The sequence below is a fragment of the Roseivivax sp. genome (assembly GCF_054552075.1).
On sequence record NZ_JBTOLZ010000002.1, the window covers coordinates 1 to 55,776 of the forward strand.

50 protein-coding genes (1 of these 50 only partly in view) are annotated in these 55,776 nt (G+C 69.1%); 12 read left to right on the top strand and 38 right to left on the bottom strand.

Going from position 1 to position 55,776, the window contains the following annotated elements; translation table 11 throughout:
* Positions 1-185, top strand: a 185-nt coding sequence (locus ACX938_RS01555) for a hypothetical protein (protein ID WP_459429707.1), incomplete at its 5' end; no start/stop codon positions are given.
* 278 nt (positions 186-463) lie between these two features.
* Here the strand turns inward: ACX938_RS01555 and ACX938_RS01560 are convergent.
* From ACX938_RS01560 to ACX938_RS01620, 13 genes are all read right to left on the bottom strand, one after another.
* Complete coding sequence (locus ACX938_RS01560) at positions 464-1,987, bottom strand: class I adenylate-forming enzyme family protein (protein WP_459429708.1); 1,524 nt, start codon at positions 1,985-1,987, stop codon at positions 464-466.
* Between the two features lie 25 nt (positions 1,988-2,012).
* Positions 2,013-3,038 carry an NAD(P)H-dependent flavin oxidoreductase gene (locus ACX938_RS01565; protein WP_459429709.1) on the bottom strand — a complete coding sequence of 342 codons (1,026 nt, stop codon included), beginning with the start codon at positions 3,036-3,038 and terminating at the stop codon, positions 2,013-2,015.
* A 460-nt stretch (positions 3,039-3,498) separates the two neighbouring features.
* On the bottom strand, positions 3,499-4,287 hold the full coding sequence (locus ACX938_RS01570; protein ID WP_459429710.1) for an oxepin-CoA hydrolase, alternative type: 789 nt from the start codon (positions 4,285-4,287) through the stop codon (positions 3,499-3,501).
* On the bottom strand, positions 4,284-4,709 hold the full coding sequence (locus ACX938_RS01575; protein ID WP_459429711.1) for a PaaI family thioesterase: 426 nt from the start codon (positions 4,707-4,709) through the stop codon (positions 4,284-4,286). Before ACX938_RS01575 ends, ACX938_RS01570 begins: the two co-directional genes overlap by 4 nt.
* The gene (locus ACX938_RS01580) at positions 4,706-5,836 is read right to left on the bottom strand and encodes an acyl-CoA dehydrogenase family protein (protein ID WP_459429712.1); all 1,131 of its coding nucleotides are present in this window, start codon (positions 5,834-5,836) and stop codon (positions 4,706-4,708) included. The genes ACX938_RS01575 and ACX938_RS01580 overlap by 4 nt, the downstream gene beginning before the upstream one ends.
* A 1-nt stretch (position 5,837) precedes the next feature.
* Positions 5,838-7,034, bottom strand: coding sequence for an acyl-CoA dehydrogenase family protein (locus ACX938_RS01585; protein WP_232752055.1), 1,197 nt, complete (start codon positions 7,032-7,034; stop codon positions 5,838-5,840).
* A 16-nt stretch (positions 7,035-7,050) separates the two neighbouring features.
* Complete coding sequence (locus tag ACX938_RS01590; protein WP_232752056.1) at positions 7,051-8,226, bottom strand: acetyl-CoA C-acyltransferase; 1,176 nt, start codon at positions 8,224-8,226, stop codon at positions 7,051-7,053.
* Between the two features lie 13 nt (positions 8,227-8,239).
* Positions 8,240-10,336, bottom strand: coding sequence for a 3-hydroxyacyl-CoA dehydrogenase NAD-binding domain-containing protein (locus ACX938_RS01595; RefSeq protein ID WP_459429713.1), 2,097 nt, complete (start codon positions 10,334-10,336; stop codon positions 8,240-8,242).
* A gap of 26 nt (positions 10,337-10,362) precedes the next feature.
* Positions 10,363-11,205 carry an IclR family transcriptional regulator gene (locus ACX938_RS01600; RefSeq protein ID WP_459429714.1) on the bottom strand — a complete coding sequence of 281 codons (843 nt, stop codon included), beginning with the start codon at positions 11,203-11,205 and terminating at the stop codon, positions 10,363-10,365.
* Between the two features lie 8 nt (positions 11,206-11,213).
* Positions 11,214-12,551: a TRAP transporter large permease gene (locus tag ACX938_RS01605; RefSeq protein WP_232752059.1), complete on the bottom strand. Its 1,338-nt coding sequence runs from the start codon at positions 12,549-12,551 to the stop codon at positions 11,214-11,216.
* Positions 12,552-12,555: 4 nt separating this feature from the next.
* Positions 12,556-13,065 (bottom strand): TRAP transporter small permease, encoded by a 510-nt coding sequence (locus ACX938_RS01610; protein WP_232752060.1) that lies wholly within the window; start codon positions 13,063-13,065, stop codon positions 12,556-12,558.
* A gap of 92 nt (positions 13,066-13,157) precedes the next feature.
* Positions 13,158-14,207: a C4-dicarboxylate TRAP transporter substrate-binding protein gene (locus ACX938_RS01615; RefSeq protein ID WP_232752061.1), complete on the bottom strand. Its 1,050-nt coding sequence runs from the start codon at positions 14,205-14,207 to the stop codon at positions 13,158-13,160.
* An 823-nt stretch (positions 14,208-15,030) separates the two neighbouring features.
* Complete coding sequence (locus ACX938_RS01620) at positions 15,031-15,888, bottom strand: helix-turn-helix domain-containing protein (protein ID WP_459429893.1); 858 nt, start codon at positions 15,886-15,888, stop codon at positions 15,031-15,033.
* A gap of 66 nt (positions 15,889-15,954) precedes the next feature.
* Between ACX938_RS01620 and pobA the strand changes: the two genes are divergently transcribed.
* Positions 15,955-17,136: a 4-hydroxybenzoate 3-monooxygenase gene (pobA, locus tag ACX938_RS01625; RefSeq protein WP_459429715.1), complete on the top strand. Its 1,182-nt coding sequence runs from the start codon at positions 15,955-15,957 to the stop codon at positions 17,134-17,136.
* A gap of 252 nt (positions 17,137-17,388) precedes the next feature.
* Here pobA and ACX938_RS01630 read toward each other — a convergent pair whose 3' ends face one another.
* Complete coding sequence (locus ACX938_RS01630) at positions 17,389-18,720, bottom strand: hypothetical protein (protein WP_459429716.1); 1,332 nt, start codon at positions 18,718-18,720, stop codon at positions 17,389-17,391.
* 408 nt (positions 18,721-19,128) lie between these two features.
* On the opposite strand from ACX938_RS01630, the gene ACX938_RS01635 reads away from it, so the two are divergent.
* On the top strand, positions 19,129-20,157 hold the full coding sequence (locus ACX938_RS01635) for a hypothetical protein (RefSeq protein ID WP_459429717.1): 1,029 nt from the start codon (positions 19,129-19,131) through the stop codon (positions 20,155-20,157).
* Positions 20,158-20,161: 4 nt separating this feature from the next.
* Positions 20,162-21,385, top strand: coding sequence for a GNAT family N-acetyltransferase (locus tag ACX938_RS01640; RefSeq protein WP_459429718.1), 1,224 nt, complete (start codon positions 20,162-20,164; stop codon positions 21,383-21,385).
* A gap of 283 nt (positions 21,386-21,668) precedes the next feature.
* Here ACX938_RS01640 and ACX938_RS01645 read toward each other — a convergent pair whose 3' ends face one another.
* The 7 genes from ACX938_RS01645 to glpD all read right to left on the bottom strand — a co-directional run bounded on the left by ACX938_RS01645 (position 21,669) and on the right by glpD (position 29,352).
* On the bottom strand, positions 21,669-23,396 hold the full coding sequence (locus tag ACX938_RS01645) for an ABC transporter substrate-binding protein (RefSeq protein ID WP_459429719.1): 1,728 nt from the start codon (positions 23,394-23,396) through the stop codon (positions 21,669-21,671).
* 42 nt (positions 23,397-23,438) lie between these two features.
* Positions 23,439-23,711: a DUF2160 domain-containing protein gene (locus tag ACX938_RS01650; RefSeq protein WP_232752067.1), complete on the bottom strand. Its 273-nt coding sequence runs from the start codon at positions 23,709-23,711 to the stop codon at positions 23,439-23,441.
* A 72-nt stretch (positions 23,712-23,783) separates the two neighbouring features.
* Positions 23,784-24,680 (bottom strand): carbohydrate ABC transporter permease, encoded by an 897-nt coding sequence (locus tag ACX938_RS01655; protein ID WP_232752068.1) that lies wholly within the window; start codon positions 24,678-24,680, stop codon positions 23,784-23,786.
* Entirely contained in the window at positions 24,680-25,552 is an 873-nt protein-coding gene (locus tag ACX938_RS01660) for a carbohydrate ABC transporter permease (protein ID WP_232752069.1), read from the bottom strand. Before ACX938_RS01660 ends, ACX938_RS01655 begins: the two co-directional genes overlap by 1 nt.
* 2 nt (positions 25,553-25,554) lie before the next feature.
* The gene (locus tag ACX938_RS01665; RefSeq protein ID WP_459429720.1) at positions 25,555-26,643 is read right to left on the bottom strand and encodes an ABC transporter ATP-binding protein; all 1,089 of its coding nucleotides are present in this window, start codon (positions 26,641-26,643) and stop codon (positions 25,555-25,557) included.
* Between the two features lies 1 nt (position 26,644).
* Positions 26,645-27,730, bottom strand: coding sequence for an ABC transporter ATP-binding protein (locus ACX938_RS01670; RefSeq protein ID WP_232752071.1), 1,086 nt, complete (start codon positions 27,728-27,730; stop codon positions 26,645-26,647).
* 32 nt (positions 27,731-27,762) lie between these two features.
* Complete coding sequence (glpD, locus tag ACX938_RS01675) at positions 27,763-29,352, bottom strand: glycerol-3-phosphate dehydrogenase (RefSeq protein ID WP_459429721.1); 1,590 nt, start codon at positions 29,350-29,352, stop codon at positions 27,763-27,765.
* Positions 29,353-29,588: 236 nt separating this feature from the next.
* On the opposite strand from glpD, the gene ACX938_RS01680 reads away from it, so the two are divergent.
* A complete protein-coding gene (locus ACX938_RS01680; RefSeq protein ID WP_232752073.1) occupies positions 29,589-30,356 on the top strand; it encodes a DeoR/GlpR family DNA-binding transcription regulator in 768 nt (255 codons plus the stop codon).
* 467 nt (positions 30,357-30,823) lie between these two features.
* Here the strand turns inward: ACX938_RS01680 and ACX938_RS01685 are convergent, their stop codons facing one another.
* The 15 genes from ACX938_RS01685 to ACX938_RS01755 all read right to left on the bottom strand — a co-directional run bounded on the left by ACX938_RS01685 (position 30,824) and on the right by ACX938_RS01755 (position 45,760).
* The gene (locus ACX938_RS01685) at positions 30,824-31,534 is read right to left on the bottom strand and encodes an RraA family protein (protein ID WP_459429722.1); all 711 of its coding nucleotides are present in this window, start codon (positions 31,532-31,534) and stop codon (positions 30,824-30,826) included.
* Entirely contained in the window at positions 31,531-32,229 is a 699-nt protein-coding gene (locus ACX938_RS01690; RefSeq protein WP_459429723.1) for an alpha/beta fold hydrolase, read from the bottom strand. Before ACX938_RS01690 ends, ACX938_RS01685 begins: the two co-directional genes overlap by 4 nt.
* Positions 32,226-33,344: a cobalamin-independent methionine synthase II family protein gene (locus ACX938_RS01695; protein WP_459429724.1), complete on the bottom strand. Its 1,119-nt coding sequence runs from the start codon at positions 33,342-33,344 to the stop codon at positions 32,226-32,228. The genes ACX938_RS01690 and ACX938_RS01695 overlap by 4 nt, the downstream gene beginning before the upstream one ends.
* Before the next feature lie 40 nt (positions 33,345-33,384).
* On the bottom strand, positions 33,385-34,035 hold the full coding sequence (locus ACX938_RS01700; protein ID WP_459429725.1) for an HAD-IA family hydrolase: 651 nt from the start codon (positions 34,033-34,035) through the stop codon (positions 33,385-33,387).
* 54 nt (positions 34,036-34,089) lie between these two features.
* Positions 34,090-35,055 carry a cupin domain-containing protein gene (locus ACX938_RS01705; protein ID WP_459429726.1) on the bottom strand — a complete coding sequence of 322 codons (966 nt, stop codon included), beginning with the start codon at positions 35,053-35,055 and terminating at the stop codon, positions 34,090-34,092.
* A gap of 10 nt (positions 35,056-35,065) precedes the next feature.
* The gene (locus tag ACX938_RS01710; protein ID WP_459429894.1) at positions 35,066-36,064 is read right to left on the bottom strand and encodes a nuclear transport factor 2 family protein; all 999 of its coding nucleotides are present in this window, start codon (positions 36,062-36,064) and stop codon (positions 35,066-35,068) included.
* A gap of 5 nt (positions 36,065-36,069) precedes the next feature.
* Positions 36,070-37,122 carry a LacI family DNA-binding transcriptional regulator gene (locus tag ACX938_RS01715; RefSeq protein WP_459429727.1) on the bottom strand — a complete coding sequence of 351 codons (1,053 nt, stop codon included), beginning with the start codon at positions 37,120-37,122 and terminating at the stop codon, positions 36,070-36,072.
* The gene (locus tag ACX938_RS01720) at positions 37,119-37,877 is read right to left on the bottom strand and encodes an SDR family NAD(P)-dependent oxidoreductase (protein WP_459429728.1); all 759 of its coding nucleotides are present in this window, start codon (positions 37,875-37,877) and stop codon (positions 37,119-37,121) included. The genes ACX938_RS01715 and ACX938_RS01720 overlap by 4 nt, the downstream gene beginning before the upstream one ends.
* A complete protein-coding gene (locus tag ACX938_RS01725; protein WP_459429729.1) occupies positions 37,874-38,974 on the bottom strand; it encodes an ester cyclase in 1,101 nt (366 codons plus the stop codon). Before ACX938_RS01725 ends, ACX938_RS01720 begins: the two co-directional genes overlap by 4 nt.
* Positions 38,971-40,299 carry a histidinol dehydrogenase gene (hisD, locus tag ACX938_RS01730; RefSeq protein WP_459429730.1) on the bottom strand — a complete coding sequence of 443 codons (1,329 nt, stop codon included), beginning with the start codon at positions 40,297-40,299 and terminating at the stop codon, positions 38,971-38,973. The genes ACX938_RS01725 and hisD overlap by 4 nt, the downstream gene beginning before the upstream one ends.
* The gene (locus tag ACX938_RS01735) at positions 40,296-40,850 is read right to left on the bottom strand and encodes an ester cyclase (RefSeq protein ID WP_459429731.1); all 555 of its coding nucleotides are present in this window, start codon (positions 40,848-40,850) and stop codon (positions 40,296-40,298) included. The genes hisD and ACX938_RS01735 overlap by 4 nt, the downstream gene beginning before the upstream one ends.
* A gap of 135 nt (positions 40,851-40,985) precedes the next feature.
* Entirely contained in the window at positions 40,986-42,140 is a 1,155-nt protein-coding gene (locus ACX938_RS01740; RefSeq protein ID WP_459429732.1) for a carbohydrate ABC transporter permease, read from the bottom strand.
* A complete protein-coding gene (locus ACX938_RS01745) occupies positions 42,140-43,162 on the bottom strand; it encodes a carbohydrate ABC transporter permease (protein WP_459429733.1) in 1,023 nt (340 codons plus the stop codon). Before ACX938_RS01745 ends, ACX938_RS01740 begins: the two co-directional genes overlap by 1 nt.
* A gap of 127 nt (positions 43,163-43,289) precedes the next feature.
* On the bottom strand, positions 43,290-44,513 hold the full coding sequence (locus ACX938_RS01750; protein WP_459429734.1) for an ABC transporter substrate-binding protein: 1,224 nt from the start codon (positions 44,511-44,513) through the stop codon (positions 43,290-43,292).
* A 191-nt stretch (positions 44,514-44,704) separates the two neighbouring features.
* Positions 44,705-45,760, bottom strand: coding sequence for an ABC transporter ATP-binding protein (locus ACX938_RS01755; RefSeq protein WP_459429735.1), 1,056 nt, complete (start codon positions 45,758-45,760; stop codon positions 44,705-44,707).
* A gap of 135 nt (positions 45,761-45,895) precedes the next feature.
* On the opposite strand from ACX938_RS01755, the gene ACX938_RS01760 reads away from it, so the two are divergent.
* Positions 45,896-46,906, top strand: coding sequence for an ester cyclase (locus tag ACX938_RS01760; RefSeq protein WP_459429736.1), 1,011 nt, complete (start codon positions 45,896-45,898; stop codon positions 46,904-46,906).
* A gap of 203 nt (positions 46,907-47,109) precedes the next feature.
* On the opposite strand, the gene ACX938_RS01765 is transcribed toward ACX938_RS01760, so the two are convergent.
* Positions 47,110-48,918, bottom strand: coding sequence for a sensor histidine kinase (locus tag ACX938_RS01765; RefSeq protein WP_459429737.1), 1,809 nt, complete (start codon positions 48,916-48,918; stop codon positions 47,110-47,112).
* A 364-nt stretch (positions 48,919-49,282) separates the two neighbouring features.
* Between ACX938_RS01765 and ACX938_RS01770 the strand changes: the two genes are divergently transcribed.
* On the top strand, positions 49,283-49,960 hold the full coding sequence (locus tag ACX938_RS01770; RefSeq protein ID WP_459429738.1) for a GntR family transcriptional regulator: 678 nt from the start codon (positions 49,283-49,285) through the stop codon (positions 49,958-49,960).
* A gap of 146 nt (positions 49,961-50,106) precedes the next feature.
* Here the strand turns inward: ACX938_RS01770 and ACX938_RS01775 are convergent, their stop codons facing one another.
* A complete protein-coding gene (locus ACX938_RS01775) occupies positions 50,107-50,772 on the bottom strand; it encodes a cysteine hydrolase family protein (protein ID WP_459429739.1) in 666 nt (221 codons plus the stop codon).
* A gap of 106 nt (positions 50,773-50,878) precedes the next feature.
* Between ACX938_RS01775 and ACX938_RS01780 the strand changes: the two genes are divergently transcribed.
* The 5 genes from ACX938_RS01780 to ACX938_RS01800 all read left to right on the top strand — a co-directional run.
* Positions 50,879-52,180, top strand: coding sequence for a type I glutamate--ammonia ligase (locus ACX938_RS01780; RefSeq protein WP_459429740.1), 1,302 nt, complete (start codon positions 50,879-50,881; stop codon positions 52,178-52,180).
* 80 nt (positions 52,181-52,260) lie between these two features.
* Entirely contained in the window at positions 52,261-53,442 is a 1,182-nt protein-coding gene (locus ACX938_RS01785) for an ABC transporter substrate-binding protein (RefSeq protein WP_459429741.1), read from the top strand.
* Positions 53,443-53,449: 7 nt separating this feature from the next.
* Positions 53,450-54,496, top strand: coding sequence for an ABC transporter ATP-binding protein (locus ACX938_RS01790; RefSeq protein ID WP_459429742.1), 1,047 nt, complete (start codon positions 53,450-53,452; stop codon positions 54,494-54,496).
* Entirely contained in the window at positions 54,493-55,338 is an 846-nt protein-coding gene (locus ACX938_RS01795) for an ABC transporter permease (RefSeq protein ID WP_459429743.1), read from the top strand. Before ACX938_RS01790 ends, ACX938_RS01795 begins: the two co-directional genes overlap by 4 nt.
* A gap of 2 nt (positions 55,339-55,340) precedes the next feature.
* Positions 55,341-55,776: the 5' portion of an ABC transporter permease gene (locus ACX938_RS01800; RefSeq protein ID WP_459429744.1), read on the top strand. The gene runs 344 nt beyond the window's last position; only the first 436 of its 780 coding nucleotides appear in the window; its start codon is at positions 55,341-55,343; its stop codon lies off the right edge, out of view.

Genomic DNA, 55,776 nt, shown 5'->3' on the forward strand with positions numbered 1-55,776 from the left:
CGGCGGTCTTCACGCCCGCTTCCTGCTCCCGCAGGATCGCGATGATCTGCTCTTCGCTGAACTTCGATCTCTTCATCTTCCGGTCCTCTTATTGGGCCGGACTCTATCATCAGATGGAGGGAAAATCGGGGGTCACAGCACCTGTGACCCTCAATTCAGTAGCTACACAGGACGTATTGCAGTGACTCGGTTGGCGTGGGCGCAAAGAGCTTGGGAATGGCTTGGCGCTCCCGCCAGGGTCCGCGCCAAAAAATTTCTGGGAGCCGGTCAACGAGGACAGGGAAAACTGCGCGGCATTTTCCATCGGCTCGCAGAAAGTCTTCGCTGTCTGTTCAATGGCGACGGGGCTCGGCTGACCGAAGCGCTATCCTTGCGCGGAAGCGCAAAGGCCTCTGGTGTAGACTGCGCGTCGACCAGGAAGCGACGGGCAGCGCTTCACGCGCTGCCTCCAACCCCGATGCCTTTACCCAACCTCTTCCGCCTCAATTCGCTCGGCAAAAACCTCCAGCAGCCTGTGCTTCAGGATCTTCCCGGTCGCCGCGGCGGGCAGGGCCTCGACGATGAAGATCCGCGAAGGGCGCTTGTAGCCGGTCAGATGGGCGCGGGTGAACTCGGCGAGCTCTGTGCTGGTCACGGCATCCGGGCGGGTGATCTGGCAGAAGGCCAGGACCTCCTCGTCGCCGCGGATGGCGCGGCCGACGACCGCGCTTTGCACCACGGCGGGATGGTCGTTCAGGGCCGCCTCGACCTCGGGCGGGTAGACATTGAACCCACCGCGGATGATCAGCTCCTTCGACCGCCCGACGATGTGCAGCCGGCCCTCGGCGTCGATCCGCCCGAGATCACCGGTGCGCATGAACCCGTCCGGGGTGATCGCCTGCGCTGTCGCCTCGGGGTTCCGGTAGTAGCCCTTCATGATGTGCGGCCCGCGGGTCAGCACCTCGCCGACGCCGGCTTCGGCGCCAACCGTCTCGTCGAGCGCGACCTCGACACCCGGCAACGGCGGGCCCACGGAAATATCCGGGTCACCCAGGGCGTTGCGCGTGCCGCTGACTCCGGCGGTGGTCTCGGTCATGCCGTAGCCGTTCTGCAAGGGCAGGCCGTAAAAGGCCTCGGCCTTGCGCTTCCAGGCGGGATCGAGCGGCGCCGCGCCGGAGGAGACGTAGCGCAGCCGCGTGCTGCCCAGCGTCTCGTGCCCGTGTTCGGCGGCATAGGCCATCAAGAGCGCGTGCATCTGCGGCACGGCGGGCACGACGGTCGCCCCCCGGGTCAGCGCGTCGTAAAGCGCCTCGGCCGAGAAGCGCGCGGCAAGCTCCACAGTGCAACCGGCGCGGGCCGAGGCCATGAGCATGGAGGCCATGCCGAAGACATGCGTCATCGGCAGCGCGCCATAGACGTGATCGCCCGGCGCCAGGTCGCGCAGATCGCGGCTGGCGGTGGCGGCGAAGACCAGGTTGCCATGGCTCAGCATCACGCCCTTGGGCGCGCCAGTGGTGCCGGTGGTATAAAGCATGATGGCAACCTGGTCGGCGCCGGCATCCTCGGGCTCGGGGGCGCCGCCGGGGCCGGCCGCGCGCTTCAGTTCGCCCCAGGTGACGGCACAGGCTTCGGCACTCGCCGCCTCGGCATGGGCGCGGGCCTCCTTCGAGACGCCGGTGGTGTAGAAGACCGCGCGCGGTTCGGCATGGGCGGTGACGCGGGCGATCTCGTGCCCCGAGAGTCGCGCGTTGACCGGCACGGCCCAGGCCGACAGGCGGCTCGCGGCCATGACCAGGGCGGCGACGGCAAAGCAGTTCTCGGCGACGATCAGAACCCGGTCGCCGGCGGTCACGCCGGCCTCGGCCATGAGACCGGCGGCCTCTTCGCTGGCGCGGGCGTAATCGGCCCAGCTGTAGCGCGTTCCGTCGGCGTCGATGATCGCGGCCTCCTCGGGCCGCGCTTCGACATGGGGGGTGAGCATCTGGTGGATGCGCGTGATGCGGCTCATGGTGGTCTCTCCTCCCTCCGGTGGGTCAGGCCGCGCCCGAAAGTGCGCCCGCGCGGAGCGCCTCGGGGCGCAGACGGCGCAGTGCCGTCAGGGCCTGAGTTTCCAGTTCCGCGACGATCTCGGCCAGGGGCGCGGCGCGATGGGTCAGCCCCAGCGCCTGGCCCGCCGACAGCATGCCTTTCGAAGTATCGCCGCTTTCATAGGCCGCGCGCCCGATCTTGCCCGAGACATGCGGCATCAGGGCCTCGATGCCGATATCCGGGGTCTCGCGTTCGAGCCGGGCCACGGTTTCGGTGGTCTCGTTCTTCAGGGTGCGAATGGTGTTGCGCACGCTCTGCATGGTCAGCGCCGTGTCGCGTTCATTGGCCGCCGCGAGCGCCGCCTTGTAGCCGTCATGGGCCGGAACCTCGTCGGCCACCAGGAAGCGGGTGCCGATCACCACCCCGGAGGCGCCGGCGGCCAGGGCCGCGACGATCTGCGTGCCGCTGCCGATGCCGCCCCCGATCAGGAAGGGGATCTCCAGCCGTTCCTCGGCCAGGGCGAGGTTCACCATGGAGCCCACGAGATCCATGCCCGGGTGGCCGCCGCATTCGGCGCCGACGATTGAGACCATGTCCACGCCCACCGACTGGGCTTTCACCGCGTAACGCACGGAGGGCACCTTGTGGATCACCGTGACGCCGGCGTCCTTGAGGATCGGCAGGAATGGTTCGGGGTTGCGGCCCGAGGTTTCGACGACGCGGACGCCCTCGTCGACGATCAGGCGGAAGACCTCTTCGGTGCGCTCGCCGGGCACCAGCTTCGGCAGCATGGAGACATTGACGCCGAAGGCATGGGGGCCCGCCGCTTCCCGGCAGCGGCGGATCTCGGTGCGCAGGTCCGCGGGGTCGGGAAAGGAGGCGGCGGTCAGGAAGGGCAGCACCCCGGCGCGGGCGGCGGCGGCGGTATAGCCGGCCTCGGCGAGCCACATGAGGCCGCCGGCCACCACGGGCAGGCGCAGACCGAATGCCCGGGTGAGCGGGGTCTCGAGAGCGGGATCGGCTGGGGTCATGTGGGGGCTCCTGGGGCAGCGGTGGGGATTGGAGAGTTGAGGCGATGAGAGATTGGGTCGGGGGCGGAGCTTCGGTCGGGTTGGGGCTGGCCCGAAAGGCGGTGCAACCGGCTTATGTCCCAGCTCTTCGTTGGGTGCGTGACCTTGCGGCGCGACTCCGACGCTTTGGCGGTCCTCGCGGCCTCGAAGCGCGGCTCCGACGTTTCGGCGCGCCTCGCGGCCCTCAAGCGCAGCTGCGACGCCTCGGCAATCTTCGCGGCCCCGAAGCACGGCTTCAAAGCTGCGGAGACCCTCGCGGCCCCGGATCGCAGCTCCGAAGCTTCGGCGACCCTCGCAGCCCCGAAGCGCGGCTCCGAAACTGCCGCGATCCTCGCGGCCTCGAAGCACACCTCACCGCCCAAAGCCCCCATCGCGCCAGCCACACAGGCCCGCGCGCCGCTCCGTCCTGCCGCAACGCAGCTCACCTCTGCCCTCGGCCCGCGAAGTCCGGGCGGCGCTTTTCGAGGAAGGCGCCGATGCCCTCGCCCGCCTCGTCTCCGGCGATGCTGCGGGCCATGGCGTCGCGTTCGGCGTCGAGCTGGCCGGCAAAAGGCGTTGTGGCGGCGGTGTGGACCAGCTCCTTGATCGTGCCTTGCGCACCGCGGGGGCCGCGGGCCAGGCGGTCGGCGATGCCCATGGCGCCGTCGAGGGTCGCGCCCGGGGCCGAAAGCGCGTTCACCGCGCCGAGTTCGGCCAGCCGTTCGGCCGAGAGCGCGTCGCCCAGGATCAGCATCTCGGAGACCAGTGCCCGGGGCAGCGCCGCGGCGAGCGAGGCGGTGAGCCCGCCGTCGGGCGTCAGGCCCGCGCGCACATATGCGCCCGAGACCCGCGCGCCTTCGGAGGCGACGAGGAAATCGCAGGCGAAGGCCAGCGAGGCCCCTGCCCCGGCGGCCCCGCCTTCGATCGCGGCGATCCAGGGCACGGCGCTGCCGCGGATGGCGCGCACCAGGTCGTGCAGCGCCTCGATCCGCTCGCGGCGGCCCGCCTCGGGCAGCTCGCGCCGGGTGGCGAGCAGGGTCAGATCCCCGCCCGAGCAGAAGAACCCGCCCGCGCCCCAAAGCGTGACCGAGGTGATGCGCGGCTCGAGCGCCAGGCGCGCGGCATCCTCGATGGCGCGATAGAGGTCCTCGGAGAGCGCGTTCCGCCGGGTCGGGTTGTCGTTGACCACGACGATCCGGTCGCCGCGGTCCTCGATATGGGCCAGGCTCATGCGTCGCCTCCCTGGGCCAGCTTCTCGGGCGGCACCCGCTTGAAGACGCCGGTCGCCGTGGCGATCAGCCGCCCGTCGGCGGCGGTCAGATCGGCGGCGATGAACAGGAGCGACTTGCCCCCGCCGGTCACCCGCGCGGTGGCGGTCAGCGCGTCGCCCTGTTCGGCGGCGGCCAGGAAGTTGGTCGTCAGCGAGATCGTCAGGAAGGGCGCGCGGCCCTGGGGATCGACGGTCAGGCTGGCCGTCGCCCCCATGGCATTGTCGAGCAGCACCGCCGCAATGCCGCCGTGCAGCACACCGTGCCGGTTGGCATGGGCCTCACCGACCTCGAGGTGGCAGCGCGCGCAGCCGTCACCCTGCCCGACGTCGAGCACGTAGCCCAGACTGCGCTGCGCGCCGGTTTCGCCCTCGATCACGCTCATGCCGCGCTGAGCCGGATGAAGCGCTCGAGGTGGAAGTCGCTGTCGCCGAAGCGGTGGTCGACCATGGTCAGGCGCTTGGCGAAATGCCCCAGCGCGTATTCCTCGGTCATGCCGATGCCGCCGTGCAGTTGGATCGACTCCTCGACCACCAGCCGGCCGGCGCGGCCGATCAGGTTCTTCGTCGCGCTGACGTGGCGCTCGCGGGTGACCCGGTCGGCCTCGAGATGGCCGGCGAGGTTGATCACCGCGGAACGCGCCTGTTCGATCTCGATCAACACGTCGGCCATGCGGTGCTGCAGTGCCTGGAACTTGCCGATCGGCTTGCCGAACTGCTTGCGGCCCTGGAGGTAGTCGACGGTCAGCCCGCGGATCGTCTCCATCAGGCCGAGCGCCTCGGCCGAGAGCGCGCAGGTGGCCCGGGCATGCACGGTCTCGAGCGCCTCATGCGCCGCGCCCTCGGGGCCGATCAGCGCCGAGGCGGCAAGCGTCACATCCTCGAGCACCAGCTCGCCCGCGCGGCCGCCGCCGTTCAGCGGATAGTCGCGGAGCGACAGCCCCTCGGTGCCCGCGGGCACCAGGAAGACCGAGATGCCTTCCGCGTCGGCGGCCTCGCCCGCGGTCCGCGCGGTGACCACGAAGGCCTCGGCGGCGCTGGCGAAACCGACCACGGTCTTGCGGCCCGAGAGGCGCCAGCCCTCGCCCGAAGCCTCGGCCGTGGCGGCCACGTGGCTCAGGTCGTAGCGCGCGCCCGGCTCGGCATGGGCGAAGCCCAGGACGCTGCCGCCGATCGCGTTCTCGATGCGCTCGGCCTGGCCCTCGGGGTCGAGCTCGGCCAGGAGCCCCGCGGCCAGCACGCCGCTTTCGATCAGCGGGGTGACCGCGCCGGCGCGGCCGATCTCCTCGAAGACGGTGGTCAGGTCGAAGCCGGCGCCGCCGAAGCCGCCCGCATCCTCGGGCAGCAGCGCGCCCATGACGCCCATCTCGGCGATGCCCTCCCAGAGGGTCGCGTCGAAGCCGGTCTCGCCCTCGGTGGCCTTGGCGGCGGCCTCGAAAGAGGCCGTGTCGGCCAGGTAGCGGCGCAGGCTGTCGGACAGCATCCGCCGTTCGTCGGTCAGCTCGAAGTTCATCTTACAGCTCCAGGATGGCTTTCGAGATGATCTGGCGCTGCACCTCGTTGGAGCCGCCATAGATCGAAAGCTTGCGGTTGTTGAAATAGCTCTGCGTCGCGGGCATCGCGTAGTCCGGGCCCACCGGCTCGACGTTGCTGCCCTCTTCCAGGGCCTCCGAGACGAAGGGCATGGCATAGGGGCCGACCGCCTGCCGGGTGAGCGCGTTGATCTCCTGGCGGATGACCGTGCCCTTGATCTTCAGCATCGAGCTTTCCGCCCCGGGCGCCTGGCCCGCGGCCGCCGCCGCGACCGTGCGCAGGTTGGTCGTGGCCATGGCCATGAGGTCGATCTCGACCTGGGCGATCTTGGCGGCGAAGAGCGCGTTCTGCGACAGCGGCAGCCCGCCCGACATCTCGCGGCCGGCGATGCGCTTCAGCTCCTCGAGCGCGGCGGTGGCGAAGCCCACGCCCGCGATATTGGTGCGCTCGTGGGTCAGGAGATACTTGGCGTAGGTCCAGCCCTTGTTCTCTTCGCCGACGAGGTTCTCGGCCGGCACGCGGACGTTGTCGAACCAGACCTCGTTGACCTCGGCCTCGCCGTCGATCAGCACGATGGGCCGGACCTCGACGCCCGGGGTCTCCATGTCGATCAGCAGGAAGGAGATGCCCTCCTGCGGCTTGCCCTCCTTGGAGGTGCGCACCAGGCAGAAGATCTTGTCGGCATGCTGGCCAAGCGTGGTCCAGGTCTTCTGGCCGTTGACGATGTAGTGGTCGCCGTCCCGCTCCGCGGTGGTCTTGATCGAGGCCAGGTCGGAACCCGCGCCGGGCTCGGAATAGCCCTGGCACCACCAGTCGGTGCCGTCGAGGATGCGCGGCAGGTAATGCGCCTTCTGCGCCTCCGAGCCGAACTTCATCAGGACCGGGCCCAGCATGTTGATGCCGAAGGGCACGATGCGGGGGGCGCGGGCGGCGGTGGTCTCCATCTCGAAGATGTGCCGCTCGACCGCGTCCCAGCCGGTGCCGCCGTGCTCCTTGGGCCAGGTCACGCCCAGCCAGCCCTTGTCGTTGAGGATGGCGTGCCATTCCTCGTAGTCGGCCTTGGTCAGCCGCTTGCCGCCCGCGACCTTGTCGCTGAGCCGCTTCGGCAGCTTCTCGGCCAGAAAGCTTCTCACCTCGTCGCGGAAGGCCTTCTGCTCGTCGGTATAGGCGAGATCCATGGTTCTCTCCTTTTGCTCAGAAAATCTCGAAGAGGCCCGCGGCGCCCTGGCCGCCGCCGACGCACATGGTCACCACGCCGAGCTTGGCGCCCCGGCGCTGACCCTCGAACATCAGGTGGCCGGTCATCCGCGCGCCGGTCATGCCGAAGGGGTGGCCCACGGCGATGGAACCGCCGTCGACGTTCATGATCTCGTTGTCGATGCCCAGCCGGTCGCGGCAATACAGCGCCTGGCTCGCGAAGGCCTCGTTCAGCTCCCAAAGGTCGATGTCGCCGACCTTCAGCCCCTCGCGCTCGAGCAGGCGCGGCACGGCGAAGACCGGGCCGATGCCCATCTCGTCGGGTTCGCAGCCGGCCACGGCGAAGCCGCGGAAGCGGCCGAGCGGCTCGAGCCCGGCCTTCTCGGCCTCCTTGGCGTCCATCATCACCAGCGCCGCGGCGCCGTCGGAGAGCTGCGAGGCATTGCCGGCGGTGATGAACTTGTCCTCGCCCTTGACCGGCTTCAGGCCCTGCAGCGCCTCGAGCGTGGTCGAGGGGCGGTTGCACTCGTCCTGCGAGATGGTGACCTCCTGGTGGGTGACTTCGCCGGTCTCCTTGTCCTTGACCGCCTTGGTCACGGTCATCGGCACGATCTCGCGGTCGAAGCGGCCCGCCTCCTGGCCTGCTGCGGTGCGCATCTGCGACTGGTAGCCCAGCTCGTCCTGCGCGGCGCGGCTGACGTCGTAGCGCTGGGCCACGATGTCGGCGGTGTCGATCATCGGCAGATAGAGGTCGGGCTTGTGCGACAGAACCCAGTCGTTCGGCGCCTCGTCCGGCGGCGGCTGCACGCCCGAGATCGACTCGATGCCGCCGACCAGGACCGCCTTGGCGCCTTCATGCGCGATCATGTGGCCGCCCATGGCGATGGCCTGCAGGCCCGAGGCGCAGAAGCGGTTCACCGTGGTGCCCGCGATGGAGACCGGCAGCCCGGCGCGGATCACCGCCTGGCGGGCGATGTTGCGGCCGGTGACGCCCTGCGGGTAGCCGCAGCCCCAGATCGAATCCTCGATCAGTGCGGGGTCGAGCCCCGCGCGGGCCACCGCCTCCTTGGCGACATGGCCGGCCATGTCGGCGCCATGGGTGATGTTGAAGGTGCCGCGCCCGGCCTTGCCGATGGCGGTGCGGGCGACGGATACGATGACGGGATCGTTCATGGCTCTCTCCTTCTCAGCCCTTGTCGTTCAGGCTGGCAAATGTGGCACTCTCGGCGACCAGACGCTCGAGGAGCGGCGCCGGGCGCCAGAAGAAATCATCCTCGGTCGCATAGCTCTTGATGTCTTCCAGAAGGCCCGCGAGGCCCGCCTCGTCGGCCCAGTGCATCGGCCCGCCGCGCCAGCGGGGGAAGCCGTAGCCGTAGAGGAAGGTCACATCGACATCGAGCGGACGGCGGGCGATGCCCTCCTCGAGGACGCGGGCGGCCTCGTTGACCAGCGCGGCCATGTAGCGGCGCTGGATCTCCTCCTCGGTGAAGTCGCGCGGGGTGACGCCGGCGTCGTCGCGGGCCTTGGCGACCAGCGCCTCGACCTCGGGGTCCTCGCTGCCGCCGCGCTTGCCCTCTTCGTAGATGTAGTAGCCGCGCCCGGTCTTCTGGCCGAGCCGTCCCAGGTGATAAAGCTCATCCGCCCAGGTCGGCACCACGTCGCGCGGGTCGCGGGTCGCGGCCTTGCGCTGGCGGGTGGCATAGCCGATGTCGAGCCCGGCCAGGTCGCCCATCTCGTAGGGGCCCATGGGCCAGCCGAAGGCCTTGACCGCGCGGTCGACCGCATAGGGCGAGGCCCCGGCCAGCACCATCCGGTCCGCCGCGGCGCGATAGGCCGAGAGGATGCGGTTGCCGATGAAGCCGTCGCAGACGCCCGCGCGCACCGCCACCTTGCCGAGCTTCTTGGCCAGCGCGAAGGCGGTCGCGGTCACGTCGTTGGCGGTCTTGTCGGCGACCACCACTTCGAGAAGCTTCATCACATGCGCGGGCGAGAAGAAGTGCAGCCCGATCACGTCCTCGCGCCGCGAGGTCGCCTCGGCGATCTCGTTGACGTCGAGATAGGAGGTGTTCGTGGCCAGGATCGCGCCGGGCTTCATGATCTTGTCGAGCGTGGTGAAGACCTCGCGCTTGACGCCCATGTCCTCGAAGACCGCCTCGATGGCGAGGTCGGCCCCGGAGAGCGCCGCGTAATCGGTCGCAGTGCGGAAGCTGTCCGAGAGGATCGCGTCGCGGCCCGCCTCGGAGAGCTTGCCGCGCTTCACCGCGCAGTCGAGGTTCTTGGTGATGGTCGCGGTGGCGCGCTCGGCGGCGGCGTCGTCGCGTTCGATCAGCGTCACGTCGAGCCCGCGCACCAGGGCGGCGGTGGCGATGCCCGCCCCCATGGTGCCGCCGCCGATCACGCCGAGCTTGCCGAAGTCGCGCGGGGCGACGCCCTCGATCTCGGGCAGCTTGGCGACCTTGCGCTCGATGAAGAAGGCGTGGATGAGGCCCGCGCGCTGCGAGGTCTCCATCATCTCGCGGAAGATGCGGCGTTCCTCGTCGAGGCCCGGCGCGATCTCGAGGCGCGTCGAGGCCTCCACCGCGTCGATGGCCGCCAGCCGGGCCACCTCGCCGCGGGCCTTCTTTTTCCAAAGCGCGCGCGCCTCGTCCAGGGCCGCGGCATCCTCTGCCGGGCACGGCAGCGCGCCCACGCGGCGCGGGCCCGCGCCCTCGGCGATGAGCGCCCGGGCGTAGTCGAGCCCGGCGGCGCGCGGATCGCCCTCGGCCAGCTTGTCGGCCAGGCCCGCCTCGACAGCCTCCTCGGCCCCGAGGCTGCCGCCCGCGGGGATCATCGCGACCGCCGCCTTCACGCCGATGAGGCGCGGGGTGCGCTGGGTGCCGCCGGCGCCCGGGATGATGCCGAGGTTCACCTCGGGCAGGCCCAGCTTGGCGCCCTTCATGGCGACCCGGTAGTGACAGCCAAGCGCCACCTCGAGCCCGCCGCCAAGCGCCGCGCCCTGGATCGCCGCGACCACCGGCTTCTCGCAGGCCTCGATGTGGTTCACCACCTCCGGCAGCCAGGGGTCCTTCGGCGGCTTGCCGAACTCCGAGATGTCGGCGCCGCCGATGAACAGCTTGCCCTCGCCCAGGATCAGCGCGGCCTCGGCCTCGGCGTCGCCCGAGAAACGGTCGATCGCCTCCCAGAGACCCTGGCGCACCGCGTGCCCCAGCGCGTTGACCGGCGGGTTGGCGATGGTGATGACGGCGACCGCGCCGTCGCGTTCGTAACTAACCGGATGCGTCACGTCTGGCTTTCCTTTCCTCTCGGAGCTCAGTCCCGAACCGTCAGGCTCGAGCCCTGCCCCATGATGCGTTCCAATTCCTGCACCGCTTCGGCCAGTTTCGGGCCGAGGGTGCCGCGCATGCGTTCCACGCTCAGATCCTCCGGCAGCGCCCCGCAGGTGAAGATCACCGGCTCCGACAGGTCGCGGGACTGGAAGGGCCGCGCCACGGCGTGGATCGAAGGCGCGAAATATTCCTCGGGCTCGGTCAAGACGTAGCCCTTGGCGACCAGCTGGCCCCAGGCGGCGCGGCGGATCTGCTCGCCGCGCTCCAGCGTCAGCCCCCGGTCGCCCGCCGCCGCGGCGACGGTTTCCTCGAAGAGCCCCTCGTCCATGGTGGCCAGCATGGCATGGCCCGAAGAGGAGCCGTGAAACGGGATCCGGTGCCCGACCTCGAGCCAGAGCGACGAGACCCCCTGCGGCCGCCAGGTCCGCACGATCAAAAGCTTGCGCCCGTCGCGCACCAGCATCAGCGCCAGCGTCCCGGTCTCGTCGGCCAGCCGCTGCATGATCGGCCCGGCCAGGTCCACGAAGGAGATCGAGGCCGAGGCGACATTGCCGAGCGCCAGGAGCGCCGGCCCCGGGCGGTAGCGGTCGTGGCGCCGGGCGTGGGTCAGGTAGCCCAGGCTCTGCAGCGTGAAGGTCAGCCGCGAGACGGTGGACTTCGGCAGGCCCGTGCGCTCGGCGATCTCGCCGTTGCCGAGCCCGTCGTCGCTGGCCCGGAAGGCCCGGAGCACCGCCAGCCCGCGCGCCAGCGTCTCGGCGAAGCGCCGGTCGCGCTGCGGCGGCTCTGGCGTCCGGGTCTCGGGGCTCTGGGTCTCGGGTCGCGCCATGCCGGGCCTCACATCGACGTCGGGATCAGGAGCGACAGGATCGGGAAGGCCATCAGCAGGGCCAGGACGATCACGTCGACCGACAGGAACCGCAGGATGCCCGAAAAGATCTTGTCGATCGGCACCTCGCGCCCGACCATGCCGGAGATCACGAAGACATTGAGGCCCACCGGTGGTGTGATCAAGCCGATCTCGAGCAGCTTGATGACCACGACGCCGAACCAGATCAGGTCCCAGCCGTAGCTTTCGACCAGCGGCACCATGAGCGGCAGGGTCAGCACCATGATTCCGATGGGATCGAGGAACATGCCCAGGAGCAGGTAGATCGCCGCGATCGAGACCAGCAGGACCACCACCGACAGCTCCGCTTCGGTGACCGCCGAGACCACGTCGCCGGCAACCCCGGTCAGCGCGATGAAGGCCACGAAGATCTTCGCGCCGGCGGCGATGAAGAAGATCGAGGTGGTCTGGATCACCGTCTCGTGCAGCGCCTCCCAGAGCGCGCGGAAGGTCAGCTTGCGCTGCGCGAAGCCGATCAGCACCGCGGCACTGACGCAGACCGCCGCGGCCTCGGTGGCGGTGAAGAACCCGCCGTAGATGCCGCCCACGATGATCACGAAAAGCGCCACCGCGGGCCAGGCGTCGCGCGCGGCCTGGAGCCGCTCGGCGGGCGTGATCGTGCCGGTGAAGGCCGGGGCCGCCGCGGGGTCGCGCGCCACCCAGACCCAGATCACCAGGATGAAGCCCGCCAGGGTCAGAAGGCCGGGGATGATGCCCGCCAGGAACAGCGCCGAGATCGAGGTCTCGGTGAAGATCCCGTAGATGATGAACAGCACCGAGGGCGGGATCAGCGAGCCGAGCGTGCCGCCCGCGGCCACCGAGGCCGTCGCCAGCCGCTTGTCGTAGCCCAGCCGCAGCATCTCGGGCGAGCAGATCCGCCCCATGGTCGAGGCGCAGGCGATCGAGGAGCCGGTGATCGCCGAGAAGCCGCCGCAGCCCACGACCGAGGCCATGGCCACGCCGCCGGGCACCTTGACCAGCCAGACGCGCGCGGCGTGGTAGATCTTGGTGGTGATCTCGGCGCGGTAGGCGATATGCCCCAGCGCCACGAAAAGCGGGATCATCGACAGATCGTAGGAATGGATCAGGTCGAAGGAGTTCGAAAAGACCAGGCTGGCCGTCGGCGTCAGCGCGCGCTCGGGCATGAATTCGCCGGTGCGCAGCGCGAAGACCAGGAAGGTGCCGATGCTGGCCACGCCGGCCAGCGCAAAGGCGATCGGCACGCGCAGCGCCAGAAGCCCGATGACCGAGGCGAAGGCGACAAGACCGATGAGCGTTCCGTCCATGGGTTCAGCCCTCCTGATGCGGGTCGGCGGAGAGGATCGTCTCGCCTCGGCGGATGGTGCGGATGTCGCCGGCGACCATCAGCGCCAGGCGGATCCAGCAGATCGAGACACCGGCGAGGAAGAGCACCCGCCCGGGCCATTTCGGCAGGTTCAGATCGCCGTAGAAATAGGCCCCCGAGGAGAGCGCCGAGGTGACCTCGCGCCAGCCCGCCCAGATCAAGGGCGCCAGCGCCAGGAGCCCGAAGAGCGAGCCGAAGATCACCAGGAGGTCGCGCATCCGCACCGGCAGGCGGTTGGCGAAGACCTCGACGACGATATGGGCGCGGTTGGCGGTGGTGGCGGCCAGCGGCAGGATGATCGCGGCGACCATCAGCTCGCGGACGATGACGATGGCGTCCGGCACGGCGGCGTTGAAGCCCGCCCGCAGGATCACCGTCACGGTGATCAGGATCCCCAGTCCCAGCACCGCCAGGACAGAGAGATCCACCAGCAGCCGTTCGATGCGGCGCAGCATGGGTGACCTCGCTCGGAAAGGAATGTCGGGTACAAGGTGGGGGGAGCCGCGCGCCGGTGGGCGGCGCGCGGCCCGGAGGAGGCGTCAGCCGATCAGCTGCCGCCGTTCTCCCAGGGGTAGCCCTCGGTGTCGCGCTCCTCGGCGTATTTCGCCAAGAGCTCCTTGTAGGTCGCGAGGATCTCCTCGCCGTCGAGGCCCATGCCGTTCACCTGCTCGACCCATTCGTCGACATAGGGCTTGCCGGCTTCCACCAGCTTGGCGCGGTCCTCGGCGGGCAGCTCGATGATCTCGACGCCCGCGTCCTTCATGGTCTGGATCGCCGCCTCGTTGTCGGCGGTGATCAGGCGGCCGAGCTCGTCCGACATCATCTTGCCGGCCTCGAGCAGGATCTCCTGCTGCTCGGCCTCGAGACGGTCGAAGGAATCCTTGTTCATGAAGATGCCCAGGGCGCCGGTCTGGCCCCAGTTCAGCATGGTGTAGCTGTCGATCACCTCCTGCTGCTTGAGCGCGGCGGTGGCGTAGGAATAGGTCTGCGAGCAGTCGATCAGCCCGGTGTCGAGACCCTGGTAGGCGTCATAGATCGACATCGGCACGAGGTTGGCGCCGAAATCGCCGAAGGTGTCGCCATAGGCGCCGACGCCGCGGACCTTGAGGCCCTCGATGTCCTCGACCGAGCGGATCGCGGTGCCCTGGCAGCCGATGTGCACCGCCGAGGTGGTGAAGGTGCCGAGGTAGACCAGGTTCTGCTCGGCCATGACCCGTTTCATGCCCTCGTTCGAGCGCATGATCTCGTCGGTGGCCTTCATGCCGACCCAGGCGTCCGCGTTCTCGAGCGGCATGTCAGCGATGCGGTAGGGGGCCATTTCCTTGGGGAAATAGACGGCGATGATGGTGCCCATGTCGGCCACGCCGTCGGCGATGCCCGAGAGCGCCGCGCCGGCCTTGAAGAGCGCCCCACCCCACTGGATGTCGAGCGACATCTCGCCGCCGGACAGTTCCTCGACCTGCTCGGCGAAGAAGTTCAGCGATTCGCCGCGCGCGCCGCGGTTCGGGCCCGCCTCGCCGACAAAGAAGCTCTGGGCGCTGGCGCCGGTTGCGGCCACCATAAGGGCCCCCGCGAGTGCGGATTTCAGTACAGTCATGGTCTCCTCCCATTTCCACTGTGCGGAATTGTGTTTCACTTTGTAGATATGAGATGGCGCTGGGTCAACCCTGATGCGCGGTGCGCTCTGGGCTTCGGCTGGGGACGGCGCGCAGGCGGTTGGATTCGCTGGGGAAGTCGTGGGGAGCGGGGTTTGGGGGTATTCCGCTGCGGGGCTGGTCAGGCGGGGATTGAGGGTGCCGGGCCGAATTGAGGGGGCCGGGCCGAGGGGCCGGTCGGGCGGGGATTGAGGGTGCCGGACCGAATTGAGGGAGCCGGGCTGCGGGCTTGGTCGGGCGGGGATTGGGCGGGATTTTGAGCGGAGCGTCCCCCGTGGCGCCCCCTCCCGACCCCCTCTCAACACGCCCCACCAGAGGGCGCGCACCGGACCGGGGGCCGGCGCCGCCTCACTCCGAGCTTTGCGCTTTGTCCACGCAAGGTCAGGGCTAGGGGATAGCTGAGCACGCCACTCACAAGAGCGCCGGCCCAAGGGGCCGGTCCGGCGCGCGCCCGGCACCTTCGGTGCTATTCGGGCGCAAGAGGCGCGGGGTTCGAGCGGGCGCGTTGTTTCCTGCGGCGTGTTGGTTGCGTGGTTGGACCGGGAGATCGAGACTTAACCTGCCGTTCTCCCCTGCCCCGAAAATCCAATCTCCTCGCCGCCACGGCAGGACCAAGACCGCGACGCCCCAAAGCGCCGCCTGCCCTCACGTCGTGATCCCTCCGCCAAACCCAACACGCCCTGCGACCTTTGCCTTCCTCCCCCTCGGGTGCGTACTCAGCGCCGCCCCCGCACCCGCCGGGTGCCCACGCAACGCACAGCCCCCTCACCCCCTGTAAGCACTCGGCGACAGCCCCATCACCCGCCGGAACACCCGCGAGAAATGCGAGGGGTCCTCATAGCCCAGGTCATAGGAAATCTGCGACACCGGCCGCACCGTGTAGGCGAGCTGCCGGCAGGCCTCGGTCACCGTCGCCCGGTCGATCCAGGCCGAGGCCGAGATCCCCGCCGCCGCCCGGCAGATCCGCGTCAGATGCGTGGGCGACACCCCCAGCGCCCGCGCGTAATCCCCCGCCCGCCAGCGCTCGCGCAGATGCGCCTGCAGCAGCGTCTCGAAGCTCTCGATCAGCTGGATCTGCCGGGGCGAGCCGCCGGGCGCGGCACGCGGGCGGGCCTGGCTGGCGGCGAGGCACAGGATCTCGCAGGCAATCGCGCGCAGGACCGGCGCGCGCAACTCGCCCGGGCTCTCGTGCCAGCCGTGCAACCGGCCGAAGGCGGCGACGAGCGGCGCGCTTGGCTCGAGGAAGGCAGGCTTGGCGAGCCGCGCCAGCACCGTCTCGTCGCGGTAGCAGATGTCCGGCAGGGTCTCCGAGGGCACCGAGAGCACATAGCCCCGCATGCCTTGCGAGAAGCGGAAGCCGTGCACGTGATCCGGCGGCACGTTCATCAGCACCGGGCGGGCGAACTCGCGCCGCACCCCGTCGATCCAGACCGAGAAGCGCCCCTCCTCGATCAGGATCAGCTGATGCAGCAACGGATGGCGGTGCGTGCGGATCGTCCAGGCGTTCTCCGCCGCCCGGTCCGAGATCGTCTCGCAGTGCAGGACATCGGGAAAGCGCGCGCTCTCACCGTAAAGCGCGAAGCTGCGGATTTCCCGCCGGGATGTTCGATTCGTGCCGGAGATGGTTCTGCCCCGCCATGTTAACGAGTTGCCATGCCGTTACTATCGCGCCCAGGAGGCGTTCGATCAATGCGCACACAAGTCTGCATCATCGGGGGCGGGCCGTCGGGGCTCTTGCTGAGCCAGCTGCTGCACCGCGCCGGCATCGACACCATCGTGCTGGAGCGCCGCTCGCGCGCCCATGTGCTCGGGCGGATCCGGGCGGGCGTGCTGGAATGGGGCTCGGTCGAACTGCTCGAGGAGGCCGGCGTCGCCCAGCGCATGTTCGCCGAGGGCAAGCCGCATGGCGGCACCTATCTCGCCGCGCAGAACCGCGGCTTCCGCATCGACTTCGAGCGCCACACCGGGCGGCGCGTCATGGTCTTCGGCCAGACCGAGGTCACGGCCGAGCTCTACAAGGCGCGCGACGCCATGCAGGGCCAGATCCTGCACGAGGTCGAGGGCGTCGCCCTGCACGACCTCGACGGCGGCGCGCCTTTCGTCACTTTCACCCGCGAGGGCCGCGAAGAGCGCATCGACTGCGAGTTCATCGCCGGCTGCGACGGCTTCCACGGGCCGAGCCGCAAGGCCATCCCCGAAAGCGTCCGGCGCGAATACGAAAGGGTCTATCCCTTCGGCTGGCTCGGGGTCCTCAGCGAGACACCGCCGGTCAGCGAAGAGCTGATCTACGCCAACCACGCCCGCGGCTTCGCGCTCTGCTCGATGCGCAGCGAAAACCTCAGCCGCTACTACGTGCAGACGCCCGCCGACGCGGATCTTTCCGCCTGGGACGACGACCGCTTCTGGGACGAGCTGCGCCGCCGCATTCCCGAGGACGCCGCCGACCGGCTGGTCACGGGGCCTTCGATCGAGAAGAGCATCGCCCAGCTCCGCAGCTTCGTCTCCGAGCCGATGCGCTGGGGGCGGCTGTTCCTGGTGGGCGACGCGGCCCATATCGTGCCGCCGACCGGCGCCAAGGGGCTGAACCTGGCCTTTGGCGACGTGCGCTATCTCTCCGACGCGCTGCGCACCTATTACGACAGCGGCGAGGCGGCGGGCATCGACAGCTATTCCGAGACCGCCCTGAAGCGCGTCTGGAAAAGCGAGCGCTTCTCCTGGCAGCTCACCACCATGCTGCACCGCTTCCCCGAGCAGAGCGCCTTCGACCAGCGCATGCAGGAGGCCGAGCTGGAATACCTCGAAGGCTCCCCCGCCGCCCAGGCCAGCCTGGCGGAGAACTACGTGGGCCTGCCGTTTTATTCGCAGGGGTGAGGCTTGGGGGTTTGGTGGCTTAGCCCGGAGCTTCGGCTAAGCTTGGAGTGCGCAACCAACGGTTAAGGGGCGCCGCTTTTCTCTCAGCCCAGCACCCGCCGGATCGTGCCCCGACCCCAGTCACCGCCAAGTCCGCCGACCAAACGCCTCCCCAAAAAGAAACACCCCGGCGGGCACAAAGCCTCCCCCCGGGGGTCTTCCCAAATCACACCACACCGAAAAAAGCCCTCCCGTCGCCGGGAGGGCCGGCACTCATAACAGCACGTCGTAGCCCTCGCCCGCGCCCGCCGTGCCCTTGGTCCCCGGCGCCGTCCCGTTCGAGGCGCTGTAGGTCATCAGGGACATGACGTCCTCGCATGTCGGATAGCCGTCGTCCTCGGCGAAATGGGTGAACTCCGGCAGGCTTTTCTTGGAGCCCCCCGAACCCTTGGTCCCGCCGGACCCATGGCTGCCGCCGGAGCCTTTCGACCCGCGGCTGCCGCCAGAGCCCTTCGATCCGCCGCTGCCACCGGAGCCTTTCGACCCACGGCTGCCGCCCGAGCCCTTCGACCCGCCGCTGCCGCGGGAGCCTTTCGACCCACCGCTGCCACCGGAGCCCTTCGACCCACGGCTGCCGCCCGAGCCCTTCGACCCGCCGCTGCCACCGGAACCCTTCGACCCGCCGCTGCCGCCGGTGCCCTTGGACCCTCTGCTGCCACCGGAGCCCTTCGACCCACGGCTTCCGTCCGAGCCTTTCGACCCGCCGCTGCCACCGGAGCCTTTCGACCCGCCGCTGCCACCGGAGCCCTTCGACCGGCCGCTGCCGCCCGAGCCTTTCGAGCCACCGCTGCCGCCAGAACCCTTTGAGCCGCCGCTACCGCCAGAGCCTTTCGATCCGCCACTGCCGCCCGAGCCCTTGGACCCGCCGCTGCCGCCGGAGCCCTTCGAGCCACGGCTGCCACCAGAGCCCTTCGAGCCGCCGCTGCCACCGGAGCCCTTCGAGCCGCCGCTGCCGCCGGAGCCTTTCGACCCACCACTGCCGCCGGAGCCTTTCGACCCACCGCTGCCGCCAGAGCCCTTCGAGCCACCGCTGCCGCGGGAGCCCTTCGACCCACCGCTGCCACCGGAGCCCTTCGAGCCGCCGCTGCCACCCGAGCCTTTCGACCCGCCGCTGCCGCCGGAACCTTTCGATCCACGGCTGCCACCGGAGCCCTTGGACCCACCGCTGCCGCCAGAGCCCTTCGAGCCACCGCTGCCGCCCGAGCCCTTCGAGCCTCCGCTACCGCGAGAGCCCTTCGACCCACCGCTGCCGCCAGAACTCTTCGACCCACGGCTGCCACCAGAGCCCTTCGACCCGCCGCTGCCGCCAGAGCCCTTCGACCCGCCGCTGCCCTCGGGCTCATCGGGGCCCGTCTTACCCCTGCCGTCCTTGCCGTCCTTGTCGAAGGCCGCCTTCAGGTGGGTGTCGTACCAGTCCGAGAAGGCATCCCCCTCGACCCCGCCGTTGTGGTAGGAGTTTCCGCCGCTCGCGGCGGCGTTGTGGTGGGTCCCGCCTTCGCAGCCCGGATCGGAAAACCCGCTCTTAGACGTGTACCAATACGACATCTTCCCCTCCTCATCAGACACGCCGATCCCGCTCGCGCGAACGCGGTCGACGCGGGGCACGCGGTCGGCGGACCCGGACGTCGGAATGCTCCGTCAGCGTCGGAAAACGATTGGCCCAGCCTAGGGGCGCACCACGAAAAAGCCATGTTTTCCCTAATTCGGACAAATTTCGGCCTCAATTGTTCACATGCTGAAAACGATCCCCGCGCATCACCCGCCAAGGCGAGCCATCCGGCACCAATCCGCGTGGCGGTTGTGTGGCAAGCGGCCCGAATCACGGCCCCGGGGAATTTCCACGCTCTGACCTCAAAAATGCCGGCTTCGCGGCGCAGGCTGCCGCCTGACCCCTGTTCCGCGCGTGGCCCGCGCGGGCCGCGGGGGCAGAGGCACAAACGGGCAGGACCTGGCATGGGCAGTAGCGCAGACCGCAAGGCGCGGGTGATCGCGAGCGCCGAGGCGCTCTTCAAGGAGAGCGTCCGCGACCTGGAGGCGCCGGGCGGCGACGGCCGGTCGAGCTACCGGCTGGTCTTCCCCGACCGAACGATCATCGCCACGCTCCGCCCGAACTTCCGCCGCACCCATGTCGAGGCCTTCACCCTGCGCCAGCTCGGCCAGCATTGCGACGACCTGCCGGAGTGCCTGGGCGTCGACGGCGAGATCCTCTTTCAGTCGGACGTCGGCGGGCGGCGGCTCAACCTCGAGATCGCCAAGGCCGGCCGCGCGGCCAAGGCGGACCTCGCGCATCGGGCGGTCTCGGCGATCTTCCGCATCCAGGCGGCGGGCCGGGCGGCGGGGCTCTCCGAGGCGCTGCCGCATCTGGGCCAGAACGACGCCTGGCTCGAAGGGCTGGTCGCGGGGACCGACATCCTGAGTGATTTCTCCGAAGGCCGCAGCGCCGCGATCGACCGCGACCAGGCCAAGACCCGGCTTGCCCGCCCGGGGCGGCAGTTCGTCAAATGGGACTGCCGGTCGGGCAATGCGGCGATCGGCGCGGACGACCGGCTGCGCTGGTTCGACTTCGAATATTCCGGCGCGCGCCACGGCGCCGAGGACCTGGCCTGGCTGATCGGCGACGAGGCCTGGCCGCTCGCGCCCGAGGACATGGAGGCCATCGTGGTCGACGCCTATGACCCCGCCCAGGGCGACACGCTGGACGCCTATCTCGACTATCTCGCGCTCTATCTCACCTTCCACGCCGCGCAGCGCTTCGACCTGCTGATCGACGAGGTGCGCCGCCGCGGCTGGCGCAGCAAGACCCGCGTGCGCAAATACGACAGCGTCGGCATGCACCCCGAGTTCGCCGCCCATATCTGCCGCGTCGGCGCCTATTTCGCGGCGCGCAACGCCCTGACCCAGCCCGTGGCCCGCGACTTCGAGGAGGCCGAGCGGCACTTCCGCCAGGTCATCCGGTCGGGCGTCGCCCTGGCGGAGGCCTGAGCCCATGAAAGCCGACACCCGCATCACCCGCGCCGCCCCCCGCCTCAGCACCGAGGTGGTCGACAGCCCCGCCGAGTTCGCCGCGCTGCGCCCCGAGTGGGAGGCGCTCGAGGCCCGCGACCCCGAGGCGACGGTCTTTCTCAGCTGGGCCTGGATGAACGAGGCCTTCCGCGACCGGCCCTACCGCTGGAGCGTCTTCGTGGTCCGCGACGGCGGCGACGGCGACCGGGTCATCGCGCTTCTGCCGCTCAAGTACCGGCTGCACTGGTCGGTCAGCCGCAACGAGCTGCAGACCGAGATCGAGGCCGGCGGGCGGCTTCTCTTCAGCGAATACACCGGCTTTCTCTGCCAGCCCGAGCAGGAGGCCGAGGCGCTGGCGGAACTGGCGGCCAAGTTCGCGCGGATGCCCTGGGTGCGCTTCTCCATGCGCTACGTCGCCCAGGCGCGCCGCTGCCGGGTCTTCACCGAGGCGCTCGAGGCCCAGGGCCTGCCGGTGCGCTTCCGCGACTACCGCATCAACGGCAAGACCACCGACAACCTGCTGTGCCCGCAGGTCGAGCTGCCCGAGAGCTTCGAGACCTATCTCGCGACCCAGGTGAGCCGCAGCAAGCGCCAGCGGCTCCGCAAGGACCGGCGCGCGCATTTCGAGGGCGGCGGCTACAGCATCACCCATGCGGATGCAGAGAGCTTCGAGGCGGATCTGGCCGCGCTCACCCGCTTCTGGCTGGCCGCCTGGACCGAAAGCAAGGGCGCCGAAGTGGCCGAGCGCGTGGCAAGCAACTACGCCGCCGTCCTGCGCGCGGCGCAGGCGACGGGCACGCTCTTCCTGCCGGTCCTGCGGCGCGGGAGCGATCCCATCGGCGCGCTTGGCCATGTCATCGACCGCGAGGCGGGCTCCGCGCATTTCATCGTGATCGGCCGCGACCCCGAGGCGGAGGAAAGCTTCATCGGCAGCGCGCTGCATTTCCACAGCATCGAATGGGCGATCTCCGAGGGGCTGATCTGCTACGACTTCTGCCACGGCAACGAGGATTACAAATACGGCTACGGGGCCGAGGACAGCGCGGTCCTCTACTTCGAGAGCCGCCGCCGCGATCCCGCGCCGGGCTTCGCCTTCGACGCGCTCTCTACCGGGCCGGCGTTGGAGCGGATCGAGGCCTTCCTGGACGAGGGCAAACACGAGCGCGCCCGGGCCGCCTGCGCGCAGCTCGCGCGGCTCTATTCCTGAGGGGTGCGCGGTCTCGATTTAAACGGTGAACCGTATTTCTCTCGCGGCGCGCGGCCACTCTCTTAGTGACAAGCCGCATGGCCCTCGCAGCGCGCGGGCTCGCTCCGAGCCGTGACCCGCATCACGCCCGCAGCGCCCACTCGAGGTCTCCGCCCGACAGCCCCCCTGCCCCGACAACCCTAGCCCACAAAAAAGACCCGGCGCGGGGATCTCCCAACGCCGGGCCGGAACTCATACTCGGGGGCCTCCGGGCCGGTCTCCCGGCCCGGAGGCGATCAGGCACTTACTGCTGCCAGGACTGGATCAGCTCGTCGTAGCTGACCGTCTTGGGCTCCTCGTCCTCGTTCTCGAGCGCCGCCTTCGGTGCGCCGGCCTGCTCGAGCCAGTAAGAGGGATCCTGCTCCTCGTTCATTACCGGACCCAGGTCGCCCTGGACGCCGGCACGCTCGAGACGCTCGAGCACCGATTCCTGCGCCTCGCAGAGCGCGTCGAGCGCCTCCTGCGGGGTCTTGGCGCCGGACATGGCGTCACCGATGTTCTGCCACCAGAGCTGCGCGAGCTTGGGGTAGTCCGGCACGTTCAGGCCGGTCGGCGACCATTCGGTGCGCGCGGGCGAGCGGTAGAACTCGACCAGGCCGCCGAGGTTCGGCGCGCGATCGGTGAAGTGGTCCGAGTTGATGGTCGACTCACGGATGAAGGTGAGGCCGACGTCGGACTTCTTCAGGTCCACGGTCTTCGAGGTCACGAACTGCGCGTAGAGCCAGGCGGCCTTGGCGCGGTCCGCAGGCGTGGACTTCAGGAGCGTCCAGGAACCGGCGTCCTGGTAGCCGACCTTCATGCCCTCTTCCCAGTAGGCGCCATGCGGCGAGGGGGCCATGCGCCACTTGGGCGTGCCGTCCTCGTTCAGCACCGCATCCGCACCGTCGCCGACCATGTCGGCGGTGAAGGCGGTGTACCAGAACATCTGCTGGGCGATCTGGCCCTGCGCCGGAACCGGGCCGGCCTCGGAGAAGGTCATGCCCGCGGCGGTCGGGGGCGAGTACTTCTCAAGCCATTCGATGGCCTTGGTCACGGCGTAGACGGCCGCGGGCGAGTTGGTCGCGCCGCCGCGGGTCACGCAGGAGCCCACCGGCTGGTAGTTGTCGTTGACGCGGATGCCCCATTCGTCGACCGGGAAGCCATTCGGCTCACCGGTGTCGCCCATGCCGGCCATGGACATCCAGGCGTCGGTGTAGCGCCAGCCGAGGCTCGGGTCCTTCTTGCCGTAGTCCATGTTGCCGAAGACCTCGCCCTCGACGCCCATGTGGCTCATGTCGCGGCCGGTGAAGAACTCGGCGATGTCCTCATAGGCCGACCAGTTGACCGGGACGCCCAGGTCGTAGCCGTATTCCGACTTGAAGTCCTCCATGTTCTTCTCGTCGGTGAACCAGTCGTAGCGGAACCAGTAGAGGTTCGCGAACTGCTGGTCGGGCAGCTGGTAGAGGTCGCCCTCGGGGCCGGTGGTGAAGGAGGTCCCGATGAAATCGTCGAGATCCAGCGTCGGCGAGGTGACATCCGCGCCCTCGCCCGACATCCATTCGGTCAGGTTGCGGGCCTGCTGGTAGCGCCAATGGGTGCCGATCAGGTCGCTGTCGTTGACATAGGCGTCATAGACGTTCTGGCCGGACTGCATCTGGGTCTGCAGCTTTTCCACCACGTCACCCTCGCCGATCAGGTCGTGGGTGAGGTTGATGCCGGTGATCTCCGAGAAGGCCTTGGCCAGCACCTGGGCTTCGTATTCATGCGTGGTGATGGTCTCGGAGACGACCGAGATGTCCATGCCGCGGAACTGTTCGGCCGCGTCGATGAACCACTGCATTTCGGCTTCCTGCTCCTCGCGGGTGAGCACCGACATGCCGTCGATCTCGTTGTCGAGGAACGCCATGGCCGCCTCCATGTCGGCGAAGGCCGGTCCGGAGACCAGCCCCAGCGCGACCGCCAGGGCGGTGGTCGTTCTAAGTGAAACGTTCATTCGTAATCCTCCCGTTATTGAACGTTCTTCGAAAATGACCCGTCACACGAAGCGGAAGACCCCCGCCGCGAGCACGAGACATGCCAGGAGCGCGTAGGGCTGCGGGGCGATCCCGAAGCCCAGCCACGCCAAATTCAGAAAGGCCGAGGCGAGAAGCGTGATGAACAGCCGGTCGCCCCGGGTGGTCTCGATCCCCAGGATCCCCACCCGCGGCGTCTCCGGCCGCTTGATCGCGAGGAAGGTGAAGAGGATCAGCAGCGCGGCGATCACCGCGAAGAAGGCCGCCGTGGGCCAGGTCCAGGCCATCCATGCCATGTCAGAGGCTCCCTTGGTTGCCGCCGCGCGCCCGGGCGCGCGGGGACCGCATCAGTTGGCGCGTCCGGGGCATCACACCCTCCCCAGGGCGAAGCCCTTGGCGATGTAGTTGCGCACGAAGTAGATCACGAGCGCGCCGGGCACGATGGTCAGCACCCCGGCGGCGGCCAGCACGCCCCAGTCGATGCCCGAGGCGCCGACGGTGCGGGTCATGGTGGCGGCGATGGGCTTGGCGTTGACCGAGGTCAGCGTCCGCGACAAGAGCAGCTCGACCCAGGAGAACATGAAGCAGAAGAAGGCCGCCACGCCGATGCCCGAGGAGATCAGCGGCATGAAGATCTTCACGAAGAACCGCCCGAAGGAATAGCCGTCGATATAGGCGGTCTCGTCGATCTCCTTCGGCACGCCGCGCATGAAGCCCTCGAGGATCCAGACCGCCAGCGGCACGTTGAAGAGGCAATGCGCCAGCGCCACCGCTATATGCGTGTCGAAGAGCCCCACCGAGGAATAAAGCTGGAAGAACGGCAGCGCAAAGACCGCCGGCGGCGCCATCCGGTTGGTCAGGAGCCAGAAGAACAGGTGCTTGTCGCCGATGAAGCTGTAGCGCGAGAAGGCATAGGCCGCCGGCAGCGCCACCGCGAGGCTGATCGCGGTGTTCATCAACACGTAGATCAGCGAGTTGACGTAGCCCATGTACCAGGACGCATCGGTCAGGATGGTCACGTAGTTCTGGAAGGTCAGGTCCCGCGGAAAGAGCGTGAAGCTGCCGAGGATCTCGGCGTTGGTCTTCAGGCTCATGTTCAAGAGCCAGTAGATCGGCAGCATCAGGAACAGCAGGTAGAGGCCCATGACCACCGCCGATCCGTTCGGGCGGAAGCGCCGTGCGGTCCTGGTCTTCACCCGCTCGCGGGAGGCGCTCAGATCGCCGGGAAGCGTCGCGGCGCCGGGGGCTGCACTGGTGTCGCTCATCAGCCTGCATCCCTTTTGTCGAGGTTGGTCATGACGGTGTAGAACACCCAGGAAATCGCCAGGATCACTAGGAAGTACATGATCGAGAAGGCCGCCGCGGGACCGAGATCGAACTGCCCCAGCGCCATCTTCACGAGGTCGATCGACAGGAAGGTGGTGGCATTGCCGGGCCCGCCGCCGGTCACGACGAACGGCTCGGTGTAGATCATGAAGCTGTCCATGAAGCGCAGCAGGATGGCGATCATCAGCACGCCCAGCATCTTCGGCAGCTCGATGTAGCGGAACACGGCCCAGCGCGAGGCCTGGTCGATCTTTGCGGCCTGGTAATAGGCGTCGGGGATCGATTGCAGGCCGGCATAGGCCAGGAGCGCCACCAGCGAGGTCCAGTGCCAGACGTCCATGACGATGACCGTGGTCCAGGCGGCGTAATAGCCCTGGGTGTAGTTGTAGTTGATGCCGATGGCGTCGAGCGTGTAGCCCAGAAGCCCGATGTCGACGCGGCCGAAGATCTGCCAGATCGTGCCCACCACGTTCCAGGGGATCAGGAGCGGCAGCGACATGACCACCAGGCAGAACGAGGCCCAGAAGCCCTTCTTCGGCATGTTCAGCGCCACGAAGACCCCCAGCGGCACCTCGATGGCGAGGATGATCGCCGAGAAGACCGCCTGGCGTCCGAGCGCGTTCCACATGCGGTCGGAGTTCAGCATCTCCTCGAACCACATGATGCCGTTCCAGAAGAAGACGTTGTTGCCGAAGGTGTCCTGCACCGAGTAGTTGACCACCGTCATCAGCGGGATCACCGCCGAGAAGGCGACCAGCACCAGGACCGGCAGGACCAGGAACCAGGCCTTTTGGTTAACCGTCTTGTTCATAATCACGCCTCCCCTTGGCTGGCGGGGGTCACGCGCCAGTCGTTCTCATAGACATTGATGCCCCGGGGCTCGAACCGGATGCGGTCGGCGCCGCCGGGCACGCCCGCGCCCTCGGGCAGCGTGGCGTTGACCTGCCGGCCGCCGACCTCGAGCCGGACGATCTTGTGGCGGCCCACGTCCTCGACGCGCAGCACCTTGGCGGGCAGACCCTCGCCGCCCGCGGCGAGCTGCAGGAATTCGGGCCGGACGCCGATCTGGGTGGCGCCGGCGCCGGTCTCGAAGGCCGAGGGCAGCGCGATCCGGGTCTCGCCGATGCGCGCCTCGCTGCCGGCGACCTCGGCGTCGAAGACATTCATGCCGGGCGAGCCGATGAAATAGCCCACGAAGGTATGCGCCGGGCGCTCGAAGAGCTCCTGCGGAGTGCCGATCTGCACAACGCGGCCGTCATACATGACCACCACCTTGTCGGCGAAGGTCAGCGCCTCGGTCTGGTCGTGGGTGACGTAGATCATCGTGTGGCCGAAATCGTGGTGCAGCTTCTTCAGCTGGGTCCGAAGCTCCCACTTCATATGCGGGTCGATCACCGTCAGCGGCTCGTCGAACAGCAGCGCGTTCACGTCCTCGCGCACCATGCCGCGCCCGAGCGAGATCTTCTGCTTGGCATCCGCCGTCAGCCCGCGCGCCTTGCGGTCGAGCTCGGCCTCCATGCCAATCATCTGGCCGACCTGCTGCACGCGCCGGGCGATCTCTTCGGCGGGCATGCCGCGGTTCTTCAGCGGGAAGGCCAGGTTCGCGCGGACGGTCATCGTGTCGTAGACCACCGGGAACTGGAACACCTGGGCGATGTTGCGCTCGGCGGTGGGCGCGTCGGTCACGTCCTTGCCGTCGAAGAGCACCCGCCCGTGGCTCGGGCGCAGGAGCCCCGAGATGATGTTGAGAAGCGTGGACTTGCCGCAGCCCGAGGAACCCAGGAGCGCATAGGCCTCGCCGTCCTGCCAGTCGTGGTTCAGCTCCTTCAGCGCGAAGTCGTCTTCGGAGCCGGGGTTCGGCAGGTAGGAATGCGCGAGGTTGTCGAGGGTGATCTTCGCCATGTCACGCGGCCTCCGAATAGGGCGCGGCCTGCTTCAGCGCGCCGGTGTCGTCGAAGAGGTAGACATGCGCGGGATCGAGATAGGCCGTGAGGCCCTGCCCCGGGGTCAGCGCGCGCACGCCATGCACCAGCCCGACCCAGCGGTCGCCGTGATGGTCGAGGTGGATGAAGGTCTCCGAGCCGGTGATCTCGGTCACGGTCAGCGTGGTCTCGAAGGCCATGGCGCCCTCGTGCGGCTCGAGCTCGAGGTGGTTGGGCCGGAAGCCCGCGATGTAACGCCCGTCGGAGAGCCCGCCCAAAAGCGCCGGCGCCGAGGCCGACTGGCCGTCGCCGAAATGCAGGGCCTCGCCGCGCTTCTCGACCTCGAGGAAGTTCATCGGCGGATCCGAGAAGACCCGCGCCGTGGTCATGTCGGCGGGCTGGCGGTAGACCCGCGGCGTCGGGCCGAACTGGGTCACCCGGCCCTCCCAGAGGGTGGCGCATTGGCCGCCGAGCAAGAGCGCCTCCTCGGGCTCGGTGGTGGCATAGACGAAGATCGAGCCGGATTCCTCGAAGATCCGCGGGATCTCCGCGCGCAGCTCCTCGCGCAGCTTGTAGTCGAGGTTCGCCAGCGGCTCGTCGAGCAGCACCAGCCCTGCGTTCTTCACCAGCGCGCGGGCCAAGGCGCAGCGCTGCTGCTGGCCGCCCGAGAGCTCCAGGGGCTTGCGCTCGAGCATCGGCGACAGCTTCATCAGCTCGGCCGCCTCGCGGACCCGGCTGTCGATCTCGGCGCGGTCGAGGCCCAGGAGCCGCATCGGCGAGGCGATGTTCTCGTAGACCGTCATCGAGGGGTAGTTGATGAACTGCTGGTAGACCATGGCGACCTTGCGGTCCTGCACCCGCATGCCGGTCACATCCTCGCCCTTCCACAGGATGCGCCCGGTGGTGGGCACGTCGAGCCCCGCCATCAGCCGCATCAGTGAGGTCTTTCCCGCCAGCGTCGGGCCCAGGAGCACATTCATCGTGCCCGGGTCCAGCACCATGTCGGTGGGATGGATGTGGGTCTCGGACCCGACCACCTTGGACACGTTTTCGAGCGTGAGCGTCATCCGCCTCTTCTCCTCCTCGGGTCGCGCGCGCGTCACTGCGCGGCGAGCCGCTCCTCACCGGCGCGGCGGGTCATGAAGGCCGCCAGCGCCTCGGTCTCCTCCTGCCCGAGCCGGAGCCCGAGCTTCGTCCGCCGCCAGAGCACGTCCTCGGCGCTCGCGGCCCATTCGTGGTCCATCAGCCAGATCACCTCGGCCTCGGTCAGGCTGGCGCCGAAGTCGCGGCCCAGGTCGTCGCGGCTTTGCGCGGCGCCCAGAAGCGCGCGCGCCTCGGTGCCATAGGCGCGGACCAGCCGCCGGGCCCAGGCCATGTCGAGAAAGGGATAATCCCGCGCCAGCCCGGCGATCTCGGCCGCGACCGCGTGATGCGGGAAATTGCCCCCGGGCAGCGGCGCGCCCGCGGTCCAGGCCCCCGGAAGCGCCGGGAAATAGCCCGAAAGCTCGCGCATCGCGCTTTCGGCAAGCCGCCGGTATGTGGTGATCTTGCCGCCGAAGACATGCAGGACCGGCGCGCCGCCCGCGTCGTCGACCTTCAGCGTGTAGTCCCGCGTCGCCGCGGTGGCCGAGCTGGACCCATCGTCGTAAAGCGGCCGCACGCCCGAGTAGGACCAGACCACATCCGCGGCCGAGATCGGGGTCTTCAGGTAGGCGTTCACGAAGTCGATCATGTAATCACGCTCGGCCTCGGTGCACTTCGGGGGGTCTGCGGGGGCATCGTGCTCCTGATCGGTGGTGCCGATCAAGGTGAAGTCGCGCTCATACGGGATTGCGAACATGATGCGGCCGTCGCGGCCCTGGAAGAAGTAGCACTTGTCGTGGTCGAAGAGCCGGCGGGTGACGATATGGCTGCCGCGCACCAGCCGCACGCGCTCGCGGCTCTCGGTGCGGATGGTGCCGCGGATCACCTCGCCGACCCAGGGGCCGGCGGCATTGACCAGCGCCTTGGCGCGGATCTCGCGGTGGCCGTTTTCGGTCTCGAGGGTGACGCGCCAGCCCTCGCCCGCGCGCTCGGCGGCGACGACGCGGCTGCGCGGCAGGATGGTCGCGCCGCGCGCCTCGGCGTCGCGGGCGTTCAGCACCACCAGCCGGGAGTCCTCGACCCAGCAGTCGGAATATTCGAACGCCCGGGTGAAGCGGTCGTCGAGCGGCGCGCCCTCGGGGGCGGTCCGCAGATCGAGGCTCGCCGTCGGCGGCAGGATCTTCCGCCCGCCCAGGTGGTCATACATGAAAAGCCCCGCCCGGATCAGCCAGGCCGGGCGCCGCCCCTTCATCCAGGGCATCACCGTCGACAGGAGCTTCGACACCGGGGTGGTGCCCTCGAAGCGCATGTCGCGGTGCACCGGCAGCACGAAGCGCATCGGCCAGGAGATATGCGGCATGGCCCGCAGGAGCGTCTCGCGCTCTTCCAGCGCCTCGCGGACCAGGCGCACCTCGAAGTATTCGAGATAGCGCAGCCCACCGTGAAAGAGCTTGGTGGAAGCCGAGGAGGTCGCGGACGCGAGGTCCTTCATCTCGGCCAGCCCGACGGAGAGCCCACGCCCGGCGGCGTCCCGGGCGATGCCGCATCCGTTGATGCCGCCGCCGATGACGAACAGGTCGAACTCTTCCGATGGCCTCCCGGTCACTGCGCCCTCCCAAACCCAGCGTTTCCTTCGCCATCCCTACCGGAGCGCCGCGCGTTTTGAAACAAAAATTTTTCGGTTTTTTTCTTTTTCGCGCATTTGGGCGAGCGAAAATCCGGGGCGAAACGCGGCAATCCGCTGAAAAACGGCGATTTTCACCCCTAGCGGGCATGACTGCCGTTAGGGCAATTGACAAAAACGAAAACAGGGGAACAATGGCATCAGGAGGACATGCCGCCGTGTCACAATCGATCCGTTACCCGGAAATCCTCGAGATCGCCCGCCGCGAGGGCAAGGTCACCGTCGAGGGCCTGGCCGAGCACTTCGGCGTCACGCTCCAGACCATCCGCCGCGACCTGACCGACCTGGCCGAGGCCGGGAGGCTCGAACGGGTGCACGGCGGCGCGGTGCTGCCCTCGGGCACCACAAACATCGGCTACGAGGACCGCCGCGGGCTCAACGCCGAGGGCAAGGCCGAGATCGCCCGCGCCTGCGCGGCGGCGATCCCGCATGACTGCTCGGTCTTCCTCAACATCGGCACCAGCACCGAGGCCGTGGCCGAACAGATGCTCGCCCATCGCAACATCCTGGCGGTGACCAACAACCTCAACGTCGCGGCGATCCTGGCGCGCAACCCCGACTGCGAGGTGGTGGTGACCGCGGGCGCGCTCCGCCGCGCCGACGGCGGGCTGACCGGAGATCTGACAGAGCGCACCATCCGGCAGTTCAAGTTCGACATCGCGGTGATCGGCTGTTCAGCGATCGACGAGGATGGCGACATCCTCGATTTCGACATGCAGGAGGTGGGCGTGACGCGCACCATCCTGGAGCAGTCGCGCCGGGTCTTCCTGGTCGCCGATCACTCGAAGTTCCGCCGCAACGCCCCGGTGCGGGTGGCCTCGCTGGCGGACTTGGAGGCCTTCTTCACCGACCGCGCCCCCTCGCCCGCGCTGCGCGAGAAATGCGCCGAACGCGGGGTGGCGCTGCACGTCGGGGATCGGGCGTGAGGTGGGGGGATTGTTGCGTTGGTCGGGGCGGCTTTTTTTGGCCGAGCACCGGTGACGCCCGGCAAACCCTGAAAACCCGCAAGACGCCCAGGACGACCGCTCGCCCACCGTCGAAGATAGGGCGCGCGCCGGACCGGGGGCCGGCGCTGCCGACCTCCGAGCTGCGCGCTTTATCCCAACAAGATCAGGACTAGGGGATAGCTATACACGCCACCCCAAGGAGCGCCGGCCCATCGGGCCGGTCCGGCGCGCGCCCGGCACCTTCGGTGCTGTTCGGGCGCAAGGGGGTGTGGATGGTGATGGGCGTCGCTAAAGGCAAATGTTGGGCGGTTGGCACGTCTTGCGGCGGAGCGTCATTTGAAGCCGCGCAACGTCCCGCTTTCTGTCGGAACTGAAGCGCGACCCGGCCTCCGTACCAAAGCGCCCCGCTCAGCCAGCGCGCCCTGCCCCCTACTCCCCTACCCCCCTCACGTCCGCGCCTTCTCGAAAGCCATCCAAGCCGCCTCAAACGCCGCGAAGTCGAAGCCCGGCGCGCGGGCGGCCTCGAGCACAATCGCCTCGGTGCGCTGCATCTTCGCGATGGCCGCGCCCAGATCGGGCAAAAGCTCCTCGGGGATCACCAGCGCGCCGTGACGGTCGGCGTGCACCCAGTCGCCCGGGGCCACCCGCAGCCCGAAGACCGTGACCGGCTGCGCCACGCTCCGCACGTGCACGAAGGCATGGCTCGGGCCGATGGAGCCCGCGATCACCGGGAAGCCCTCGGCCATGTCGCCGAGGTCGCGCATCACCCCGTTGGTCAGCGCGCCGGCCAACCCGAAACCGCGATGCACCGTGGTGTTGATCTCGCCCCAGAAGGCGCCGACGGCCTCGGTGCCGTCGAGATCCTCGACCACCGCCAGCGCCGGGCCCTCGCGCGCGCCCGCATCCGCCCCGGCCATGTGGCGGTAATAGTCCATCCGCCGGGCGCGGATCGTTCCGGGATCCTCACTCGGGGGCTCGGCGGCGGCGATCTGGGCGGTGCGGGCGCGGCCCACGAGGGCGCCCGCCTCGGGCGCGCTCGACAGAACCGTGCCGCGGGTGAAGGCGTCGAAGCCGCGCCTGCCCTGGGCGGTCTCGATGGCGTTGCAGACGGTCGGCGTGTCGACCGCCCGCAGGAGCGTCAGAAGATCGGGGGTCATGTCTCCTCCAGCCAGCGCAGCAGCGCGGCAGTCGTGGGGTCCGGGGCTTCGAGCACGGGCAGATGACCCGCGCCCTCGATGATCTCGAGCCGCGCCTGCGGCATGAGCTTGTGCATCAAGACGTGCCGCTCGACCGGGCAAAGCGCGTCCTGCCGCCCGCAAAGCACCAGCGCAGGCACGGTGAGCGCGGCCAGCGCCGCCTGCCGGTCGGGCCTATCGCGGAGCGCCACCGACTGGCGGCAGAAGACCTCCGGGCCGAGGTCGCGCGCCATCTCCATGCAGAGATCGAGGATCGCCTGCCGCCCCGGCCCCTCGGCCAGGTAGCGCGGCTTCAGTTCGTCGCGCATGACCGGGACCAGCCCGCCCGCGCGCACCCGCTCGATCTGCGGGCCCCGGGCGGCACGGACCTCGGGCGCCTCGGCCAGCGGGTTGGTGTCGAGAAGCGCGATCCCCGCCAGCCGCTCCGGCGCCTGATGGGCAATCTCCATGGCGACGATGCCGCCCATGGAAAGCCCCGCCAGCGCGAAGCGCGGTGGCGCATGGGCCAGCACCTCGGCGGCCAGCGCGGCGGTGCTGTCCTGCCCGCTGATCGGCGCGCAATGCACCACGCGCCGCCCCGAGACCGCGGCGATCTGCGGCGCGAAAAGCCGCGCGTCGCACATCATGCCCGGAAGAAGGACCAGCGGCGTGCTCATGCCCGGCGCGCGCCCTCGGAAAGCGAGGCGAGCTTGGCATAGGCGATCTCGGGGTCGACCGCGCCGTAGCCCGCGAAGGTGCCGAAGCCGCAGTCCGAGCCCGCCATGACCCGCTCCGCGCCCACGAGATCGGTGAAGCGGCGCAGCCGTTCGGTCACCAGCTCGGGGTGTTCGACAAAATTGGTGGTCGTGTCCACGCAGCCCGGCACCAGCACCTTGTCGTCGGGAATATCCGCGCGGCGGTCGCGGAAGACCTGCCATTCGTGGCCGTGGCGCGGGTTCGAGGTCTCGAAGAGCACGTAGCGCGCGGGCACCGACATGAGCGTGTCGAAGACCTTCTCCATGCCGATGTCGCAGACATGCGGGCCCTCGTAGTTGCCCCAGCAGATGTGCAGCCGCACATTGTCCTGCGGCACGTCAGACAGCGCGTGGCGCAGCGCCTCGACATGGCCCTGCGCGACCTTCAGGAATTCCTCGTCCGCGAGCTCGGTGAAGAGCATGTGCCGCGAGAGCGCGAGGTCGGGACAATCGAGCTGCAGGTCGAGCCCGGCGGCCACGATGGTCTCGTATTCCTCCTTCATCGCGTCGGCGAGCGCGGCCAAGTAAGCTTCGCGCGTCTTGTAGAAATCATTCTGCAGAAACAGCGAGATCACCCCCGGCGAGGCGGCGTTCATGAAGCCCCGCTCTGCGCCGTGTTCGGCCATGGCCGCCTTGAGATGGGCGATGTCCTCCTGCAGCTCGCCCTGCCCCTTGGAGCGCACCTCGCCCACGCACATCGGCCGGGCATAGCTGGGCGTCCCCCCGGAAGAGGCGATGCGGTCCAGAAAGCTCGGATACATCTTCAGGTCCGCCGGCGCGTTCCGCGGGCTGTCGCCGTCGAAGCCTGTGTAGCGGTCCTTGACGTAGGTGGCGTAGCTGATCTTCGAGGTCTCGCCGTCGGAGACCACGTCGACCCCGGCTGCGACCTGGCGGCGCACGGTCTCGGAGACCGCCGATTTCATCGTGGCCGAGAAGGCCGCCGGGTCGTAGTCCTCGCCCTTTTCGCGGGCGAAGATGAAGTCGACGACCTCCTGGCTGCGCGGCAGGCTGCCGACATGGGTGGTTTTCACGGGCATCTCGTCTCCTTTCCGAGGCGCCCGTGAGCCCTGCCGGGCCTCAGGCCGCCATCATGTCTTGCGGCAGGGCGAGGTGCGAGACCAGCGCCGCCGCTCCTTCGAAATTGGCCGGGTCGTGGAAGGCCCCCGGGAAGGCGAGGCAGGCCAGCCCCGCCGCCCGCGCGGCCCGGAGGCCGCCGGGGTTGTCCTCGACCGCCACCGCCTCCTCGGGCGCGAGGCGCAGCGCGCCCAGCGCGTGGGCATAGGCCTCGGGGTCGGGCTTCGGGGCCACGGCGCTGTCGGTGTCCACGACCAGCGCGAAGCTGTCCCGCGAAAGCCCCGTCGCCGCCAGGAGCGCGTCGACATTGGCCGGCGCGGTGGTGGTCACGAGCGCCGTGACCCAGCCCGCCTCCCGGGCGGCCTCCAGCGTCTCGGCGACACCGGGGCGCAGCGCGACGCCCTGCTCCAGCCGCTCCTGGAAGAGCGCGCTCTTCCGGGCGTGCAGCGCGGCCGCGTCCACCGCCTCTTCGCGGGCCTCGGCATAGGCCGCGATCCTCTCGCGCCCGCCCGAGGTGGTCAGCATCTCGCGGTAGTCCTCCGCGCTCCAGTGCCAGTCCAGCCCGGCCTCCGCGAAGGCGGTGTTGAAGCTGTCGCGTTGCAGGTCCGAGGTTTCGGCGAGCGTGCCGATCGAGCCGAGGAACAGGCCGGGCATGGGCATAAGCCTCCGTCATGATGTGCGTTGCCCGGCGCGACATAGCGGTCCCCCTCAGCCCTTCCACGTCGGACCGGCGGGATCGCCGGTGCCGAGGATGTGGTAAAGTGCCGCCTCCCCGGTCATCGCGGGCACCGCGCTGTGGTCGATGTTCTCGGGCATGCTCATGGTGTCGCCCGGGGCCAGGACGGTGCTGCCGCCCTCCCAGTCGATGCGCCAATGGCCGAAGACCGGCATCAGCACCGAGGGCCGGTCGTGGCGGTGCGGGCTGTCGCTGGCCGAGGCGCGGGTCACGAGGTCGACCTCGAAGCCCGGCCGGTCGGGCAGGCAGCCGTCCTCGCCGATGACCTTGACCGGGCGGCCGTCGGCCATGGCGGCAAGGTCGAGGTAGCGCGCGACATGGCGCGGGATGACCTCGGCGGCATGGGGCTCGAGATAGGTCTCGAGCTGGGCATCGCTCAGAAGCGGCATGGGCGCCACGCCCTCGGGCAGGGCCTCGCCCTTCTTGGTGTCGTAGAGCTTGCCGTTCTCGCCCAGGACCAGCCCATGCGCCCGGGCGTCCTCGATCACCTGCGGCGCCCATTCCACGCCGCCGCCCGCGTCGTCGCCGCCGAGCACCGCCATGATCATCCCGTAGTCGGTGCCGACGTTCTGGAAGCCGCGGAAGATTCCGGTGGGGATGTTGAAGATGTCGCCCTCCTCGAGGATGACATGGCCGGCGTCGCCCCAGCGGCCCCAGAAGAACTTCCAGCGGCCCTTGAGGACGAAGAAGACCTCGGCGGTGTGATGCGAATGCAGGCTGTTGCGGCAATGCGGCGGCTGGCCCGCGGCGCCGATGTTGAAGCCATGCGGGATGTTGATGTGCACGTGCTGGTCGGCGCTTTCCGAGACGCCGCCGCCGATGATGGTGAAGTTCTCCTTCTGGTCCGAGCCCGGCGTATGGGCGTCGATGAAGGCGGTGCGGCAGGGCTTCAGCTCGCCGTAGCGCACGATCCGGGTCGACATCTCCTCGGGGGTCATCCTGGTCTCCTCAATCTTCTGCGGGGGCGGCAGCCTCCACATCGCCGGTGGCGAGGAGGATCTGCTTCCAGACCGCGGTTTCGTCGTAGAGCGTGAATTCGCGGCGCAGCCCCCAGGGGCCGAACTCGGCGTGGGAGATGCCCATGACATGCACCTCGGCCCCGGTCGGCGCGCCGAAGACGCCCCAGCCGTCGTGCTTGCCGGTGAGCGACCAGCGGATCGCGGCGCGGGGCGGCATCAGCGCGTCCTCGCGGCCGATGCGATGGTGGATCTCGAAGCGGGCCGAGGGGAAGGAGGCGCGCAGCCCGATCCAGAAGCGGTCGACCGCGCCGGTGCCGTGTTCCTCCACCCCGCCGGGGTAATGGGCCTGCACCGCGCGGTCGTATTCCGCCGGGATCGCGGCCAGGTCTGCGCCCATGATCCGGCTCAGGAGATCGGCGTAGCGCGCGCCCCAGGCGTTGTCGTTGCCGCTGCCCTTGTAGGGGCCCTCGACGTCATTGGCCGGGGTGCAGGGGCGCACGCAGGCCTCGGGCCCGCCCTCGCGGGCGATGAGGTCGCGGGCGTAGTCGCGCGGGCTCCAGCCGAGCTGGCGCACGATGGCGCCCTGGTCGCGGATCAGCCATTCGTCGTCGATGGCGTTGTCCTTGGCGTGGCAGTCGGCGAGGATCCGGTAGCGCAGCCTGGCGCCGGTCGCATTGCCGTAGACCCCGCGCCCGGTGTGGGTCGCATGGGACATGATCCGGTGCGAGGACAGCATCCCGGTCTCGGGCGTGCCCGACCAGATCACGTCCTCGCCCAGGAGCGTGCGGTCGGGAAACTCCGAGAGCGTCGCCATGGTCGCCGCGATCACGCCCTGGTTGCCCACCACCACCGAGGCCGGAGAGCGCACCACGATCTTCGGCGCGTAGTAGTCGTGCAGCGTGGCGATGCCGCGGTCTTCCCAGATCTCCTTGGTGATGCCGATGATGTAATCGGGGAAATCCCGAAACTTGGGGTCAAAGCCGTGCATCGCGCTCATGTCGTCCATCCTTGCGGTATCCGGGCCGAGCGGCGGACGACCAGCGGCGCCTCGATGGCCTCGCTGACCGGGGCCACGCCCGGGGTTTCGATCTGGTCGAGCAGCGTCGCCACGGTGCGCTCGACCATGAGGTTGGCGCGCTGCCGGGCGGTGGTCAGCGCATAGGCGGGCCAGGCCGCGGGCGGCACGTCGTCGAAGCCCACGACCGAGACGTCCTCGGGCACCGAGAGGCCGAGCTCGAAGCGCAGGACATCCATGACGGCAAAGGCCATGTGGTCGTTGGCCACGAAGACCGCGTCGGGGCGGCGGTCGCGCGCGGCGAACATCTTGCGGGCCGCGACGCGGGCGCGGTCGGCGTGGAAATCCCCCTGCCCGCGCGCGAAAAGCTGCGCCCCGCCCTCGGCCAGGCCCGCCATGAGGCCCGCCTCGCGGTCGCGCTGGGTCGAGGCGCCCTCCCAGCCCGCGATATAGCCGATGCGCTCGTGCCCGCCGGCCAGGAGGAACCGCGCGATCTCGCGCCCGCCGGAGAAATTGTCCGAGGTGATCGCCCCCACGCCGCTCATGTCCTGGGCCCGGTTGAAGAGCACCACCGGCACGCCCAGCGCCCGGCAGCGGGTGGCGAGGTTCGAGGACATGGCCACCGAGGCCGCGATGATGCCCGCCACCTGGTAGTCGAGGATCTCGTCGATCACGTCGTCGATGTTGCCGGCGGTCTGCGAAGCCATGAAAATGAGAACGTGGTAGCCCTCGGCCTGCAGCGCCTTGGAGAACTTCTCCAGCGCCTCGGGGTAGAAGTAGTTCTCGAGGTAGGCGACCACGAGGCCGATCATCCGGCTGCGCCCGGTGATCAGCGAGCGCGCCAGGACGTTCGGGCGGTAGCCCAGCGTCTCGGCCGCGGCGCGCACCTTCTTGGCGGTCTTCTCCGAGACCGAGGCGCCGGGCGTATAGACCCTGCTCACCGCCGAGCGGCTGACGCCCGCGGCCCGCGCCACGTCCTGGGCGGTGATCTTCTCGGGCTTCGGGCCCTCGGTGTCGCCGGGCGCGCTCATTCCGCGGTCCAGCCGCCGTCGACCATCTGCGCCGATCCGGTGACCAGCGCCGAGGCTTCCGAGGCGAGATAGAGCACCGCGCCCATCACGTCTTCCACCTGCCCCACCCGGCCAAGCTTGATCTTCTCTTCGAGCCAGGCGCGTTTCGCCGGATCGGCAAAGGTCGCCTCGGTCAGCGGCGTGCGCACGAAGGTCGGGCAAAGCGTGTTGATGCGGATGCCGAGCGGGCCCCATTCGATCGCCATGGCCTTCACCATGCCTTCGACGGCGTGTTTCGAGGCGCAGTAGACCGCCCGGTCGATGCCGCCGACATGGCCCATCTGGCTCGAGACATGCACGATCGAGCCGCCCTTGCCCGCGGCCTTCAGCGCCCGCGCGGCGCGCTGGGACAGGAAGTAGGCGGCGCGCAGGTTGACCTGCAGGACGGCGTCGAAATCCTCGGGCGTCGTGTCGAGCGCCGGGGCATGGCGGGCCATGCCGGCGGCATTGACCACCACGTCGAAGGGCGTCTCGAAAAGCGCGTCGAGCGCCGCGAGGTCGCCCACGTCACCGGCCCGGGCCTCGGCCTGCCAACCCTCGGCGCGCATGGCCTCGACCGCCTCGGTCAGGGGGCCTTCGCGGCGGGCGAGACAGGTGACATGCGCGCCCGCCTCGGCCAGCGCCACCGCGCAGCCGAGCCCGATGCCCGAGGAGGCGCCGGTGACCAGCGCGCGCTTGCCATCAAGGCGGAACGACGGGGTGCGGGGCAGCTTCATGCCGGACCTCCCGGAACCGCGATGCGGCCCAGGTTGCGGGCCTTGTTGAACTCGCGCAGCCGCGCGAAGACATCGACCCCGAGCTGCCGGTAGGCGTCCAGGAGGTCGACCAGCACCCAGTTTTCCCGGATCAGCCCATCCTCCAGCCGCCAGAAGTCGAGGCTGCGCATGGTGATCTTCCGCCCCGCGGGCGCGATGCCCATCCAGCCGTCGTGGGTCACGGTCTGGACCATGTTCGGCCAGCCGGTCACCGCCGCGTAATCGCCGTCACCGAAGAAGTGATAGGTGATCTCGTCGAGATACTGCCCGCGGTCCGGCATGCCGTTCAGGAAGGGGATCTGGTGCCAGTTGCGGAAGCCCGCGATGCCGCGCCCGGTGCCGATGCCAGAGGGGCCGTACCAGTTCATGCGCGGATGCCAGAAGCGCTCCATTTCCATGACCTCGGGACCGCCCTGGCTGGGGTGCTTCTTGAGGTGGTCGAGCATGTCGACGATGTGCTGGCGGGTGGCCTCGGACTTCGTGGCGTCATGCGGGCCGGGCACCAGCCCGTCCTGGGTCGCGGGCCCCGGCACGTGGAACTCGCGGCCGAGCGAGGGCGCCATGGGCCAGGCGCCGGCCTGCATCATCACCTCGGGGATGTCCCAGAGCGCCTGGAACTCCACCACCCGGCCCTCGGCGAAGCGGTAGAACTCGTGGAACCGCATGGTGACCTGGTGGCCGGTCGGCGGGATGTCGAGCCATGGGCCGGTGAAGACCCCGGTGTAATAGCCGCCGCAGCCGACCCAGTCGGCGCCGAACTCGTCGGATCCCGCCATGACGATGGTGTCGCGCCGCTCGAGGTCGGGCCAGGCGGCCAGGAGGTCGCGGAAGGCACTGTCGTAGAAGGCCTCGGAGCCGGTGCTGTCGCCGAAGGGATGGCAGAGCCGAAAGAGCGCATCCGGGGCGGCCAGATCGGCGAGCGCATGGCGCACCGCGCCTTCCTCGAAGTCATACATCGCCGCGCGCAGGGGCGCGATCAGCGCCTTGTGGCGGCTGTGGCGGTCGCGCTCCGCGGGTGCCCTTGCGGGCGCCGCGAGGGTTGGGTCCGAGGTGCTCATTCCGCGGCCTCTTTGGGCCGGGCGCCCGCGCCGTAGGGCACGTTGTCCCCGCCGTAGCGGCGCACGCGGATGTTGCATTGCTCGGCATGGCCCACGAAGCCCTCGAGCATGCAGAGCCGCGAGCCGACCCGGCCGATCTCGGCCGCCGCGGCGTCGCTGGTGACCTTCTGGTAGCTGTGGGTCTTGAGGAACTTGCCGACCCAGAGCCCGCCGGTGTAGCGGCCCGCCTTCTTGGTCGGCAGCGTGTGGTTGGTGCCGATCACCTTGTCGCCATTGGCGACATTGGTGCGCGGCCCGAGGAAGAGCGCCCCGTAGCTCGTCATGTGCTCGAGAAACCAGTCGTCGCGGTCGGTCATGACCTGCACGTGCTCGGAGGCAATCTCGTCGGCGACGGAGAGCATCTCGTCGTAGCTGTCGCAAAGGATGACCTCGCCGTAGTCCTCCCAGCTGACCCGGGCGGTGTCGGCGGTGGGCAGGATCTTCAACAGCCGGTCGATTTCCGAAAGCGTGCCCTCGGCGAGCTTGCGGGAATTGGTGACCAGCACCGCGGGCGAGTTGTAGCCGTGTTCGGCCTGGCCCAGGAGGTCGGTCGCGCAGAGCTCGGCGTCGACGGTTTCGTCGGCGATCACCATGGTCTCGGTCGGCCCGGCGAAGAGGTCGATGCCTACTCGCCCGAAAAGCTGGCGCTTGGCCTCGGCCACGAAGGCATTGCCGGGGCCAACCAGCATATGCACCGGGTCGATACTTTCGGTGCCGATCGCCATGGCGCCGACCGCCTGGATGCCGCCGAGCACGTAGATCTCATGCGCGCCGCCGAAATGCATGGCGGCGATGACCCCGGGGTTGGGCGCGCCCTGCCAGGGCGGGGTCGCGGCGACGATGCGCGGCACGCCCGCGACCGAAGCCGTGGCCACCGACATATGCGCCGAGGCGACCATCGGGAACTTGCCGCCGGGCACGTAGCAGCCGACGGATTGGACGGGGATGTTCTTGTGGCCGAGGATCACGCCCGGCATCGGCTCGACCTCGACGTCGGTCATCGAGGCGCGCTGCGCCTCGGCGAAGGCGCGCACCTGCTCCTGGGCGAAGCGGATGTCGGCCAGCTCCTGGGCGGAGAGCTGCGCGATCGAACGCTCAATCTCCTCCTCGGTCAGCCGGAAGCTCGCGGGGCTGTAGTTGTCGAACTTCTCGCTCAGCGCGCGCACCGCGGCGTCGCCCCGGGCCTCGATGTCGGCAAGCGTCGCCTCGACGATGGCGCGGGTCTTGGCGTCGTCCTCGCCGCGCGCCGCCTCGGACTTGCCACGCTTCAGATAATCAACACTCATCGGGTCTCTCCTTGGCTGTCGGATGGGGCGGGACGGGGCGGCACCCTCTCGCCGCGGTCGAAGGCCTCCCAGCCCTCGCCGGAAAAGACGTCATGGCCGAGCTGCGCCAGCACATGCGGGAAATCGACCATCACCCAGTTGTCGGTGATCCGGCCGTCCTCGACCTTCCAGAAGTCCATGTAGCGGATCTCGACCCGGCGGCCGGTGGCGGCGATGCCCATGAAGGGCCCGGCATGGGTGGCCTCCTGCCGCCCGAAGGCCGCGGCCCATTCGCCCATGAAGAGCCGCGCCTCGTCGATGCAGACCTTGTCCGAGAAGGCCGCCTGGAAGGGCCGCTGCCAGTTCTCCTGGAACTCCCGCAGCCCGGTCTTGGTGCCGCAGCCATAATTGCCCATCCAGCGGAAGCTCTCGGCGAAGAAGGCGCCGATGTCGTCGATGCGGTGGTCGTTGAGCCCGTCCACCATGCCTTCGATCACGCGGCGGGTGTCCTCGGTCTTGCTTAGGTCGGTGTCGCGGCTCAGCGCGGCCTGTTCGGGTCGGGAACCTTTCATGGCCCGGTCTCTCCTGTCTCTGGGTCTGTCTTGCGGCGGTCTGCGGCTGGGCTCAGCCGCCCCCGTCGGGACAGTCCCGCGGCATCCGGTTCAGCGCCGGGTGCCGGGCGATCTTGGCGTGGCGGGCCTGGCGGCTCATCCCTTCACCGCCCCCGCGGTCAGACCCGAGACGATCTGGCGCTGGAACACCATGACCAGCACGAAGAGCGGCGCGGTGATCGAGACCGCCGCGGCGATGGCCTCGACCTGGTCGGTCGTCGTCGTCTCGCGGTTGAAGTAGCTGGCGATGGCCGGGACCATGGTCTGGTTCTGCGCGTCCAGAAGCAGCGAGGTCACCAGGAAGTCGTTGTAGCCCAACAGGAAACTGAAGAGGCCGGTGGTGATCACCCCGGGCCACATCACCGGCATGATGACCTGCCGGAAGGCCTGGAAATGGGTGCAGCCGTCGACCCGCGCCGCCTCGTCGAGCTCGGTCGGGATGTTCTGGAAGAAGGAGCGCAGCATCCAGATGGTGAAGGGCTGGTTGATCGCCACCAGCACCGCGATCACCGCGTAGGGCTGGCCGTAGAGCGTGGGCGCGGCCTCGCCGAAGATCGGCGCCAGCCAGTCGCGCGAGTTGATGAAGACCGGCAGGTAGCCCGCGACCAGCACCGAATGCGGCAGCGCCCGGAAGATCAGCGCCGCGATCAGCAGCCAGAAGGCCAGGTTCGAGGGCGAGCGCGCCAGCGCGTAGCCCGCCAGCGTCCCCACGGTCAGCGAGATCGTCACCACCCCCGCCGTCACGATCAGCGAGTTGATGAAGTTGCGGTAGAAGGCGTTCTCGACCCAGACCGCGTAGTAGTGATCGAAGGTCGCCCCGATCACCGGCGCGCCGAGCGGCCCCAGTGCCGCGTCGAGCGGGCCGAGAACCGTGGGCAGGAGCCAGAAGACCACCGCGCCGAAGAGGACCGCGTAGCCGAGCCCTCCCAGGAGCCAGCCCAGCGCCAGAAGGCCCGCGGGCGTCCGGCGGCGCACCAGCCCCGGCAGGCCGGTGAAGGCCCAGCGGATCAGCAGCAGGATCACCGCGCCGCCCAGCACCAGGTCGATCACCGAAAGGCCCGCGCCGCCCGCCCGGGTGGCAGGGCCGGTCAGCACCTCGGAGAAGCTGCCCGAGAAGGCGTCGACCGGGGATTTCACGCTCATGATCGCGATCCAGGCGATCGGGAAGATCGCCAGCAGGCACCAGAAGGCGAGGAATCCCGCCGAGGCCAGGCGCAGCGGCAGCGGTTGGCGAAGCGTCTTGGCGGTCATCAGCGGAACCCCTTGTGTTCACGCCAGGCCCGGCGGACCGGCGCGATGAGCAGGATCACGACCCCGATCATGGTCAGCATCGCCGAGGCCGAGGCGCGGCTGATCGCGCGGTTGCCGGCATCGTCGGGCTGGAGCAGGTCGTAGGTCAGCCATTGCAGCGAGATGACGTGGCTCTGGCTGGAGAAGCCGACGATCTCCTCGAAGGCGCGGTAGGCGTCCATCAGGTGGATCAGCGCCACGAAGGTGATCAGCGGCCCGAGGTGCGGGATCACCACGAAGCGCAGACGCTGCCAGCGGCTCGCCCCGTCGACGATGGCCGACTCCAGCGTGTCCTGATTCACCGTCTGCAGGCCCGCGTAGAAGATCACGAAGGCGAAGGGCGCCACGTGCCAGACCCGGTAGAAGAGCATCATCAGCTCGATCGTCCAACCCTGGGCGAACATCGCGATGTCGCGCGCCAGCATGTTCTCGAGGAAGGCCGTCAGGATGCCGTCGCCGATAAAAAGCCAGCGGATCGACAGGACGCCGATCACCGGGGTGATGATGAAGGGCAGAAGCGAGATGAAGATCACCGGCCCGCGCAGCGATTTGACGGCGTTGTTCACCGCCAGCGCGATGGCCAGCCCCGCGACGATCACGATCGGCAGGGTGATCAGCGTGAACATCAGCGTGAAGCGCAGCGCCGACCAGAAGTCGATGTTGAGGATCTGCCCGATCCGCCCCGACGAGAGCGCCTCGCCCACGCGGTCGAGCTGCAGCATGTTGCGGTAGCTCTCGAGCCCGACGTAGCGGGTCTGGGTCTGCACCTCGCCCGCCGCGTCCAGGACCGGCCGGCTTTTCGTCTCGGTGGTGCAGATCGCGGTCGGGAAGCTTGGCGTGCAGGTCTCGACCTCGACGCGCTCGAAGACCGGCTGGGTGACGTAGAAGCTCTGCGCGAAGACCGACACCAGGGGTGCTGCGATGAAGATCAGCATCATCAGGAGCGAGGGCGCGACGAACGCGGCGAAAACCCGGGGCTTCATGCGCTTTCTCCTTGGCTGGCGCGCACGGGGCTTGGCCGGTCGCGCGGGGAACGGGGGCGTCGGTAAGGGCGGTGGGACCGGCCCCAGGCGGGGGAGAGACCGCCGGGGCCGGACCCGTGGTGCGGGGTCAGCCCTGGATCAGGCCGGCCTCGCGGGCGCTGGTGATGTAGTCGGCCTCGATGTCCGCGAGCGTCTGCTCGGCGTCCTTGTCGCCGGTCAGATAGGCCGAGACGTTGTTGCCGATGGCGGTGTGCATCAGCCCCATCGCCGTGGTCGAGGGATAGGCCGTGGCGCCGGGCTGCGACTGCAGCGTGGCGATGGCGCCCTGCGCGAGCCGGGTCGGCTCGTAGCCCTGCACCAGCCAGATCGCGGCGTCATTGGCGCCCTGCACCATCTCGCTGTCGATGCCCTCCATGGCGACGCGGAAGGCCGCCTCGGCTTCCTCGTCCGAGATGTTCTTGGCGACCACGACGCCGTCCCACCAGATCGTGGTGGCCGGCGGGCCGTCGGCGGTGGCGCGCGGCGCGGCGGCGCTTTCCACCAGACCCACGACCGAGGATTCCTCTTCGTTGTCCATGGCGCCCGCGCGGCTGGCCCAGAGGTTCGCCATGGCGATCTTGCCCTGCTGGAACTGCTGCTGCACGTAGGTCGAGTCGGAGACGAGATACTCGGGGTCCATGTAGTCGGTCATGGCCTTCATCATCTCGAGCGCGTTCACCCCGGCCTCGGTGTTGATGGTCGGCATGTTGTCGGCGTCGGTGAAGCTGCCGCCGAAACCCAGGAACATGTTGTTGAAGTCCTGCGCGAGGTTCCAGCCCGACTTCATCGTGGCGCCGAGCGGGTAGTCGACGACCTCCGCGGCCTCGATGGCCTCGGCGGCGGCGAGCACCTCTTCCCAGGTCTCGGGCACCTCGAGGCCCAAGTCCTCGAAGATGTCGGCGCGATACATCAGGTGCTGGGTGTTCACCATCATGCCCACGGCCATGATCTGGCCGTCGATGCGGATCAGCTGGTTGTCGTTGAGGTTCTGGCCGTATTCCGCGACCAGATCGTCGAGCGGCCGGATCAGGCCCTCGTTGATCAGGGGCGTGATGGTGCCGTTCGACACCCCGCCCAAAGCATAGAGCGAGGGGTTGGCCGAGAAGGCCTCGGGCTGCTTGGTGCGGAACTCCTGGTCCAGCTCGGCGCTGAAGTTGCCGCATTCGGCCATGGCGTCGCTGACCGCCTTCCAGGCCTCGAAGCCCGCCGACAGCATGCTGACGGGGGTGTCGTTCTCGAAGGCGCAGTCGGCGCTGGCGGTTGTCGCCAGGAGGCTGGCCACACCGGCCAGCAGGATCGATCTGTAGGTCATCTCATGTCTCCCAGTTGTCGTTGCCACGCGGCGCCCGCCGCGGGGGATACCGGCCATGCGGGGCCGATCTCGGGTCCGCCCGCTGCCGGGACGGTCACAGGACGGGGCGCCGGTGCCGGGGCCGGGCGCGCGGCTTGCGCAGGTCGTGTCGCCGTCATCGCCCCTCCTCCCCTCGGGGCGCCGCCCTTCCGCTAGGAGGCCAGGCGCGCGCCGGTGCCGGATTGAAACAGATGCACCGCCTGGGGCGGCACGTGGAAGGCCATGTCCTCGCCGATCCGGGCGCGGACCTCCTTGGAGGCCTTGACCGAGACCAGCGCGCCGCCGGCCTTGACCGAGAGCATGGTGGCATCGCCCAGAAGTTCCTCGGTGTAGAGCGGCGCGCGGATCGCCGCCGCCTCGCCCGCCTCGGCCAGCCGCGCGTCCTCGGCGCGGAAGCCCAGGGTCAGCGGCCCGTCGGGCACCGAGAGCCCCTCGACGCGGACGTTGTCGCCCTCGAAGATGCCGCCGGTGACATGGCCTTCGAGCAGGTTCATGCCGGGCGAGCCGATGAAGCCCGCGACGAAGGCATTGGCGGGGTTGTCGTAGATCTCGGTGGGGGTGCCCACCTGCTGGACCACGCCCTGTTTCATCACCACTACCCGGTCGGCGAGCGTCATCGCCTCGATCTGGTCGTGGGTGACGTAGATCGTCGTCACCTTCAGCTCGTGGGAAAGGTTCTTGATCTGCGCCCGGGTCGAGACGCGAAGCTTGGCGTCGAGGTTCGACAGCGGCTCGTCCATGAGAAAGACGTTGGGCTCGCGCACGATGGCGCGGGCGAGCGCCACGCGCTGGCGCTGGCCGCCCGAAAGCTCGGCCGGCTTGCGGTGCAGGAACTCCTCGAGCTCGACCATGCGCGCGGCGCGCATCACCCGCTCCTCGTGCACCGCCTCGTCGATCTTCCGTACCCGGAGCGGGAAGCGGATGTTCTCGTAGACGTTGAGATGCGGGTAGAGGCCATAGGACTGGAACACCATGGCCACGTCGCGGTCCTTGGGGTCGAGGTCGTTGACCACCTTGCCGCCGATGGTGATCTCGCCCTCGGTGGCATCCTCGAGCCCGGCGATCATCCGCATCGTGGTGGTCTTGCCGCAGCCCGAGGGCCCGAGCAGCACCAGGAACTCCTGGTCGGCGATGGTCAGATCGAAGCGATCCACGCCGATGAAGGTGCCCCAACGCTTGGACAGGTTCCTGAGCTCGATCTCGGCCATGGTCTTCCCCTTCAGGAGCGCGGCGCCGGCAGCGTTTTGCACTCGATTGCAAACACGCTAGACAGAAGCGCCGCCCCATGGCAAGTCTTTTTTGCAATCGTGTGCAAAACAATCGAGCGAAGCGAGGACGAGACGATGGAAACACCCCTGGACGCCGCCGCACTGCGCGAGGCGCTGGCGGCGCTGATCGCGGGCCCCGAGGCCGAGATCGAGACCCGGGCCAAGGCCTGCCTGGCCGAGGAGTGCCGCTTCCACCTCTCCGCGCCGCTGGAACTGCTCGAGGGCCGCGACGCGGTGATCGCGGGCTTCATCCGCCCTCTGCGCGCCGCGCTCGCCGGGGCCTACCGGCGCGACGAGATCTTCATCTCCGGGGCCAACCGCCGCGAGACCGGCGGCGACTGGCTCGCGAGCGTCACCCACTACGTGGGCGATTTCACCGGCACCTTCGCCGGGCTCGCGCCCTCGGGCCACCTGGCCTTCCTGCGCGCGGGCGAGTTCTACCGCGTCGAGGGAGGCCGGATCACCGAGGCGCGGATCATCCTCGACCTGCCCGACCTCATGCGCCAGGCGGGCCGCTTCCCCCTGCCCCGGATGCTCGGCACCGAGATGCTCTTTCCCGGCCCCGCCACCCATGACGGCGTCCTGCCCGAGGCGGGCGACGGCGCGGCGAGCCTCGACGTGGTCGAGCGGATGCTCTCGGACCTGCACGCCTTCGACCCCGCCACCTTCGAGAGCGCCGACCAGACCGGGGCGACCGGCGCCTGGGCCGAACACATGATGTGGTACGGGCCGGGCGGGATCGGCTCGAACTACCGCTGGGGTGGCTTCGTGCGCGATCACCGCAGCGCCTTTTTGACCGCCTTCCCCGACCGCAAGGGCGGCAATCACTACTGCCGGATCGGGAACGGCAATTACGCCGCGGTCTCGGGCTGGCCCTCGATGACCATGACGCACCAGGGCGACTACCTGGGCGTGCCCGCGAGCGGCAAGGCGCTGACCCTGCGGGTGATGGATTTCTACCGCGTGGCCGAGGGCCGGATCGCCGAGAACTGGGTGCTGCTGGATTACACAGAGCTTTTTGCGCAGATGGGCGTCGACCTGATCGCCCGCTCGAACGCCATGGCCCCGCGCGACGCGGCGGGGTGAGGGGGCTTAGGCGATGCCATGGAAGGCGGGGCGTTTTAAGCCCTGCCCGGCATGGCAGAAAGCGTGGCTCTCCCCAGCCTTATTCGGTGGGATGACTTGGTGTCCGGGCATCCCGTCCGCGCCGCTCGGCGACATGAACGGGCGGACCTATCCCTTGACCGATGAGAGCGAAAAAGGCGTGCCCCACCCGGGGCCCGCCGCGCCTAGCCCGCCATCATCTCCACATCCGGCGAGGCCTCGGCCAGGAGGTCGAACTCGACGTGGAACACCGTCCCCTGCCCGACCGTGCTGTCGTAGAAGATCACCCCGGACATCTGCTCGACGAGCTGCTTGGAGATATGCAGCCCCAGGCCCGAGCCCTCGGCGCTGCGGGTCTTGGTGCCGTCGACCTGGGCGAAGCGCCCGAAGACCCGGTCCTCGGCGCCCTCGGGGATGCCGCGCCCGCTGTCCTTGATCGAAAGCCGCGCGCGGCCGCCTTCGAGCCCCAGGAAACCCTCGACCACCGCCCCGGGCGAGGAAAACTTGATGGCGTTGGAGATCAGGTTGTCGACCACCTGCCGCAGGCGGAACTCGTCACCCAGGATCACCGGCGCGGGCCCGCCCTGGCGCGCCTCGAGCCGCACCTTGCGCTCCTCGGCGAACATCTGGTTCTCGCCGATGCTGCCTTCGAGCAGCGCCGCGAGGTCCACCGGCGTGCGGTCGAGGACCAGCGCCTCGAGCTCGATCTTCTGGGCCAGCAGGATGTTGTCGATCAGCCGCGAGAGCCGCTCGCCGTTGCGCCGTGCGATGTCGAGCGAGCTTTGCATCGGCTGGGTCAGCTCGCCCAGCCGCCCGCTCTGGACCAGCGCCAGCCCGCCCTTGAGCGAGGTCAGCGGCGTGCGCAGCTCGTGGCTGATGACCGAGATGAACTCGTCCTTGGCGCGGTTGGCCTCGGCGGCCTGGCGCAGGGCCAGCTCCAGCGCCTCGGTGGTCTTGATGCGCTCGGTGATGTCGACCAGCGTGACGCTCCAGCCGAGCTTGCGTCGGGTCGGATTGAGAGGGTCGGAGACCTCGGAGACGCGCGGCTCGTAGATGCGCTCGCCGACGACGATCTGCGGCTCTGCCTCGCGCTCGGCCCGGCCCAGGTCACCGAGGAAGCGCGCCACGCCGCGCGGCAGGACCGCCTCGCCCGGGGCCGCGCCATGACCGAAGAGCACCCGCCGCGCGGCGGCGTTGCGCAGCACCACGCGGTGCCGCCGGTCGACCACCACCACCGGCTCGGTGGTGGCATCGAACAGGATCTGCCGCCCGATCGTCGCCATGTCCATGGTCTTGCTCTTGGCCAGGATCGAGGAGAAGGCGACCACCCCGAAGGTGAACATGAAGGACGTCGGGTCGAGCCCGAAGAAGGTCACGTCCCAGAAGACATAGGCCGCATTGGCCGAGAGCGGCGCGATGGTGATCAGGACCAGCGTCGCCAGAAGCGGCCAGACGTGGCGCTCGGCCCGGGTGAAGGCCCGCCCGAGGCAGATCAGCGCCGCCATGACGAAGGGATAGACCGCCGCCACCACCGCATAGAAGAACGGCCCGTGCACATAGCTGATCCGGCCCGCGCCCGGCGCCATGGCGGTGCCCGGCCCGTAGAGAAGCCCGTGCCAGGGGTTGGTCAGCGCCACGACGCCGACGAGGGCCGAGAAGAGCGCCACGCCCAGATGCACGCTCCGGCGGTGCACCCAGGCGGCGTCGTCGACATAGGCGAAGACGAACATGCACCAGGCCAAGGGCAGCATGGCGATGGCCGGCCAGGAGAGGGTCGAGAAGGCCAGCTTGCAGGCCGCCCCCGGGGTCGCGGCCTCGAGCCCGACCATGGCGAGCCACCAGAGCATGTTGACGTTGGTGACGATGAAGTAGCGCTTGCCCTCGAAGCGCTGGAAGGCGGCCATCCAGACAAGCATGACCAGGGCCACGACCCAGACAAGGGCGACCCCCAGGAACACGAGGTCCACGTTCAGTCCCGACAGGCAACTCGTCATGGGATATCGACAATCCGTTTCACAAAAGGGCTTTTGTCAAACCTTCCGGAACAAAACAAAAAACATATGTCCGAATTTGGGCGTTTTTCGGAAATCGCTTCCAAAGGGCGGCTCCGGGGTCACGGGTTTCAACCCTGTGGGGCAGTCGCACCCGGTCCTGCGCGCTTGGCGCGTGGGGTGGGTTGGGGCCTGTCCCGCCGTGGTCGCCCCCCTGCCCTGCGTCCCACCGCGACACCGCCCGCTCCGCCCGCAGCGGGTCCGCGTCACACGCATACCGGGTCGCGAAACATGCAACACAGCGGGTGGTAGATATATCCTCCGCGAGGATTTATGGATCCGGCGCAAGACGAAAGGACGGTTTTCCATGGCAGCCAGATCGAACACCACGCGGATCCGCGAGGCCCTGGAACGCGCCATCGTCGACGGCCGCTTCGCCCCGGGCAGCAGGCTCGACCCGGTGGCGCTGGCCGCCGAGTTCCGCTGTTCCCGCACCCCGATCCGCGAGGCGCTGCAACAGCTCGAGACCACCGGGCTCGTGCGCGTGCACGCCAAGCGCGGCAGCTTCGTGGCGGAATGGTCGCTGGAAGAGCTGACCGAGCGCTTCGAGATGATGGCCGAGATGGAGGCGACCTGCGCGGGGCTCGCCGCACGGCGGATCACCGAGACCGAGCTGGCCGATCTCGAGGCCCGGCACATGGCCTGCGGCGACCGCGTGGAGGCGGGCGAACACGAGGCCTATTACGCCGAGAACACCGCCTTCCACGACTGCATCTACCGCGCCACGCACAACAGCTTTATGGCCCGCGAGGCGCAGCGGCTGCACGCCATGCTGCAGCCCTACCGGCGGATGCAGCTCAGGCTGCGCAACCGGGTGGCGCGCTCCTTCGCCGAACATGGCGCGGTGCTCGAGGCGATCCGCCGGGGCGACGACCGCGCCGCCGCCGATGCCATGCGCCGCCACGTGATCATCCAGGGCGACCGCTTCCACGACCTCCTGGCGGTGCTGCGCAGCGAGGCGCCGGTCGCGGCGCAATCGGCCTGAGGGCGGGCTTCTGAAGGCGGGTGAGGCAGCGGCGAGACGGGGTGAGGCGCGCCCTTAGAGCAGGCACGCCGTGGCGAGCTAGGCGCACACCTACATCTCGGCGGCCCTATTTGCGCTCAGGCCCTAGGCGCGCCGCACCCCCGCCCTCACCCCGCGCGCGCCTCCAGCTCCGCCAGAAGCGCCGCGGTCGTCACCTGCCGGCAATAGCCCTTGATCGCGGACAGCGAGGCCGCCTGCCGCGCCTCGGTATAGGTCGCGCAGGCGTCGGTCACCTGGGTCACCAGGTAGTTCAGATCGCAGGCGTCGCGGATCGCGCTTTCCACGCATTGATCCGTCAGCACCCCCGAGACGATGAGCTGCGCCACCCCGAGGTTGCGCAGCACGTAGTCGATATGGGTCGAGACGAAGACCGAAGAGGAGGACTTCGGCAGCCAGATCTCGTCCGGCCCCGGGGCGATCTCCTCGATCACCCGCCCGTCGAAAGAGCCCTTGGGCACGTTGAAGCCGGTGATCTTGTAGTCGAGCGAGCGGTCGCGCCCGTCGCGGGTCAGGCTTTCGATCGTGGTGTAGAGGACCTCGATCCCCGCCGCCCGCGCCCCGGCCTGCAGCGCCTGCATGTTGGGCAGGACCTCGCGGCGGAACCTCTCGATGAAGGGCATGTGCCGGGTCGCGCGCTCCTCGGCGTCGGCCTCCTGCACCTCGCCGCCCTCGGGGTGCAGGCAATAGTTCTGCACGTCGACGAAGAGCAGCGCGGCGCGCGCGGGCTCGATCGGGATCTCGCGGCTCTCGGTCGACAGGAAGGGGCTGGGCATGGGCGCTCCTCGCGGCACTCCGGGCCAAACCCCCGGAAAATCATTGCGTATTTCGGACATTTGTTCAGAAATGACGAAAGGAGACAAGCGGCGATCAGGAGAGACCATGCCCCTGCCCATCCATATGGCCGGCCTGTCCGACCTGGCCGGACAGCTGCGCGGCAAGGGCTTCGCGGCCGCCGATCTCGAGGCGCGCTGCCGCTCGGGCGTCGGCTGGACGCCGACCAACGCGCAGATCACCTGTTTCGACGGCATCGCGCCCTCGCCCTATGGCTCGACCGGCGACATGCTGCTGCGCCCGGACCCCAAGCGCAGCTTCACCGCCCCGATGCCCGCGGGCCCCGACCTGCGGCTCACGCTGGGCCATGTCACGGCACGCGACGGCAGCCCCTGGATGGCCTGCCTCAGCCAGCACCTCTCGGACGCGCTGGCGCGCTTCGAGGCGGCGAGCGGCCTGCATGTCATGGCCAGCTTCGAGCACGAGTTCATCCTGCCCGACCACGCCGGCGACAGCGGCTTTTCCCTCGCCGGGTTCCACCGCGCGCAGGGCGCGCTCGAGGACATGCTCTGGGCGCTGCATGGCGCCGGGCTGCGGCCGGATTCGCTCTTGCGGGAATACGGGCCCGGCCAGTTCGAGGTGACCCTGCCGCCGCAGCCCGCCCTGCGCGCCGCCGACGAGGCCATCGCTCTGCGCGAGATCATCCGCGCCGTGGCCCGCGCCCGCGGCGAGACCGCCAGCTTCACGCCCTGCCCGGACCCGGAGACGGTGGGCAACGGCGTGCATATCCACCTGAGCTTCTGGGATGCCGAGGGCCATCCCGCGACCTTCGACCCCGAGGGCCCCTGCGAGCTGAGCCGCATCGCCGGACAGGCCGCCGCCGGGATCGTCGCGCATATGCCCGCGATCTGCGCCCTGACCGCGCCCTCGGTGCCAAGCTACACGCGCCTCCAGCCCCACCGCTGGAGCGCCTCTTTCGCCAATCTCGCCGTGCAGGACCGCGAGGCGGGGCTGCGCATCTGCCCGACCTCCAGCGATGCGCCGGACAAGCGTGCCCGGCAGTTCAACTACGAATACCGCGCCACTGACGCCGCCGCCTCGCCCTGGCTGGCGCTCTCGGCGCTGGTCCATGCCGCCGCCGCGGGCGTCGAGGCCGGGCTGCCCTGCCCGGAGCCGACCGAGGGCGACCTCTCGGAGATGTCGCCCGAGGCGCTGGCCGAGCTGGGCATCCGCCCCTTGCCCCGCAGCCTGCCCGAGGCGCTCGATCTTCTCGAGACCGCGCCCGAGGTGGCGGGCTGGTATCCCGAGGGCTTCATCGCGCTTTACCTCGACCACAAGCGCTTCGAGGCGGGCGAGGTCGCCGACCTGCCCGAGGCGGAGATGCTGAAACGCTATGCAGCGGCTTATTGAGCCGCCCTGCGGCGCGTCTCCATGCTTGAATTTGTCCGCATAACGATCAATAGTTCGCTATACGAACAAGGAGGATGAAGATGACCGCCCAACGACCCAGACTGCCCCAGACCCTGCGCCACCCCGGCGCCGGAGGAATGTCCCGCCGCAGCGTGCTGGGCGGCATGGCCGCCGGCCTCGCCGCAAGCGGCCTGCCCGGCACGGCACTTGCCCAGGACGACGGCATCGCGCTCCTGACCTGGGACGCCTATGCCGACCCCCGCCTGCTCGACATGTGGCGCAGCCAGACCGATGTGCCGATCCGCTACGAGATCCACATCTCGGACCCGACCTCGGTGAACCGCCTGCGCGCGGGCGAGACCTCGGTCTGGAACTTCATCAACCTCAACAACCCCTGGGCCCGCGAGATCATGTATCCCGAGGATCTGATCTACGCCCTGCCCCGCGACCGCTTCGAGCCGCTCTATGCCCAGATGTTCGAGAAGTTCGCCATGCCCTACGACTGGGCGCTGTCGAAGGACGGCGAGAACCTCCTCGGCGTGGTGCAGCGCTTCGAGACCTTCGACTTCGTGGTGAACTCCGACGTGATCTCGCCCGCCATGGCCAAGGACGAGGGCTGGGATCTCTTCAACAACCCCGATTTCGCCGGGCGCTACGGCATCCTCGCCTATGAGGACTGGAACGTCATGGACATCTGCATGGGCGCGGGCATCCACCCCTTCAAGCCCAAGACCGAGGCCGATTACGCCAAGTTCGAGGAAACCGCCCGGGCCTGGATCAACAACGCCAAGATGATCACCACCGACTTCGTGCAGCTCAACCTGGCGATGCTCAACGGCGAGATCGACCTTTACTTCACCGGTGGCACCTATACCGCCAGTTCGGCCCGCGCCGAGGGGGCGACCAATATCTACGCCATCACCCCCAACTCCGGCCCCGCCGACGGCAAGGGCGGGATCAACTGGATCGAGCTCAACTCCGCCGTGGCCAATCCCGCCGGCAAGGAGGCGACCTTCGACTTCCTCGAATGGATCACCACGCCCGACGCCGCCGAGATCGTGGCCCGCGGCAACGGCAACCTGCAGCCGGTGAGCCAGATGGCCCAGGACGAGGTGCTTGGACGGTTCAGCGCCGACGAGCTGAACGCGATCCAGTGGGACGAGTTCGACGAGCGTATCGCCAATGCGGTCGAATTCGACATCGTGCCCGATTACGACCGCCTCTACGACATCTACTCGGCGGCCATCCGTGATCGCGGCTGACCTCTCGATGACGCAAGACAGCCGACCCGTTCCGGGCCAAGCCGCGCTCAGCCTCCAGGGGCTGAGCCGGTCCTTCGGCTCTCTCCAGGCGCTTTCCTCGGTGTCTCTCGACATCGAGGAGGGCGAGTTCTTCACGATCGTCGGGCCCTCGGGCTCCGGCAAGACGACGCTTCTGCGCATCCTCGCCGGGCTCGACCAGCCGACCGAGGGGCAGCTTCTCCTGCGCGGGCGCGACATCACGCGGCTCGCGCCAAACAAGCGCCCGACCGCCATGGTCTTTCAGTCGCTGGCGCTTTTCGATCACCGCACCGTGGGCGAGAACGTCGGCTTCGCGCTGAAGATGCGCGGCGTCGCCAAGGCCAAGCGCGACGCGCGCGCCCGCGAGCTTCTCGAGCTGGTGCGGCTCGGCGCGGAGTATTTCGACAAGCCGGTGACGCAGTGTTCCGGCGGCGAGCGGCAGCGCGTGGCGCTGGCCCGCGTCCTCGCCTCCGAGCCCGAGATCCTGTTCTTCGACGAACCGCTCTCGGCGCTCGACTACCGGCTGCGCAAAACGCTCGAGGTCGAGCTGCGCGCGCTGCAGAAGCGCACCGGGCGGACCTTCGTCTACATCACCCACAGCCTCGAAGAGGCCATGGTGATGTCCGACCGCATCGGCATCATGCGCGACGGCCAACTCGTGCAGGTCGGCAGCCCGGCCGAAATCTACGGCCGCCCCGACAGCCGCTTCGTGGCGAGCTTCATGGGCGAGGTGAACATCCTCAAGGTCGCGGAGGGCCGCCTGCCCGAGCTGGACCTGCCCCTGCCCGGCACGCCCGACGGCTACGTCGTGCTGCGCCCCGAGGCGCTGCGCCTCGAGGAGGGCCCCGAGACCGGCGCGCCCGGCTTCGCGGCCCGCGTGGCCGAGGTCTTCCGCCTGGGCTCGCGGGTGCAGCTGCACCTCGAAAGCCCCGCCGGGCTGATGATCGCGGAACTGCCCGCCGAGACCCAGATCCGCCCCGGCGCCACGGCCCGGGTGAGCTTTGCCCCCGAGGCCGCGCATTGGGTGGCCGAATGAGCCCTGCCCGCACCGGATACCTCTTCGCCCTGCCGGTGGCGCTCTTCCTGCTGGCGGGTTTCGCCACGCCCATCGGCATCGTCGCCTGGTACAGCCTGATGGAGCCGCGCACCTTCGCGCTGACCGCCGAGACGACGCTGGCCAACTACCGCGCCGCCTTCACCGAGGGCTACGGCCCGCCGTTCTTCTGGTCGATCACCGGGGCGGTGGCCACGACGCTGGCCTGCGCGCTCCTGGCCTGGCCCACCGCGAAGATGCTGCACCAGCTCGCCGGGCGCGGCGCGGCGGTGCTGACCGGGCTGATCGCGGTGCCGATCTTCGTCTCCGAAAGCGTGCGGCTCTTCGGCATGTCGCTGTTCCTCATGCCCGGCGGCGGCATCCTTGCCGGCAGCCTGCGGGCTCTCTTCGACGTCAACATCGGCACGGTGCTGAACACCAAGCTCGGGGTCTTCCTGGGCATGGTCTACGTGCATTTCCCCTTCATGCTCTTTCCGCTTCTGCTGGGCGTGGCGCTGATCCCGCAGGACCGGCGCGACGCGGCGCGCGACCTCGGCGCCTCGCGCTGGCAGATCCTGCGCGAGGTCGAGCTGCCGCTCGCCATGCCGGGGCTGATCATCGGCGCGCTTCTGACCTTCGTCCTCTGCGTCGGCGCCAATGCCGAGGCGGCGATCCTCGGCGGCCAGGCGATCAGCGTGGTGACCCGCGCGATCGAGCAGCGCTTCTCCTACGCGCAGGATTGGCCCATGGGCGCGGCGCTGACCATGCTGGTGGTCGCGGTGACGGCGCTGGTGGTCTTCCCGGCGCTGGCGCGGATCGATCTCAACAAGCTCATCCGGAGGTAGCCTTGCCCCGTCTTCTCCGTTCGCTCTGGCTGACGCTGATCCTGGCGCTCCTTTACATGCCGATCCTCTCGGTGGTGCTGGCGAGCCTCGCCAACACCCGCTACATGCGCTTTCCGCATCGCACCTGGTCTATCGGCGCCTATACCGACGCCTTTTCCCAGCAGGAGACTCTGACCCTGCACCTGGTGTCGCTGAAGGTGGCGCTTTGCGTGACGCTGTTTTCCGTGATCCTCGGGGCGCTCGGGGCCATGGCCTTCGCGCGCTACGACTGGCGCGGGCGCTCGATCTACCAGAAGGCGGTGGTGCTGCCGATCTTCTTCCCGCAGCCGGTGCTGGGGCTGGCGCTCCTGATGTTCTATTCCGCGCTTGGCATCCCGCCCAGCTGGAAGACCGCGATCTTCGCCCATATGGTCTGGATCCTGCCGATCGTGACCCTGG

What these genes read in the sequence shown, in the direction of transcription:
- ACX938_RS01560 (WP_459429708.1), bottom strand. Translation starts at nt 1,987, where the DNA reads ATGAGCCGCATCACGCGCATCCACCAGATGCTCACCCCCCATGTCGAA.
- ACX938_RS01565 (WP_459429709.1), bottom strand. Translation starts at nt 3,038, where the DNA reads ATGACCCCAGCCGATCCCGCTCTCGAGACCCCGCTCACCCGGGCATTC.
- ACX938_RS01570 (WP_459429710.1), bottom strand. Translation starts at nt 4,287, where the DNA reads ATGAGCCTGGCCCATATCGAGGACCGCGGCGACCGGATCGTCGTGGTC.
- ACX938_RS01575 (WP_459429711.1), bottom strand. Translation starts at nt 4,709, where the DNA reads ATGAGCGTGATCGAGGGCGAAACCGGCGCGCAGCGCAGTCTGGGCTAC.
- ACX938_RS01580 (WP_459429712.1), bottom strand. Translation starts at nt 5,836, where the DNA reads ATGAACTTCGAGCTGACCGACGAACGGCGGATGCTGTCCGACAGCCTG.
- ACX938_RS01585 (WP_232752055.1), bottom strand. Translation starts at nt 7,034, where the DNA reads ATGGATCTCGCCTATACCGACGAGCAGAAGGCCTTCCGCGACGAGGTG.
- ACX938_RS01590 (WP_232752056.1), bottom strand. Translation starts at nt 8,226, where the DNA reads ATGAACGATCCCGTCATCGTATCCGTCGCCCGCACCGCCATCGGCAAG.
- ACX938_RS01600 (WP_459429714.1), bottom strand. Translation starts at nt 11,205, where the DNA reads ATGGCGCGACCCGAGACCCAGAGCCCCGAGACCCGGACGCCAGAGCCG.
- ACX938_RS01605 (WP_232752059.1), bottom strand. Translation starts at nt 12,551, where the DNA reads ATGGACGGAACGCTCATCGGTCTTGTCGCCTTCGCCTCGGTCATCGGG.
- ACX938_RS01610 (WP_232752060.1), bottom strand. Translation starts at nt 13,065, where the DNA reads ATGCTGCGCCGCATCGAACGGCTGCTGGTGGATCTCTCTGTCCTGGCG.
- ACX938_RS01615 (WP_232752061.1), bottom strand. Translation starts at nt 14,207, where the DNA reads ATGACTGTACTGAAATCCGCACTCGCGGGGGCCCTTATGGTGGCCGCA.
- pobA (WP_459429715.1), top strand. Translation starts at nt 15,955, where the DNA reads ATGCGCACACAAGTCTGCATCATCGGGGGCGGGCCGTCGGGGCTCTTG.
- ACX938_RS01630 (WP_459429716.1), bottom strand. Translation starts at nt 18,720, where the DNA reads ATGTCGTATTGGTACACGTCTAAGAGCGGGTTTTCCGATCCGGGCTGC.
- ACX938_RS01635 (WP_459429717.1), top strand. Translation starts at nt 19,129, where the DNA reads ATGGGCAGTAGCGCAGACCGCAAGGCGCGGGTGATCGCGAGCGCCGAG.
- ACX938_RS01640 (WP_459429718.1), top strand. Translation starts at nt 20,162, where the DNA reads ATGAAAGCCGACACCCGCATCACCCGCGCCGCCCCCCGCCTCAGCACC.
- ACX938_RS01645 (WP_459429719.1), bottom strand. Translation starts at nt 23,396, where the DNA reads ATGAACGTTTCACTTAGAACGACCACCGCCCTGGCGGTCGCGCTGGGG.
- ACX938_RS01650 (WP_232752067.1), bottom strand. Translation starts at nt 23,711, where the DNA reads ATGGCATGGATGGCCTGGACCTGGCCCACGGCGGCCTTCTTCGCGGTG.
- ACX938_RS01655 (WP_232752068.1), bottom strand. Translation starts at nt 24,680, where the DNA reads ATGAGCGACACCAGTGCAGCCCCCGGCGCCGCGACGCTTCCCGGCGAT.
- ACX938_RS01660 (WP_232752069.1), bottom strand. Translation starts at nt 25,552, where the DNA reads ATGAACAAGACGGTTAACCAAAAGGCCTGGTTCCTGGTCCTGCCGGTC.
- ACX938_RS01665 (WP_459429720.1), bottom strand. Translation starts at nt 26,643, where the DNA reads ATGGCGAAGATCACCCTCGACAACCTCGCGCATTCCTACCTGCCGAAC.
- ACX938_RS01670 (WP_232752071.1), bottom strand. Translation starts at nt 27,730, where the DNA reads ATGACGCTCACGCTCGAAAACGTGTCCAAGGTGGTCGGGTCCGAGACC.
- ACX938_RS01685 (WP_459429722.1), bottom strand. Translation starts at nt 31,534, where the DNA reads ATGACCCCCGATCTTCTGACGCTCCTGCGGGCGGTCGACACGCCGACC.
- ACX938_RS01690 (WP_459429723.1), bottom strand. Translation starts at nt 32,229, where the DNA reads ATGAGCACGCCGCTGGTCCTTCTTCCGGGCATGATGTGCGACGCGCGG.
- ACX938_RS01695 (WP_459429724.1), bottom strand. Translation starts at nt 33,344, where the DNA reads ATGCCCGTGAAAACCACCCATGTCGGCAGCCTGCCGCGCAGCCAGGAG.
- ACX938_RS01700 (WP_459429725.1), bottom strand. Translation starts at nt 34,035, where the DNA reads ATGCCCGGCCTGTTCCTCGGCTCGATCGGCACGCTCGCCGAAACCTCG.
- ACX938_RS01705 (WP_459429726.1), bottom strand. Translation starts at nt 35,055, where the DNA reads ATGACCCCCGAGGAGATGTCGACCCGGATCGTGCGCTACGGCGAGCTG.
- ACX938_RS01710 (WP_459429894.1), bottom strand. Translation starts at nt 36,064, where the DNA reads ATGCACGGCTTTGACCCCAAGTTTCGGGATTTCCCCGATTACATCATC.
- ACX938_RS01715 (WP_459429727.1), bottom strand. Translation starts at nt 37,122, where the DNA reads ATGAGCGCGCCCGGCGACACCGAGGGCCCGAAGCCCGAGAAGATCACC.
- ACX938_RS01720 (WP_459429728.1), bottom strand. Translation starts at nt 37,877, where the DNA reads ATGAAGCTGCCCCGCACCCCGTCGTTCCGCCTTGATGGCAAGCGCGCG.
- ACX938_RS01725 (WP_459429729.1), bottom strand. Translation starts at nt 38,974, where the DNA reads ATGAGCACCTCGGACCCAACCCTCGCGGCGCCCGCAAGGGCACCCGCG.
- hisD (WP_459429730.1), bottom strand. Translation starts at nt 40,299, where the DNA reads ATGAGTGTTGATTATCTGAAGCGTGGCAAGTCCGAGGCGGCGCGCGGC.
- ACX938_RS01735 (WP_459429731.1), bottom strand. Translation starts at nt 40,850, where the DNA reads ATGAAAGGTTCCCGACCCGAACAGGCCGCGCTGAGCCGCGACACCGAC.
- ACX938_RS01740 (WP_459429732.1), bottom strand. Translation starts at nt 42,140, where the DNA reads ATGACCGCCAAGACGCTTCGCCAACCGCTGCCGCTGCGCCTGGCCTCG.
- ACX938_RS01745 (WP_459429733.1), bottom strand. Translation starts at nt 43,162, where the DNA reads ATGAAGCCCCGGGTTTTCGCCGCGTTCGTCGCGCCCTCGCTCCTGATG.
- ACX938_RS01750 (WP_459429734.1), bottom strand. Translation starts at nt 44,513, where the DNA reads ATGACCTACAGATCGATCCTGCTGGCCGGTGTGGCCAGCCTCCTGGCG.
- ACX938_RS01755 (WP_459429735.1), bottom strand. Translation starts at nt 45,760, where the DNA reads ATGGCCGAGATCGAGCTCAGGAACCTGTCCAAGCGTTGGGGCACCTTC.
- ACX938_RS01760 (WP_459429736.1), top strand. Translation starts at nt 45,896, where the DNA reads ATGGAAACACCCCTGGACGCCGCCGCACTGCGCGAGGCGCTGGCGGCG.
- ACX938_RS01765 (WP_459429737.1), bottom strand. Translation starts at nt 48,918, where the DNA reads ATGACGAGTTGCCTGTCGGGACTGAACGTGGACCTCGTGTTCCTGGGG.
- ACX938_RS01770 (WP_459429738.1), top strand. Translation starts at nt 49,283, where the DNA reads ATGGCAGCCAGATCGAACACCACGCGGATCCGCGAGGCCCTGGAACGC.
- ACX938_RS01775 (WP_459429739.1), bottom strand. Translation starts at nt 50,772, where the DNA reads ATGCCCAGCCCCTTCCTGTCGACCGAGAGCCGCGAGATCCCGATCGAG.
- ACX938_RS01780 (WP_459429740.1), top strand. Translation starts at nt 50,879, where the DNA reads ATGCCCCTGCCCATCCATATGGCCGGCCTGTCCGACCTGGCCGGACAG.
- ACX938_RS01785 (WP_459429741.1), top strand. Translation starts at nt 52,261, where the DNA reads ATGACCGCCCAACGACCCAGACTGCCCCAGACCCTGCGCCACCCCGGC.
- ACX938_RS01790 (WP_459429742.1), top strand. Translation starts at nt 53,450, where the DNA reads ATGACGCAAGACAGCCGACCCGTTCCGGGCCAAGCCGCGCTCAGCCTC.
- ACX938_RS01795 (WP_459429743.1), top strand. Translation starts at nt 54,493, where the DNA reads ATGAGCCCTGCCCGCACCGGATACCTCTTCGCCCTGCCGGTGGCGCTC.